The sequence below is a fragment of the Streptomyces sp. NBC_00691 genome, from assembly GCF_036226665.1.
In the GTDB taxonomy this organism is placed as follows: domain Bacteria; phylum Actinomycetota; class Actinomycetes; order Streptomycetales; family Streptomycetaceae; genus Streptomyces.
In genome coordinates, this window is the sequence record NZ_CP109007.1 from 6522995 (window position 1) to 6579744 (window position 56750).

Consider the following 56750-nt stretch of genomic DNA (forward strand, 5'->3'; position numbering starts at 1 on the left):
AGACGCCGCGGGCGGCGCCGACCGTGATGTCGCCGGCGGCGGTGCGCAGGACGACGGTGCCGCCCATGGCCTCGTCGACGCGGAGACCGCCCTTCTGGGTGCTGATCTCGGCGGAGCCGCCGAGGCGGCCGACCGTGATGTCGCCGGCGAGCAGGGTAAGGCGGGCGCTCGCGGCCTCGTCGAGCTTGACCGGGCCCTGCGCGCCGTCGACGGTGACGTCGCCGAGGCGTCCGACACCGCGGACCTCGGCGGCGGCGGTCTTCACCTCGACGCGGGAGCCCGCCGGGAGCTGGACGGTGACCTCGACCGACCCGGAGTCGCCGAAGATCTTGTTCTTCGCGGGGGCGGCGGCGATCCGCAGGACGCCGTCGGCGAACTCGACCCCGACCTCCGCGGAGGCCTTCACGTCGGCGCTCTTGGCGGCGTTCACCGGGCGGATGTCGACGGTGGCGTCGGAGCGGTCGGCGGCGATGAGCTGGATGCGGCCGGCGGGGATGTCGAGGACGGTGGTGATCGCGGCGGTGGTGGCGAACTTCTGCACGTTTCTTCTCCTTCTGGGTGTCGGTCCCGGTCTCGGGGCCGTCGTTTCCGATGAGAGAAAAGCTACGTTGCGTTCATGGAACTGGCAACACGTTTGTTGCGTAGAAATGCCATAACCGCAGGTTGGAGTCGTGATTTCATTGCAATGATTCCACGCTTAACGCAACACGCCGCACTGGAGTCGTTGCAATGGACTGATGCTGAACGCTATGGTGGGGTCCCCAGAACCATGAAGGAGACCCGATGCCGGGAGGCAGGCTCACCCAGCAGGAACGTCAGCAGATCGCGCTGGGACTCGCGGACGGCCTGGCCTATGCCGAGATCGCCAGGCGTCTCGACCGTCCGACGTCGACGATCACGCGGGAGGTCATGCGGAACGGTGGCCCCACCGGCTACCGTTCCGACCTCGCCCACCGGGCCACCGAGCACCGGGCCCGCCGCAAGCAGCCGGCGCCCCGGGACCCGAAGGCGCCCGTGCAGGCTCATGGCCGCGACGCCGAGGCGGTCCGCGCGTACGAGGAGATCTTCACGACCGTCCTCATACAGTCGGGGACGCCCAGGATGATGGCCCGGGTCATGGCCTGTCTCTGCCTCACCGACTCGGGCAGCCTCACCGCGTCGGAGCTGGCCGAGCACCTCCAGGTGAGCCCGGCGTCCGTCTCCAAGGCGATCGCGTTCCTCGACGGCCAGGGGCTCGTCCGTCGTGAGCGTGACGAGCGCCGCCGCGAGCGCTACGTCGTCGACGACGACATCTGGTACCAGTCGATGATGGCCAGCGCCCGGGCCACCCTCCACATCGTCGAGACCGCACGCCAGGGCGTGGGTGTCCTCGGTTCCGGCACGCCGGCCGGCGCCCGTATGGAAGGCATCGCCCGCTTCCTGGAGTTCGTCTCCGAGAGCACCGCTCGGGCGGCGGAGCAGGCCCGCGCGATCCTCTCCACGAAGCCCGCGGCCACGTCCGGGGCGGCCCCGTCCGAAGCGCCCACGCCCGATGCGCCGGGGCCCGGGGCGGCGCCCCCGGACGGCTCCGCCTGAACCGCGAGGCGCGGATCGCCGGCGTCCTGATCCCTCCCCGGGGGGCAGGGCGCCGGCCGCTGGTGAGCCCTACTCCTCCGTCGGGCCGAGGTCCGGCGTCGCGCGGAAGGTGACCGTACGCGCCCGGTGGCCCGCGTGGAGTTCGAGGACGACGAGCTCGTTCCTGCCGGAGCGCAGCACCGGAGCGGGGACGTACAGGGAGCGCTGCGGCCCCCGCGACCAGTAACGGCCCAGCGGGAAGCCGTTGACCCAGGCGTTGCCCTTGGTCCAGCCGTCCAGATGGAGGAAGGTGTCGGCGGTCTCGCCCAGGTCGAAGAAGGCCCGGTGGAAGGCCGGCCCGACGGGAGTCGCCGCGGTGGGGGCGAAGGGGATGCCGGCCGGGTCGGTCAAGGGGAGGGGCCGGCTGGTCCAGCCGACGAGTTCGGTCCCGTCCAGGAGGACCTTCCCGAGCAGGCCCTTGCGGTCGTGGATGCCCTGTCCGTAGTTCACCCGCCCCTGGTTCTCGACGAGGACCGTCAGGACACTCCCCGCTCCGGGAACGGTGAACGCCAGCGCGTGCTCGTGCTGTTCGCGCTCCAGTACGCCCACGGGCTGCCCGTCGACGAACACCTGGGCGCGGTCGCGGACCTGCTCGATCTCCAGGAGTGCCGGTCCCCTGACGGGCAGCGTCGTCTCGTAGAGGACGAAGCCGAAGTCCTGCTCCAGCTCCTCCATCGTGAGCGGCCTGCGTGATTCCACGGCCGACGGCGAGAGTGCGGCCGCGTGCGCCAGCAGCTCGGCGCTCTCCGTCAACGCGAGCGCGGGCAGCGCGAGTTTGCGGCCCGGGGTGGGGACGGGCTCGCTCGGCACGGGGGCGTACTTGGCGAGGACGTCACGGAAGGCCGTGAACTTCGCCGTCGGGTCGCCGGCCTCGTCGAGGGGGGAGTCGTAGTCGTAGGACGTGACGGTGGGGCGGTAGGTCCCCTTGTCGTTGGCGCCGTTGGTGAAACCGAAGTTGGTGCCGCCGTGGAACATGTAGAAGTTGACCGACGCGCCGGTGGCGAGGAGCTCGTCCAGCTCCCGGGCCGCCGTGTCCGGGTCCCTCACCACATGGTGCGCGCCCCAGCGGTCGAACCAGCCGATCCAGAACTCCGAGGTCATCAGCGGTCCTTCGGGACGCCGCGCGCGCAGGGCGGCCAGCTGGTGGGCCGAGCCGCTGCCGAAGTTGGCTGTGGCGAGGACCCCCGCCAGTGCGCCGCGCTCCAGGTCCACCGGCTGGTCGCAGGTGAAGAGGGGCACGTCGACCCCGCAGCGCCGCAGGGAGTCGGCCAGGTGCTCCAGATAGGCGATGTCGTCGCCGTACGCCCCGTACTCGTTCTCCACCTGGACGGCGAGGATCGGGCCGCCCTGCGAGGCGAGGTGCGGCCGAAGGGGTGTCAGCAGCCGGGTGAGGTAGTCGTCGACGGCCGCGAGGAACCGCGGGTCGCGGGAGCGCAGCCGCATGTCCGGTTCGGCGAGCAGCCAGGACGGAAGCCCGCCCCCCTCCCACTCCGCGCAGATGTACGGGCCGGGCCTGAGCAGGACGTGCAGCCCCTCGGCGGCGGCGAGTTCGACGAAGCGCGGCAGGTCCAGGCCGCCGTCGAGGCGGAAGGTGCCGGGTCGTGGCTGGTGGAGGTTCCACGGGACGTAGGTCTCGACGGTGTTGAGGCCCATGAGCCGTGCCTTGCGCAGGCGGTCGGCCCACTGCCCGGGGTGGACCCGGAAGTAGTGCAGTCCGCCGGACAGGAGCCGGAAGGGCCGGCCGTCGAGCAGGAAACCGGCCTGGTCTGTCTGGAGAACGGGCATGGGGTGGCGGCTCCTGTGCTCGGGAATTCTGCTATGCGCATGTTTACGTAAACATGCGCAGAGGGCAAGCCCTTGTGGAGGACCGGCGTTCCCGGGGCGATCCGGGCCGGGTCGGGTCAGGCCGGGTCAGGCCGGGGTCAGGCCGGGTCAGGCCGGGTCGGGCCGGGGTCAGGCCGGTGTCGCCGCCGGTGCCGCTGTCGGCGGCGGGACCGGGCAGGCCCCGATCCAGATCCCGGTCACGGCGCTGACATACCGGGCGCCGCACCGGTCCGAGGGGACGACGAGCTGGGTGCCGGCCGCGTCGAGGTCCGTGTCGTCCATGCGGGTCGCGAGGAGGACGGGGGCGTCACCGAAGTCGGCGTCGATCTCCGCCCACGACAGCACCGCGTGATGGCCGTCGCCGCCGCTCACGGCGAGCAGGAACCGCGAGCGCTCCTTGCGCCGGACGGGGTCGAAGTCCGGCCGGACAAGGCGGAGCACCTCCCGGAGCAGCGGCCCCTCGAAGGTGTGGTGCTGGGGTCCGGCGGTGGCGCAGTCGAAGACGACCTCGGCGCGGTGCTGTTCCCAGCCCGTCCGGAGATCGGCGACGGTCAGCCGCGCCGGCTCGGCCACCTCCCCCCACAGCGTGAACGCGGCGGACATGCCCGCGGGAGCGCCGTGAGCGGCGGGCGGAGCGCTGGGTCGACTCATCGGGATCCCCTTCGGACGGCCGGTACGGGCGACTGCGCCCAGTGATACCCGACCGCCGGAGCGAGGAACCGTGCATGCCAGGTGGATCCCACGATCCGGCCAGCGATTGTGAGGTTTCTACGGGTTTTCCGTTCTCATCATCCGGTCCAACGTCCCAAGCCCGGCCGATGGCCCGGGCGAGGCCGTCTCCCGCCGTTCCCGAGCGACGGCGTCTCCCGGCGTCCCGGGCGATCGCGCCTCCCGCCGTTCCCGACATGCTGCGGGACGCCGGTCTCGTTACGCTGCGCAAGGAGGGGGCGCAGGGGCCCCACCGGGTCCCGTCACCCCCGGCCCGGCTCGTCGAAGAGGCCGAACGAAGCGAGAAGTCCTGATGACGACCCCCCCGACGCCCATGGACACGGTCACCCTGGAACGGCGCGTCTCCGCGCCCCCCGAGGCCGTCTTCGGCTTCCTCGACGACCGGGAGACGTGGCTGTCGTGGATGGGCGCCGACGGCACCTTCTGCTTCGAGCCCGGCGGCTCCTACCGCACCCGGGTCAGCGGGGAGAACATCGCCGCCGGCCGCTTCATCACCGTCGCCCCGCACCGGCGGATCGTCTTCAGCTGGGGATGGGAGTCCGGGCCCCTGCGCGTCCCGCCGGGCTCCAGCACGATCGAGATCACCCTCGCCCCCACCCCCGACGGCACCACCCTCCGCCTGATCCACAGCGGCCTGCCCTCCTCGGACGCCTGTGAGGCCCACGCGGAGTACTGGCAGCACTACGTGGACCGGCTCGCGACCCGCGCCGAGGGCGGCGACCCCGGCCCGGACACCTGGCTGCGGGACGGACCGGAGAGCGAGTGGAGCAACCCTTCGGAGGGCTGAGCGCCGGACGCGGGCGCACGGGCTTCGCCGCCGGCGGGGGGCGGGCCGGACGTCAGGCGCCCACCGGTACCGGCGCGCGGTCCGGGGCCGCGGTGCCGCGTTCGCGGACGAGACCGAGGCCGAGACGGAGGTACGCGGCGAGGTCCGCGCGCGGCGCCTTGCGGACGAGCTGGCGGATCGCCTGCATGGCCTCCCAGGCGGAGGTGTGCGCAAGGGAACCGCCCCAGGTCTCCCCGAGACCGTCCGAGAGGTACGCGCTGAACCCGAGCTGCAGGGCTCCCGCCCGGCGCCGCTCCTCCTCGTGCGCGTCAAGCGCCCGTACGAAGAATCGTTCCGCCTCCACGGGGGGAAGCGCGGAACGGATGATGCGCAGGTACGGCGCGACAAGGGACGCGACCTCCGGGCACTCCCCACCGGGAACGACCTGGTCGTGGACGACGGGAGCGGCGGCGTGCGGGCGTGTCTGAGTCATGCACCTATCGATACGTCATCTCATCCCAGGAACGTCCGTGGCGCGCCCACGCGCGACGCCGGTTCGCCCCACGGAGGCAGGGGAGGCCCGGCCCGGCACCTGATCAGGTGCCGGGCCGGGCCCCCGGACGCGCTCCCGCCCGCCGTCAGGCGCTGGTCAGGACGACGAGCTGCCGGGTCGCACGGGTCATCGCCACATAGCGGTCGACCGCTCCCTCGATGCCGACGCCGTACCTCTCCGGGTCCACGAGGACGACCAGGTCGAACTCGAGGCCCTTCGACAGGCTCGGCGTGAGCGACTGTACGCGGGACCGCGGCCGGAACCGGGGATCGCCGATGACACACGCGGTCCCGTCCGCGTGGGCGTCGAGCCACTCGTCGAGGACCGCGTCCAGGTCCGTCACCGAGCCGTGGACGACGGGGACACCGCTGCTGCGGACCGACGTCGGCACGTTCGCGTCCGGCAGCGCGGCCCGGATCGCCGGCTCGGCCTCCGCCATGACCTCCGCCGGCGTCCGGTAGTTGATGCTCAGCGACGCCACGGTGATCCGGTCGAGCCCGACCCGCTCGAGCCGTTCCTGCCACGACTCCGTGAAGCCGTTCCGCGCCTGGGCGCGGTCACCGACGATCGTGAAGCTGCGGGACGGGCAGCGGAGCAGCAGCATCTGCCATTCGGCGTCCGTCAGTTCCTGCGCCTCGTCCACCACGATGTGCGCGAACGGACCGGCCAGCAGGTCGGGCTCGACGCCGGGCAGCGCGGCCTCGTCGACCAGGCTGTCCTTGAGGTCCTGCCCGCGCAGCATCGTCACCGCGCCCTCGCCGTCGACATCGGCGGCGAGGACGTCGGCGATGACATCGGCCATCCGCGCCCGTTCGGCGGCGGCGGTCGCCTGCTGCCGGCGCTTGCGCCGGGCCGCCTCCGGGTCGCCGAGCCGCTGCCGCGCCGCGTCCAGGAGCGGCAGGTCGGACACCGTCCAGGCCTGCGCGTCCTCCCGCTGGAGCGCACGGACCTCCTCGCGGTCGAGCCACGGGGCGCACTTCCGCAGGTACGCGGGGACCGACCACAGGTCGCCGACGAGGTCGGTCGCCTCCAGCAGCGGCCACGCGCCGTGCACGGCCCCCGCCACCTCCTCGTCCTGGCGCAGCGCCCGGCGGAACTCGCCCTCCGGGACCTCGTCACCGAGCTTGCCCAGGAGGATCGAGCCCAGCTCCTCCCAGATCTGCTCGCGCGCCTCGTTGTGCGGCGTACCCGTCTCCGGCGCCTCGAACGCCTCGGCCCAGTCGCCGGCGGTCAGCCGCACGTCGGCCCAGTCGGTCGAGACCGTCATTCCGTGGGTGGGCGGCTCCTCGTAGAAGCGGACGGCCGCCTCGATCGCCCGCACCATGCCGGCGGACGACTTCAGCCGCGCCACCTCGGGGTCGCGTTCGGCCGCCGCCTCGGCGCCCTCGGCGACCAGGTCCCGCACGGTGCACGTCTGCACGCCCTCCTCGCCGAGGCTGGGGAGGACGTCGGCGACGTACGCCAGGTACGGCTGGTGCGGGCCGACGAACAGGACGCCGCCGCGACGGTGCCCGAGGCGCGGGTCCGCGTACAACAGGTGCGCGGAGCGGTGCAGCGCGACGACGGTCTTTCCCGTACCCGGTCCGCCGTCGACGACGAGGGTGCCGCGGGAGCCCGCCCGGATGATGGCGTCCTGGTCCGCCTGGAGGGTGGCGAGCACGTCACGCATCCGGGGCGAACGGCTGCCGCCCAGGCTGGCGATGAAAGCGGACTGGTCGTCGAGCGCCGCGTGCTCCTCCAGGCTGTCGGCGGTGAACACCTCGTCCCAGTAGTCGTTGATCCGGCCGCCGCTCCAGCGGTACCTGCGGCGGCTCGACAGCCCCATCGGGTGGGCGTGGGTCGCGGCGAAGAACGGCTCGGCCGCGGGCGAGCGCCAGTCGACGAGAAGGCGGCGGCCGGTGCTGTCGGTGAGGCCGAGCCGCCCGATGTACACGGGCTCCCCGCCGTCGCCGCCATCCACCCCCTCCCTGCCTTCCGCGCCTTCCCCGGCGACGACCCGCCCGAGGCACAGGTCCAGGCCGAAGCGGCGCAGGGTGCGCAGGCGCCCGGTCAGCCGGTGGATCTCCGCGTCACGGTCCATCGCCTCCCGGCCGGCACCGCCGGGGGCCTTGCGCGTGGCGTCGAGCCGGTCGGACAGTTCGGCGATCGTCTCTTCGAGGCTCTTCGCGATGGCCGCGAAGTGCCGCTCGTCACCGGCGATCAGAGCCGGATCGGCCTTGGGGGAGAGGCGGTCGGGAAGGTCGAAGGCACTGGTGCCGCGCGACTGGTCCACCGACGAAAGCACACGCACGAGGTGAATCTCATTTCTGCAGGTCCGAGGCTGAGGAGTGCGATTCTGAGGTACACCCGGGGCCTTGCCGCAAGCCCCCCTGTGCGCTATAAGTTGTAAGTGGCGAGAGGTGAGTGCACCTTCTCGCCCTTTCCTTCGGGTGCGGTCGGTACGGCGCCGGTGCTGCGATGGCGGCATCGCCGAGACCATGTCCCGCACAGGCGCACCCACCCCCACACGCCCGACCGCCCCGGTGTCCCACACCGACGCGGCGACGCGTCACGCTCCTGCCCCTCGTGCCCGTGAACCGCGCGCCGCCCGCTTCCAGCGGATCATGACCGCGAGGGGTCCGGGCGGCGCTGCCGGCGTACTACGCGTCTCTCCCGCGGAGTCCCTGACGCGGGGAGATGCCACCGGCGTAGACGTTGTCCGGCGTGATGACCGACGTGATCGCCCGGGCGAGCAGGGTGGACGGCTCCTGGCCCCCCACCTGGGAGTCGGTGTTGAGCATGAGGACCATGGTGGCCTTCTGCGAGGGCAGGTAGACCGTCACGGTCTCGTAGCCGGGGATGGAGCCGTTGTGCCCGATCCAGCCGTCGGCGTCGAAGATCCCGAGGCCGTAACTCGTGCCGGGGAAGCCGGTCGGCAGCGTCTTGAGGCGCTGCGCCTGCGTCGCGGGGCTGAGCAGCTCGCCGGTGGCCAGGACCCTGGCCCAGCGGCGCAGGTCGTGCAGGTCCGAGATCATCGCACCGGCCGCCCAGGCCCAGCTGGGGTTCCAGTCGGTCGAGTCGGCGGTCGCGCCGCTCAGCGTCTGGTCGGTGTAGCCGTGGGCGTGCGGCTCGGGGAACTCGGCGCCCTCGGGGAAGAGCGTGTTCCGCAGCCTGGCCGGGCGGAGCACCCGTCGATCGATGACGTCCTCCAGCCGCTGACCGGTGACCTTCTCGATCACCAGGCCGAGGAGGACGAGGTTGGTGTTGGAGTACTGGAACTGCGTGCCGGGCTCGAAGGTGTTCTTGTGCCGGAAGCCGTACGCGAGCGATTCCCGCGGGGTGAACGTGCGCTGCGGGTCGCTCAGCAGATCGTGGACGAAGCCCGCGTCGGCGGTGTACGGGAAGAGGCCGCTGCGCATCCCGGCGAGCTGCCGCAAGGTGATCCGGCGGCCGTTCGGGACACCGTGGACGTACCTGGAGATCGGGTCGTCGAGTCGCACCCGGCCCTCGTCGACGAGCTGGAGCAGCGCGGTGACCGTGAAGGTCTTGGTCTCGCTGCCGATCCGGACGAAGGTGTTGGTGAACATCGGCTCGCCGGTGACCTTGTCGGCGACCCCGGTGGCCTTGACGTAGCTCCCCTTGCCGGGCATCCAGATCCCGACGACGACACCGGGGATGCCGGCCTGCTCGCGGACGTCCTCGATCGTCCTGTCGAGCCGCGCGGTCAGCTCGTGCCCGAACTCCCCGGGCGGGCAGTCCTCGTCACCGTGCCGCCCGACGACGTCGGCGGCGGCGGCGTGGACGGGCGTGGCGGGCGTCGCCGTCATCGGCGCGAGCACGGAGGCCACGAGGACCGTCGCGGCGAACAATCGGCGATAGGGGGTACGTCGCATGTCGGCAGACCTCTTCCAGGGGCACGGTCAGGGACGGCCACATCACCACCGCCACCCCGCACGGCGGACGCCCGTCCGCCCCACCGCTCGCCGAGTCCACTCGTTCGGCGCCACCGGGATCACCGGGGCGGCCCTGGGCCCGTACTCTCGCGGGATTCCGCCCCGGTGACGGGCCCTCGCCTGGCACGCTTGCCGACGTGAGCTACGTCGTAACAGTGGAAACGTGCCTGCCCGACGGTGCCGACGAGTTGGACGCGCTGCAACAGGTGGGCGCGTCGGCACTCCTGGAGCACGGCTTCGACGCGGTGGAGGGGATCGAAGGGCCAGGAGGAGTCGAGGTCGACGTCCTGGAGACGATCGTCGCCGTCCACCCGCGCGGGTCGATCGTCAAGGTCTTCGTGCACGCTCCCTCCCTGGAGACCGCGGAGGACGCCGTCGGCTCCGTCGCCGCGGAGGTCCTCGAACGATCCGAGCTGCTGGCCGACTGGGTGGTCGAGAGCAGCGAGGTCAGACTCCACATCGACCTGACCCGCGAGAGCCTGGAGGCCGCCGACGGGCCGGACGCGCCGCCCAGCGACCCCCGGGCCCGCCGCGCCCACCACACGGCGGGGGCCGGGCCCGCCGACGCCGCCCGCCCGCTCGGCGGCGCCGAGGGCTCGGACGGGAGCGGGGACGACGACGAGGACCGGGCCGACCTGGAGGCCCAGATCCGCGCCCTGGCCCCGCGCCTGATCTCCTTCGGTCCCCTCTTCTTCGACGGTGCCGACCCCGAGGAGGAGGACGACCCCGAGGAGCGGGGCGAGGCGGGAGGCCAAGGCGAGGCGGGGGAGCAGGGGGACCTGAGGAACCAGGCGTCCGCGGCCGCCGAACTGGCCGCCGGAGCCCTGGTCTACGCCTCCGAGGTGCTCATCGACGAGCTGTACGACGACGTCCAGACGCTCGCCGACGAGGAGACCAACGTCGCCGAGTGCCGGGCCGAACTGTGGCACCTCGCCGAGCTCCCGCCGCGCTACGGGCTCGCGTACGACGAACTCTTCGCCCGCCGCTTCCTCGTCACCGCCATAGCCCTGACCACCCGGTTCACCGATGGCAGCTTCCGCCGGCTCGGCTGCCTCGCCGAGGAGCTCGTACTGAGACTGCTCCTGCAGCAGGCGCACTCCACGCTCGACCTCTACGGAATCCTGGGCGACGACGTCGCCGAGGCCCTGGAGCGCTTCGCCGGCCAGGTGTACGAGGACATGGACTTCGAGTGGCTCTACGACGACGCGCGTGACCTCGTCGACGAGGGTCCCGACTTCGCCGGAGGGGACGTCACCCCGCTGGCGATCGGCACCTGGTTCACCCCCTTCGGCGACGACCGTTACGTCCATCCGTACGCCGTCGACGAGGAGGCGGGCCGGCAGAGCACCCTCGACTGACTTGTCCTCGGCAAGGGCGGCATCGGACCGCTCACTCGATGGTGTGAACCTCGGTGGCGGACGTCCGCGGCGCGCACGCGCGCAGGCGTGCGCTCCGGCGGTCGTGGCCGGAAACGGGCGCCGCGCGTGCGCCGGGCGACGGCGGCCGCGTCCCTAGACTTCCCGCACATGTCGCTCTGGCTGCTCAATCAGTTCAGCACCTTCACCCTGGCCGTGGTCACCGTCGGCGGAACCGTCCTCGTGGCGGTGGCCGGCAGCGTGCTCCTGCGCCGCAGGCACCCCTCGCTGTCCGACGGAGAGCACAACGACATGGTCGGGGTGACCCTGGGCATGTTCGGCGCGATCTACGGGATCATCCTGGCCTTCGTCATCGTGACCCTCTGGACGCAGCTGGAGAGCACCCAGACGATCGTGGCCTCCGAGGCCACCGACGTCGCGCTCATCGCCCGCGACGCCGCCGCCTTCCCGCCCCCGGTCCGCGCCCGCGTCGACGACGCGCTCAGCGACTACGTCCACTCGGTCGTCGAGGTCCAGTGGCCCCGGATGCGGGAGGGACAGCCGAGCTTCGGAGCCACCTCCCAGAAGCTCCAGGCCGTCTACGACGTCCTCCAGGAGTTCGACCCCGCGACCCCGCGCGAAGAGGTCTTCTACGAGGAGGCCGTCAGCCACCTCAACGGCGTCGCCTCGCAGCGCCGCGCCCGCCTGACCATGGCCGAACAGGAACTGCCCCCGCTCCTCCAGGTCCTCGCCTTCGGCGGCGCCTTCGTCCTGATCCCGCTCACCTTCCTGTACGGCATGCGCAAGCTGCGGATCCAGCTCCTCTTCGTCGCCTCCGTCGCCGCCCTCATCGGGTTCAGCCTGCTCCTGGTCTTCGTCCTCGACCGCCCCTTCGCCGGCGATCTCAGCGTGAGCCCCGCCCCGTACAAGGAAGGGGCCCTGGAGCGCTACTGGTAGCGGGTTCGGGCCGGTTCGGTGTGCAGGACGCGGAAACGTCCGGGCGCCGCCGGATCCCGGTCGACGACCTGGACGGGCGGCCATGCCCACTGCCACACGCCGATGCCCGGCGTGCGGGAGAACCGGATCCGCCCACGCGTGCCCTCGACGTCGACGTGCGGCCAGGCCTTCGCGAGGTCCGCGCGGTCCGTGCCGTGCGCGCGCAGCACGTCGGCGAGGACGGTGACGGTGTCGTGGCCCTCGAAGGCGACGAAGGACGGCGCTTCGCCCAGTCGTTCGCGCAGGGCCGTCTCGACCCGGGCACCGAGCGGGCCGAAGCGTTCGGGCAGATAGCGCAGGAACGGGACGGCGGCGCCGTCGGCGCCGAGCGACGTCGCCCAGCCGGCGAACTCCGGCTGCCCTGCCGGAGCGCCGACCAGGATCCCGGCGAGGCGCCCGTCGCGGCGGACGGCCCGGACGAGCGGCACGGCCGGCTCCGGATGGCCGACCAGCAGGAGAAGAGCGGTGGCGCCCTCGTCCACGAGGGCGTCGCACACCCCCGCGGGCGTGAGCGCGCCCATGTCGAGCGGGATCACGGTGCCGCCGCGAGGAGCGAGGCGATCCCGCAGAACGCGGGTCCCGGACGCCCAGTAGACGCCCGGCTGGGCGGCGACGGCGATCCGGCGGTGACCCGCGGCCAGGAGGAAGTCCGCGTAGGTCCGCCAGCCGTGGGACTGCGCGGGGGCGAGACGCGCGACCCGGTCCGTGGGCCCGTCGGTGAGCGCGTCGAGGACGGCCGACGAGCAGAGGTACGGCAGCCCGAGGGCGTCGGCCTCGGCGGCCGCGGCGCGGGCGACGACGCTGTGGTACTCCCCGGCCAGCGCGGCCACGCCGAGCCCCGCCAGTTCCCGCACGGCGGCCGCTGCCCGCCGCGGATCGGCCGCGGTGTCCCTGACCACCAGTTCGAGCGGCCTCCCGTCGATCCCCCCGCCGTCGTTGGCCTCCCGAACGGCCAGCTCCAGCCCGGCGAGGAGATGCCGGCCGGCCTCGACCCAGCCGGGCGGGGTCAGCGGAACGAGAGCGCCGATGCGGACGGACGAGGACGAGCCGTCCGCCCGCGCGGATCCGGGCGTCGAGGATGGCGTACTCATGCGGTGGCGTCTCCCGTGTGACGAGTCGGTCGCAGGGCACCCGGACCGCGGAACGGGACGGCGAGGCGGTTCGCGCGCGTCCGGTCCGCTGCTCCCGCGCGATCCGGTCGTCCCGCTCATCCCGCTCATCCCGGTCGTCCCGCTCGTTCCGCCGGAGCGGGGGGCGCACCTGGGTGATGATGCCCGCCATTGCATCCGCCACCGCGCCCCACGGGCAAGCGATTAAGGCGGTGACCGGCCGGGGGACCTCGACCGGCCGTTCGCTCGGTACGCCCGTCGGCCCCGGGCGCGAGGCAGGGCGCGGGTAGGCTCACCGATCATGACCGTCGCTCGTTCGCTCGCCCTGTTCGTCGTGGCCGCCCTCTTCGAGATCGGCGGCGCCTGGCTCGTCTGGCAGGGCATCCGGGAGCACAGGGGCTGGGTCTGGATCGGCGCCGGGGTCATCGCACTCGGTCTCTACGGGGTGGTGGCCACGCTCCAGTCCGCCGACGACTTCGGCCGCGTCCTCGCCGCGTACGGCGGGATCTTCGTGGCCGGCTCGATCGCCTGGGGCATGGTCGCCGACGGCTACCGCCCCGACCGCTATGACGTGATCGGCGCGCTGGTCTGCCTCGCGGGCATGGCCGTCATCATGTACGCACCGCGCGGCGACTGACCGCTCGCGGTGCCGCCCAGCCCGCTGCAGGCCGATCTGGAGCGTCGCGGAGGACGAGGGTCTGAGGCGGAACTCGAGGAGATCCGTTCCGCCGCGGGGTTCAGGGCGTGGCCCGGACGATGACGAGCGAGCCCTCGTACGTCGGGCGGGTGCGGAGGTCGCCGAAGCGCTCGTCCCAGGCGCCGGACGCCAGGTCGTGACGCAGGGCGCGGTCGAAGCGTTCGCGGACGCCGTCGTCGACGAAGCTCCAGGCGGAGCAGGCCTGGCGGGCCGCCGGGTCGAGGAGCATCTCGGGGCGGCCGTAGTACGCCTCGTTGAAGCCGTCGGCGCAGTCGAGCGGGATCGGCACGGCTTCGACCGCGCACGTTCCGCCCAGCGCGGCCGCGATCTCGTCGACGGGCGGGTGGCGGCGGGCCTCGGTGTCGAGGACCTCGGGGGCGTAGTCGTACAGCCAGAAGTCCCGTACGGTCGCCGGGTCGCAGGTCAGGACGACGACCGGGCCGCGGGTCACCCGGCGCACCTCCCGGAGGCCGGCGGTCGCGTCGCTCCACTGGTGCACGCTGAACAGCGTCATCGCGGCGTCGAACTCGCCGTCGGCGAAAGGCAGGTCCTCGGCGACCGCGTCGACGGCCCGGGTGAGCCGGGCCGGACGCCGTGCACGCATCGACGCGGACGGCTCGACGGCCGTCACGGCGTCGGCGACGTTCTCGTACGACCCGGCGCCCGCACCGACGTCGAGCACGCTGCGGGCCCCTCCCAGGGCCTCGGCGACGAACTGGGCGACGCGCTCGTCCGGCCCGCGGTGGGACGACCTGCCGGATCCGGCCGTGCCGTGGTCGACATCGCCGGCGGCGCGGCCGAGCGTACGTGCCTTCATCTGCCATACCTCGCCTCGTGAGCAGGGACCAGCGGGGCGGGGACGCGGGCGTCGGTGTCCTCGCCCGTCCGCCGCCGCTCCGCCAGCCGCTCGCACCATCCTGCATCTGCTGTCTTGATCGCACAATTGATTCGTGGATGCTTGGTGGATCACCCGTCTCCCCACGCAAATGTGAGGGGATGGATTGGAGGTACCGACAGGCTCCGCGGGGTTCCTCACAGCGGCACGATCGTCGCCTCCGTCGCCTTCACGCTCGTCCAGACGGACACCCCGTCGGCCAGGCCGAGTTCGGCCGCCGACTGCGGTGTGATCTCCGCGACGAGATCGGGGGCGTGGTCCGAGGTGATCAGGACCCGGAGCCTGCTGCCGCTCGCCGTGATCTCGCGTACGGTGCCGGACCAGACGTTGCGGGGACTGCCCCCGGGCTTCTCGCGGTGAACGGAGACCGCCTCGGGCGCGACGATCGCGAGCGCGGGGGTGCCGGGCGACGGCGGGTCGGTCGCGACCAGGGTGCCGCCGCCGTCCAGCGCGAGGCCCTCCTCGGTCGCCGTGCCCGGCCAGGCGTTGCGGCCCAGCATGCGGGCCACCCAGGGGGAACGGGGATGCCGGGTGACCTCGACGGGGGCCGCGTCCTGGAGGGCCCGGCCATCGTCGAGGACGAGGACGCGGTCGGCGAGCGAGACCGCTTCCACCGGGTCGTGGGTCACGATCAGACAGACGCCGCCGAAGCCCGTGAGGTGCGTGCGCAGGGTGTGGCGTACATGCGCGCGGGTGGTCTGGTCGAGCGCGGCGAGCGGCTCGTCGAGGACGAGGAGCCGGGGCCGGGCGGCCAGCGCCCGGGCCAGGGCGACGCGCTGGGCCTGCCCGCCGGAGAGCTGGGTCGGCCGGCGGTGGCCGAGAGGGCCGACGCCGAGCCGGTCGAGCCAGGTCCGGGCCTCGCGCCGCGCCTCGGCCCGCGAGACGCCCTGGGCACGCAGTCCGTACGCCGTGTTGGCGAGGGCGCTCATGTGCGGGAACAGCGCGCCGTCCTGCGGGACCCAGGCGACATGGCGCCGGTGCGGGGGCAGCGCGGTGACGTCCTCGTCGCCGAGCCGCAGTTCGGCGTGGGCGCGGGGGGTGAGGCCGAGGAGGGCCCGGAGCAGGGTGGTCTTGCCGGCGCCGTTGGGACCGACGACGGCGATGGTGGTGCCGGGGTCGGCGTCCAGGGTGAGCCGGGTGAAGCCGCGGACCTCGGCGTGCAGCGCCCAGCGCCGGGCCTCCTCCGGGACGACGGGCACGGCGGCGTCCGACGGGACCGGCGCCGGTTCCTCGGGGCCGGTCTCCGGCGCGGGGCGCGGACGCCGGTCCGAGGGCGTCCCCGTCCACCGGCCGCGCAGGGCGATCAGGACGCCCATGGCGATGGCGAGCAGCAGCAGCGACACGGAGGTGGCGGCCTCGGGCTCGTCCTGGAGCAGCAGATAGACCTGGAGCGGCAGCGTCTGCGTCGTTCCCGGCAGGTTCCCGGCGAAGGTGATCGTGGCGCCGAACTCGCCCAGCGCCCGCGCCCAGGTGAGCGCCGCGCCCGCGATCAGGCCGGGCGCCACCATCGGCAGCGTGACGGTGAAGAAGACCCGTACCGGCGAGGCGCCGAGCGAGGCCGCCGTCTCCTCGTACCGCGGCCGCAGACCGCCGAGCGCGCCCTCCAGGCTGATGACGAGGAACGGCATCGCGACGAACGTCGCCGCGATCACGGCCCCGGAGGTGTGGAAGGGGAAGGTGATGCCGAAGGTGCTCTCGAACCAGGGGCCGAGGAGCCCGCGCCGGCCGAAGGCGAGCAGCAGCGCCACACCGCCGACCGTCGGTGGCAGCACCATCGGCAGCAGGACGAGCGAACGCACGAGGGCCTTGCCGGGGAACGGCACGCGGGCCAGCAGCCAGGCGAGCGGCACACCGAGCAGCAGGGAGAGCCCCAGCGCCCAGAACGACACGACGAGGGAGAGCTTCAGCGCCTCGACCGTGCCCGGTGAGCGCAGGTGGCCGAGGAGTTCGCCCCACTCCGTACGGACGAGGATCCCGAGCAGCGGCAGGGTCAGGAACGCCACGGCCAGGAGCGCGGGCAGCGCGAGAGTCAGGGGCGGCCGGGTGCCGGCCGTACGTACGCCTGCTCGTTTCATCGTTGACCCCGAAGACATGAGGAAGGAGGGCTGTCCGTTCCCCCGGGACGGACAGCCCTCACGATCTGGTGATCCCGGTCGGTTACGGCTTCTGGAAGCCGGCGTCCTGGAGGATCTTCTGGCCTTCGGGCGAGGAAAGCCAGGCGACGAACGCGGCGGCCGCCTCGGCGTTCCTGGAGTCCTTGATCGTGGCGGCCGGGTACTTCGCGAGGGCGTTCTGGTCGTCGGGGATCTCGACGGCGTCGACCTTGTCGGCGGCGCTCGCGGCGTCCGTCTTGTAGACCAGGCCGGCGTCGGCCTCGCCGAGCTCGACCTTGCTGAGGACGGCGCGCACGTTGGGCTCCTGGGAGACCGGCTTCACCGTGATCTTCTGGGCGTCCAGAATCTGCTTGCTGTACTTGCCGGCCGGGACCTCGGGGGCGGCGAGGACGACCTTCAGCTTGGTGTCGGCCAGGTCCTTCAGGTCGTCGACCTTGAAGGGGTTGCCCTCGCCGGTGGCGATGACGAGCCGGTTCTTCGCGATGATCGCGGGGGTGCCGGTGTCGGCCTTCACCTTGTCCATGCTCTTGGTGTCGGCGGTGACCAGGACGTCGGCGGGCGAGCCCTGCGAGACCTGGGCGACGAGCTCCTGCGAGCCGGCGAAGGAGAAGGTCAGCTTCGTGCCCGGGTGGGACTTCTCGTAGGCCGCGCCCGCGGTCTTGAAGACGTCGGTGAGCGAGGCGGCGGCGAGGACGGTCAGGTTCGCCGCGGGCGCGCCGCTCGCGGAGGCGGAGGCCGAGCCGGAGGGGCCCGCGGTGTCCTTCCTGGTGTCGTCGTTGTTGCCGCAGGCCGCGAGCGGGACCAGCAGGGCGGCGGTGAGCACGGCGGCGGCGGTACGCCGTCTGGTGGCGGTGATCGTGAGCGACATGAGGGTCTTGACTCCTTGACGGGAACGGAAGGTGCGGTGGGAGGCGGCCGCGCCGACGGCCGAGATGCTCGGTACTGCGTGAGGGGTGGTCAGGTGCGGTCGATGTGCACGCTGGTCGACTTCACGCGGGCGGTGGCCTGCATGCCGACTTCCAGTCCCAGTTCCTCCACGGCCTCACGGGTGAGGAGGGAGACGAGCCGGTGCGGACCGGCCTGGATCGTGACCTGGGCCGCGACGTCGCCGAGCCTGATCGCCGTGACGATCCCCGGGAACGCGTTGCGCGCCGAGGTGTACGAGGCGTCGTCGTCGCTCTGCGCGATCTCCACGGAGAACTCGGCGAGCGACTTCCCGTCGATGACGCGCCGACCGCTCTCGTCGCGGTGGGTCGCGACCCGGCCCGCGTCCGCCCAGCGCCGCGCCGTGTCCGGGCTGACGCCCAGCAGACGAGCGGCCTGCCCGATCGTGTAGGACTGCATATGCGACACCGTAGGCCGTGCTCGATCTCATCTGCAACAACGTCGTGGGACTCTCCATTGCGTATGAGAGGTGACTTGGAGGAAGTGACGGCAGATGCGGCTGGTGTCACCGGCTGATACGGGCATCTCAGACCTCGGACCTCGCGCGGCGGTCGAGGGCGATCCAGACGCGGTCGCGGGTCACCGGCAGCTCGGTGAAGCGGATGCCCGTGGCGTCCCGCAGGGCGTTGGCGAACGCGGGGCCCACCGGGTTGAACGGACTCTCGCTCATGGACTTCGCCCCGAGCGGGCCGATCGCGTCGGACGTCTCCGTGAAGTGGACCTCGGTGCGGGGCACGTCCGCGTACTGGGGAAGCCGGTAGCGGCGGAACGCGGCCGTGGTGACCTCGCCGCGCTCGTCCAGCCGCACGGTCTCGAAGAGGGTCGCGCCCAGCGCCTGGGCGACGCCGCCCTCCACCTGGCCGCGGCACTGCATCGGATTCATGACCTTGCCCGCGTCGGCGGCGTGCACACTGCGCAGGATGCGGATCTCGCCGGAGCCGGGGTCGACCGCGAGGCGGAACCACTGGGCGTTGAAGGCCACCGAGCGCGGCGAGCCGCCCCAGTGCCCGTCGGCCGCCAGCTCCTCCGCCGCGCCGAGCGCGTGCCCGGCCTCGTACAGCTCCTTGAGGGTCACCGTACGGCCGGCGCACTCGACGGAATCGGCGCCGAGCACGCACAGGTGGCGGGCCGTGCCGGTGTGGCGGGCGGCGAGGGTCCTGAGCCGTTCGGCGAGGGAGGTCGCGGCGAGCAGGACGGCCTTGCCGGCGACGACGGTGCCCGCGGAGCCGAAGGCGCCGGTGTCGTGGCGGACGACGTCGGTGTCGGACTGGCGGACGGTGAGCCGGTCCTCGGTGGTGTTCAGGGCCCCCGCGGTGATCTGCTTGTGGACGGTGGTGGTGCCGTTGCCGAACTCGGCGGTGCCGACGGCGATGTCGTACGTGCCGTCCTCCAGGAGCGACACCCGGGCGTCGGCGTAGTGGCCGCCGGGCGGTCCTGTGGCGATCATCGCCATCGCGGTGCCCTGGCCGACCAGCCAGCCCTCCGGCGCGTCCTCGGCGCTGCGGTCCTCGTCGAGCGCCTTACGGACGACCGACAGGCACTGGTCGAGGCCGTAGGAGGCGATGTACAGGTCCTCCTCCTCGCCGATCGGGCTGTGCATGCCCTCGCCGGGCCCGATGATGTTCTTCTCCCGGAGGACGAGGGGATCCATGCCGAGGCGGCGGGCCAGTTCGTCCATCACGGACTCCACGGCGAAGGTGACCTGGCCGAGGCCGTAGCCGCGGAAGGCGCCCGCCGGGACGGCGTTGGTGTAGACGGAGAAGGCGTCGACCTTCTTGTGCGGGGCGCGGTAGACGGCGAAGGACTCGCCGACGCTGTGGAACATCACCGCGGGGCCGTGGTTGCCGTACGCCCCGGTGTCGGACACGACACGCATCTGGACGGCGGTCAGCGTCCCGTCGGCGCGGGCGCCCACCTTGATGCCGATGGTGAACGGGTGCCGGGTGGTGGCCCCGTAGAACTGCTCGGCCCGGGTGTACTCCAGCTTCACCGGCCGGCGCAGCTTCAGCGCCGCCAGCACCACGATGTCCTCGGTGAGCATCTCCTGCTTGCCGCCGAAACCGCCGCCGACCCGGCCGGCGACCACCCGCACCTCGTCCTCCGGCAGGTCGTACAGCGCGCAGAGGGCCCGCCGCGTCAGGAACGGCGTCTGGGTGGAGGAGCGCACGGTGAGGCGCTCGCCCGCGCCGGCCCCCTCGCCGTCCTTCGGCTCGAAGTACGCGACGCAGCCGTGCGTCTCCAGGCTGGCGTGCTGCACGCGCTGGGTGCGGAAGGTCTCCTCGTACACGACGTCGGCCTCGGCGAAGCCCTGCTCGACGGATCCGATCTCGCCGTGCACCTCGCCGGCGACGTTGTTCTCGACCCGGGCGATCCGCACCTCCGGCCCCTTGCCGGCGTGCAGGACGGGCGCGCCGGGGCGCATCGCCTCCTCCGGGTCGGTGACGTACGGGAGTTCCTCGTACGTCACCTCGACGCGGCGGCAGCCCTCCTCGGCGGCCTGCTCGCTGTCGGCGACGACGGCGGCGACCCGCTGCCCGACGTACCGGACGACGTCGTCCAGGACCCGGGTGTCGTCGGGATCCTCGGTGGGATGCTCGTGCCGGGCGGAGGAGTACAGGGTCGCCGGGGCGTCCTCATGGGTCAGCACGGCGTGGACGCCGGGGACCCGGAGCGCGGCGGAGGTGTCGATCGCGAGGATCCGGGCGTGCGGGTGCGGGGAACGCAGCAGCTTCATGTGGAGCAGGCCCGGCACCTCGACGTCGAAGGTGTAACGGGCGGTGCCCGTCACGACCTGCGGACCGGCCGGGGCGGCCACGTTGCGGCCCACCGCCTGTCCCGCGCAGGGCCGTTCGGTGTGCTTCACGCCACGGACGGCGTCCTCGATCGCCCGGTAGCCGGTGCAGCGGCAGATGTTGCCCTTGAAGGCGCGGGGGAGATCGTCGAGCTTGCCGTCGTCGTGCGCCGAACCCCGCTCGGCCTCCAGGGCGGCCGTCGTCATCAGGAAACCGGCCGTGCAGAAGCCGCACTGGTACCCCTGCGCGTCGAGGAACCTCTGCTGGACGGGGTGGAGTTCGCCGTCCCGGGAGGCCAGCCCCTCCACCGTGGTGACGGACCGGCCCTCCGCCCGCAGGGCGGGGTAGAGACAGCTGTGCACGGGCGCCCCGTCGACGTGGACCGTGCACGCCCCGCAGTCGCCCGCGTCGCAGCCCTTCTTCACGCCGAACCAGCCGCACTCGCGGAGATAGGTGCGCAGACACTGGCCGGAGCGCGGCTCGGTGGCGAACGGGCGGCCGTTGACCTGGATCTCGAAGCTCATCGGGCACCTTCCTCGGAGGCGTGGGACGGGGTGGGCGCGGTCAGTTCGCGGCGGACCTCCTCGGCGAGGCGCAGGCCCATGTGCTGCCGCCACTCGGGCAGTCCGTGGATGTCGTCGAACCACTCGGAGCCCGACACCGCGGCGTCGATCGTGGTCCGGAGGTGCTCCGCGGTGGGCGGCAGCGGGAACCAGAACCGGAACGGGCGGGTGGTGGCCGCGGTCACCGTCACCGCGAGCGAGCCGTCCACCGGGTCGAGCGCCCCGATCACCAGGGCGCCCGACCGGCCGAGCCCGTACAACGACGCCTGCCGGAAGGCCGTACGGCACTCCAGCGCGCGCCCGGGCAGCGTCACCGAGCGGAGCAGCTCCCCGGCCGCGAGGTCCTTCACGCCGGCGCCCCGGATGAAATCGGCCACCTTCACCTCGCGCGTCGAGCCGTCCTGCGCCTGGAGCAGGCAGCTGCCGTCCAGGGCGGCGGTGAGCGAGATCATCGGCCCGGCCGGGAGGCCGTTGCAGAGGTTCCCGCCGACGGTGGCCATGTTCCAGATCTTGAACGAGGCGAGGAAGGCCCGGCAGCACTGCTCGAAGAGCGGCGCCGCGGGGGAGCCGAGGAGACGCCGGCCGAAGCGGGACAGCTGGGTGATCGTGCACGTCGCGGCGATCTCCAGCGAACCGTCCGCGTGACGGGTGAGCGGCTCCCAGCCCATCCGGCTCAGATCGACCAGCCGCCGCAGCCGCGGCTGGGGCTCGGAGAACAGGTACGTCCCGCCCCCCAGCCACGCGTCGCCGGGACGCCAGGGCTCGCGCAGCCGCGCGTCCCTCACGTCCGTGATCGTGTTCAGGTCCATCCCCACCACTGCCTTCCGACCGGTGCCTTCACGCCAGTGAAGCCCGGCGGGGACCTGCCGCACGACTGGACGGGAACCCGGAAAACCTCCACCTCCCGACCTCCGCCACTGGAGGAACAACCAAGAACTGTTCTCGCCCTTCACCTTGGCATCTACGATGCATCGACTCGCATTTGCCTCGTGAATGTGAGTGCGGGCCACTCCCGCGACCGCGCAAGGAGCCACGTATGCACGTCGACCACCTCCTCCGGCTCGACCGCCTGGACCTCTCCCTCGTCTGGGGCGACGAGTCACTCCTCGGCCAGGAGATCGCCGGGGTCACCGCGACCGACCTGGAGGACCCGGAGCGCTTTCTCCAGCCGGGCGAGGTCGTGCTGAGCGGACTCGTGTGGTGGACCCCGGACGGCGCGCCGGCCAAGACCGACCACTTCGTGTCCGCCCTGCGCCGGGCCGGAGCGGTGGCCCTCCTCGCCGGCGAGGAGACCCACGGCCACGTGCCGCGCGAACTCGCCGACGCCTGCCGCAGGCACCGCGTCGCCCTCATCGCCGTCCCCCCGCACACCGGCTTCCGGGCCATCACCGAAGCCGTCTACCTCCGGCAGTGGGGCGAACTCAGCCGCCGCCCCAGCGGGCACCACGCCCTCCCCGAGAACGTCCGCCTGGACCTCGACCGCGCCCTGGAGAGCGGGGCGACGGCCGGTGAACTGCTCGACCGGGCCTTCGCCCATCTCGGCTCACCCGCCTGCCACCTGCTCACCGCCAGCGGCCGTACCGTCACCCGCACCGGCGACGCGGCCGAACTCCCCGCCCGGGCGGCCGTGGAGGCGCTGCGCGGCGGACAGGGCACGACGCTGCGCGTCGAGGCCGAGAGCACGGACTTCGACACCTGGTACCTGCACCTGCCCGAGGAGGGGCAGGTGCCGCCGAGGGTCCTCCAGGAGATATCCGAGCTCCTCGGCCGCCACCGGCGCCGCCAGGACCGGGCCCGGGAGGCCCGCGGCCCCGCCGCCGCCCAGCTGGTGGAGGCGATCGGCGCGTTGCGCGTCGACACCGACCACCTGCGGGGCGCACTGGCCTCCTGCGGTCTGGGCGACCGGGCGGCGTACACGGTGGTCGTCGCGGCCCTCGAACCGAACGGCGCCGGCGGGGCCGACGGGGTCGCCGCGCTCACCGAGGCCCTCGGTCACCTGCCGTCCGCCGCCTTCGCCGTCGGCCCGTGCGCCGGCGACGAGGTGGCGGCGGTCCTCGCCCACGAGGCCGACACCACCGACGACACGAGGGAACGCCTGCGGGAGGTGTGGCCCCTGATCCAGGCCTGCCGCCCGGAGAGCACCTGGCGGGCCGGCCTGAGCACCCGCGTCAGCACCCCCGCGGAGCTCGACACCGCCCTGACGCAGGCCCGTTACGCCCTCGCCGCGGCCCGCACCACGACCCGCCCCGCTCCCCGGGTCGCCGGACTCCGTGACCTCGACGGCCTCGCCCTGCTGCTCGTAGGCATCCCCGCCGCCGTACGGGAGGTCTACCGCGCGACGGTCCTCGGCGCCCTGCTGGGCGGCGGCCGGTCGGGGACCATGCTCCTGGACACCCTGGAGGTCTTCCTGGCGCACGACTGCTCCTGGACGCGCACCGCCGAAGCCCTGCACATCCACGTCAACACGGTCCACTACCGCGTCGAACGCATCGAGACCCTCACCGGCCGGGACCTGTCCCGCCTCGACGACCGGGTGGACCTCAGCGCCGCACTCCTCTGCCACTGAACGCGCGCCCGCACGAGGCCGCCCCTACGGCCGGTCGGCGCCGCACTCCTCCACCGCCGCCCCGCGTCCGGACCCGGCCGTCACGGCAGGTCGACGTGCACGCTGGTCGACTTCACCCGTGCCGTCACCGTGACCCCGACATCGAGCCCCAGTTCCTCGACGGCCTCCCGGGTCACCAGGGACACCAGCCGGTGCGGCCCGGACTGCACCTCCACCTGCGCGGCCACGTCGTCGATCCGCACCCCGGTGACGATCCCCACGAAGGAGTTCCGCACGGAGGTCGACACCTCGTCCTCGGGAACGGCGTGCAGCCCGGCCCCCCGCTCCTGCGCGAACCGCGCGAGCCCGACCCCGTCGATCACCCGGTTGCCCGAACCGTCGCGGTCCATACGCAACCGCCCACCGTCCGCCCACCGGCGAACGGTCTCAGAACTCACTCCGAGCAGCCGCGCGGCCTGCCCAATGCTGTACGACGGCACCCCCGCACTCTAGGTCACACGGGCGTCGCGCGTCCCGCCGAACCGTCCCGGCCGCTGCCCTGCGGCCTCCCCCGGGGCCAGGCGACCCTGGCTGTTCGTCAGGGAGGAGCGGCGGGTTCGGTCCGTTCTCGTGCGACTACGCTGGTGGCGCCGCCACACATGAACGAAGGACGCCCATGGCCCGCCCCTATCACCCCGGACCGAAGCGGTTCGTGTTCGCTGCCGACGACGGCGACGACCAGCAGGTCTCCGTGGGCGACCCCCAGGAAGCGTATGTCGCGTTCTCCGCGTTCTTCCGGGGGCGGGACTCCGGCACCTACACCATCAGCGAGGAGCCGGCGGGGCAGAGCCTGGTGCTCATGCCGGGGCAGGGCGTGATCTCCCGGATCGACGGCGGGGACCGGCCCCGGTCGGAGTATCTCCAGGTCGACAGGGGCAATCGCTACCTTCCGAGCGCGATGCTGTTCTTCGAGAACGGATACGCCGGCCTCGACCGCTTCGGCCAGTGGTTCCCCGACCCCGCCGACCTCGACGCGTCACCGGAGGCCCGCGGTGCCGCCCGCGCCGCCACGTTCACCACCGAAGCGGCGGCGATCCGGGAAGTCGGCCGCATCTGGGCGGACTCGGGCTTCGTGGACCCGAGTGACCGGTACCACGTCTTCTTCGACTCGCGCGATGCCGACGACGACCGCGCCGAACGCGCCGAACTGCTCACGTTGATCGCGTTCCTCGGTCTCGAACGAGTCGACGCCCCGGCCGGGGCGGCCAGGGGCGAGGTCTGGGTGCGCACCGATGCGCGCCTCGACGCCGAATCCGCGCGGTGGTCGTGAGCCGGCGGTACGGGGCGGGGCGCCGGCACCGCCGTGACGCGTGCCGTGGAGTCGGGGCGGGCACGTCCGGCCGGTGCCGTTCGAGAGAGGCCTGAGTCCATGAGGGACATCGTCTTCACGCGCAGAAGCGGCTGGATCCCGAACGTGATCCGCGAGGACGGCGAGCTGAGACTGATGCTCGGCGCCGGGGCCGACGCCAACCATGACCCCCGCACGTTCACCTTCTCGATCGCCGAAGCCCATCTCGCGGTGATCCAGGAGGACCTGACCAGGCATCTGCTGCTGTGGAGCGCGATCCTTCCGCTGTGCGACGACGCCGGAACCCGGGGCCGGCTCGACGAGAACGCGGCTGTCGCCCTCCTGGACCCGGTCCTCCTCTCCCCGCCCGCGGACGTCGACGCGCTCTTCCGGCGCGTCCGGTGGGACAGGAGCCGGCTCATCGCCCATGGGGCGGACATCGATCTGCTGGAGCGCGGTCAGGTCTGCGCGGCGATGCGCGCGGCCACGGAGACGCCGAACGAGAGACGTGCTCAGGAGTACCACGCGAACCGCCGCCGAGCCGAGCGCGGTACGGTCCTCGGCCCGCTCGACGCCGCGCTTCTGAGGTACACGGGCCAGTACCTGCACGGCTCGACCGTTCCGAGGCGGACGCCCGATGCCGTCGACCCCGCGCTGCTGCCCGAGGTCATGCGGGTGATCGCCGTCGCGGAGCAGGCCTGCGCGGGAATGCGGATCGGCCTCGACCCACGACGGGGACACCGCGCCACGGACAAGCGCGCCTGGGAGCGGATGGAGACGACGGTCGGCGCGGCCGTGCGCCGGGCACACCCCGAACTCGTCGACGACGCGGTGCGCACGGTCGGCTTCCTGATGTGCTCGGAGGCCGCGGCCCGCTCCAGGAGCACACCGGCGGACGACGACGAGGAGGCGGCGGACGACCGCGCCGGCCCCGGCGAGCGCGGGAGGAAGACGGCCCTGTCGTTCACCGACGACAAGGGCGTCGAGAAGAAGTGGCGGCGGGACGGTTCTCGTACGGCCAGCGCGGAGTTCTGGGACTTCGTCGCCGATCGCTCCGCCGGGGACAACGAGGTGTTCACCATCGAGGACGAGGAGATGGGCGAGGGGATCCAGCTCCACTTCTACGCGGACTCCCTCGCCAGGGTCACGACGGTGCGGGAGGGGGACGGCAGGTCGGATCCGGAATACCAGGTCGAGTACTGCCTGGTCGACGGGCTGGACGGGTACCGGAACCTGGTGAGCGCCTTCGTCCGAGGCGGTTGCGCCGCGCTCGGACAGCACGGTCCCTGGATGTCGGACGTCACCGAGTTCGAGCGCGCACGTCGCCGCCGCCGCGACGCCCGCTAGGTCCTGTCGTCAGGCTTCCGTCCGAGGCGGACGGCCCGGCTGCGGGTGGGGATCAGTGCCGCACGGGACGCCGCCGACCTCGTTCGCATATGCCCTTGGCTTGTTCGTGCACGCCTCTGGCGTACCCGGGCGGCCCGGTGGCAGGGTGAACCACAAGCGGCCCCTGCAGCCCCGACTCCTGCAGCGCGTGGCCGCCGGTCCGGCCCCGCGTCGCCCCGCGGGGGCCGGGCCGCGCCCGCCTCCCGGCTCCCCACGGGAGGCAAAAGGCGCGCCCGGCACCACCAACGCCCGCTGCCCCTCGCCGCCCTGGGCCGGACCTTCCGCACCGCCCCGCTGCCCCTCGCCGGTGCCTCCTGCCGGGCTGCACTCGCCCGCATGGTCGCCGACAGCCCCACCCTCGCCGCCCGGCTGCGCGAACTGCACGACCAGCGGGAGGAGGCGCTCGCCACGGCTCTGGCGGCCGCGGCCCCGGACCACGCCCCGGCCATCACGCCCCGGGCGGCCGCCGCCGCCCTGATCGCCGCAGCGGACCGCCTGCTGTTCCGGCGCATCCAGGAAAGGGGGGCGGGTCTACAACCAGTCCTTCTTCTTGAACACCACGTACAGACTCGTGCACACCACCGCCATCAGCACCACCGCGAACGGATACCCGCCCGCCCAGTGCAGCTCCGGCATGGTGTCGAAGTTCATGCCGTAGATCGTTCCCACCAGCGTCGGTGCGAACAGGATGGCGGCCCACGAGGAGATCTTCTTGATCTCCTCGTTCTGTTCGAAGCCCGCCTCCGCCAACGCCCGCATCTCCGCGTTCTGTTGCTGGGTGACCAGGGTCGCGTTGACCGTGAGGATGTCCGTGAGTGCCTGGCGGAAGCCGTCGACGCGCTCGCTGGTGTGGGTGACGTGGTCCGCCACGTCACGGAGGTAGCGCTGGAGTTCCTCGTCCGTGCCGTACTTGGCGAAGCCGGCCATCAGGCCGTGCAGCATGCCGACCAGGGGGCGGGTGGCGCGCTGGAACTCGACCATCTCCCGGGAGAGTTCGTAGATGCGGCGGGAGACCGCCGGGTCGCCGCCGAAGACCTCCGTCTCGATCTCGTCGATGTCGTTCTGGACGCCCGCCACCACCGGTGCGTAGCCGTCGACCACCGCGTCGAGGATGGCGTACAGGACCGCCTCCGGGCCAAGGGCGAGCAGCTCCGGGTCCTTCTCCATGCGGCGGCGGACCGTGGAGAGGTCCGGTGCGGCGCCGTGGCGGACCGTGATCAGGAAGTCCGGGCCCAGGAAGATGTGGAGCTCGCCGAACTCGACCTCCTCCTGCGCGTCCAGGTAGCGGGCCGCCCGGAGGACCACGAAGAGCGTCTCGCCGTACCTCTCCAGCTTGGGGCGCTGATGCGCCTCCATCGCGTCCTCGACGGCCAGTTCGTGCAGATCGAACTCGGCCGCCAGGGAGTGGAGTTCCTCTTCGGTCGGGCGATGGAGGCCGATCCACGCCATGCCGTCCGGGTGTTCGCGCAACTGCCGGAAGGTCTCCGCGAGCGTCGCCGGGGACGAGACGCGACGGCCGTCCCGGTACAGGCTCGCCTGCACCACGCTCCGCCGCTCCTCCGGCGCCTCCGGGGCGGCGCTCGTGGGCGGCTCCGCCTGGGGGCGGCGCCAGGCCTGGCGTGGGCGACGGTCGGACATCTCGTGCACCTCCTGAGTCTCCGGGCAGGATATATGCGGTCGGTTTCGGGTGAATGGTGATGGATCGGCGTCCTGCCCCTCCCGCTGTCATGGGCCTGACCCCGCCTTGCGGACCGTATCTGTCCGCAAGCCCGAGTAGCGTGCCTGTCATGGCCCTCAAGACGACACACCCCGTGCTCGGTGCCCGCGCCCTGAACCGTGCCACCCTCGACCGCCAGCTGCTCCTCCGCCCCGCCCCCCTGGGGGTCACGGAGGCCGTCGAGCACCTTCTCGGCCTGCAGGCGCAGAACACCAAGCCCCCGTACTACGCCCTCGCCGCCCGCCTCGACGGATTCCGCCCCGAACGGCTGTCCGCGCTCATGGAGTCCCGCGACGTCGCCCGTATCGTCACCATGCGCTCCACGGTGCACACCCACACCGCCCGCGACGCGGTCGCCCTGCGCGGGCTCGCACAGGGCGGTGCCATCGACCGGGAGCTCGCCCTCTTCGTCTCCCGCGGGGGCCTCGACGGCGTCGACCTCGAGCGGCTCGCCGACCTCGCCCGCACGCTCGTCGAGGAGCGGCCCCGCACCCCCAAGGAGCTGCGCGAGGAGCTCCTCCCCGAGTGGCCCGACGCGGACCCGCAGTCGCTCTCCGTCGCCGCCCGCTGCCTCCTCCCCCTGGTCCAGGTCACCCCGCGCGGCCTCTGGGGGCGCGGCGGCCAGGTCGCGCTCACCACGACCGGCCAGTGGTTCGACGATCCCGCCGACGGCGCCGCCGACCTCGACGAGACCGTGCTCCGCTACCTCGGCGCATTCGGACCCGCCTCCGTGAAGGACATGCAGACCTGGTGCGGCCTCACCAGGCTCGGCCCCGCCTGCGAGCGGCTGCGGCCCCGGCTCCTCGTCTTCCAGGACGAGCGCGGCACCGAACTCTTCGACCTGCCCGACGCGCCCCGCCCCGACGAGGACACCCCGGCCCCGCCTCGCTTCCTCCCCGAGTTCGACAACCTGCTGCTGTCGCACGCCGACCGCGGCCGTGTCGTGCCCCGCGAGCACAAGGGCCGCACCTGGACCGGCAACCAGGCCCACCGCGTGTTCCTGCTCGACGGCTTCCTCGCCGGGCTCTGGCACCTCGACGAGGGCAAGGACCGCACCACCCTCAGGGTGGAGCCCTTCGCGCACGTGACGCGCGCCCAGCGCGCTGCGCTCACCGCCGAGGCCGAGCGGACCCTCCGGCTCATGACGCCGTCGGACATCCCGTACGAGATCGTCCATGCGGAGTGACGGCGGAGACGGCCGAGGGGCAGGAAGGCGATCCGTCGCCGCCGCCCTCGGTGCGGCCGGCTGGTACCCGGGGCGCGACATCGGCGCGCGGGTCCCCGGGCTTCTGGCGTTCGTCGTCGACCGGTTCGCGGAGGAAGGCCATCCGGTCGAACCCTTCCGCGCCGCCGAGGACTTCGTCCGGGAGTTCGGCGGTCTGCGCCTGGAGATTCCGGGAACGCCGCCGGACGCCGTCGGATTCACCCCGCACTGGATCTACGAGGAGAGCGGCGAGGACGTCGCCGAACTCGCCCGGAGCCTCGGCAGGAGGCTGTTCCCCGTCGGATACGAGACGTTCGACGGGGCGATGGTGCTCATCGACGACACCGGACGCTTCTTCCTCCTGCACCACACCGGCCCCTCCTTCCTGGGCCTGACCTCGCACGAGGCCGTCGGATGCCTGCTGTACGGGCCCCAGCGGGAGGCGCGGGACTTCTTCACCTGACCCCCCGCCCCCGCGGCAGCCTCCCGGCGTTCCTACGCCCCCCCGTCACTCCTACGGCAGCGCCCCCGCCCGCCGGGCCGCCACCACCGCCTCCAGGCGAGTGTGCGCGCCCAGTTTGCGCATCGCCGAGCGCAGGTAGCCCTTCACCGTCTCCGGGCGCAGGCCCAGGCGGGTCGCCGCCGTCGCGTTCGTCGCGCCCGAGGCCACCGCCGCCAGGACGTCCGTCTCCCGGGGGGTCAGCGTCACTCCCGGGAGGTCCCGCGGTGTCCCCGAGGCCGTCTCCAGGCGGCCGCAGACCGCGAGCAGGCGTTCCCGCAGTTCCGGGTCCGGGACCTTCGGGGCCAGTTCGCGCAGCTCCCCGTAGGCCTGCCGGACCTCCTCCCAGGACGGCCCCGAGGCCGCCGGAGTGCCGAGGCGGCCGACCTCGTCCCGTACGGCCAGCGCCTGCTCCACGTCACGGGCCGCCGCGACCGCCGCGTCGAAGACCCGCTCGCCGATCGGCAGGGCGTCGCGCAGCGCCCCGTACAGGACACCGCGCACCTTGCGGCGTACGACGACGGGCACAGCGATCACCGAGCGCAGCCCCTCCGCGGCGACCGGGCCGTCGTACTCATGGGTGATGTGCCGGGCCGAGGGGTAGTCCGTGACCGCGCACGGCCGTGAGAGGGCCAGGCACTTGCCGCCGAGACCCGAGCCGGTCGAGATCGTCAGGCCGTGCAGTGCGGGCGTCACCGCCCCGCAGGTCTCGCCGATCCGCATCGCCCGCCCCTCCTGGAGCAGCCCGCCGAAGACCACGGGCAGTCCGCTGCCCCGGCGCAGCCGCAGCAGCGCCGCGCGCAGCTCGGCCGTTTCCATCCGCTCGGGCACGGAACCACTCCTTCACCCCCGAACGGGGGTAGTGAGACCTGGGTCACTGATTACACGATGTCCGGGACCGGTCCCGCAACGAGGAGGACGAATGACGGCACAGAGCGCGACCAGTGCGACGGAGAGGTTCCGGGCCGCCCGGGACTTCCTGCTCCAGCACCGCGAGGACTACGAGGCGGCCTACGAGGGTTTCGCCTGGCCCCGGTCCGAGCGGTTCAACTGGGCGCTCGAATGGTTCGACGTCATCGCCGAGGGCAACGACCGGACCGCGCTCCACATCGTCGAGGAGGACGGATCCGAGGCGAAGGTCTCCTTCGCCGAGATGTCCGCCCGCTCCCACCGCGTCGCCAACTGGCTGCGCGCCCAGGGCGTCCGCGCCGGTGACCGGATCATCGTCATGCTGGGCAACCAGGTCGAGCTGTGGGAGACCGTGCTCGCCGCCATGAAGCTGCGCGCCGTCGTCATCCCCGCCACCCCGCTGCTCGGCCCCGCCGATCTCCGCGACCGTGTCGACCGGGGCCGCGCCCGCCATGTCATCGTGCGCGCCGAGGACACCGCCAAGTTCGACGACGTCCCGGGGGAGTACACCCGCATCGCGGTCGGTGGCGCCGGGGCGGACTGGCTGGGGTACGAGCACGCCGCCGAGGAGGCCGACGCCTTCGAGCCGGAGGGCGTCACCCTCGCCGACGACACCCTCATGCTCTACTTCACCTCCGGCACCACGGCCCGCCCCAAGCTGGTCGAGCACACCCACACCTCGTACCCGGTCGGGCACCTGTCGACGATGTACTGGATCGGCCTCAAGCCCGGCGACGTGCACCTCAACATCTCCTCTCCGGGCTGGGCCAAGCACGCCTGGTCCAACCTCTTCGCCCCGTGGAACGCCGAGGCGACCGTCTTCATCCACAACTACACGCGCTTCGACCCGGCCCGGCTGATGGACGAGATGGAGCGCAACGGCGTCACCAGCTTCTGCGCCCCGCCGACCGTGTGGCGCATGCTGATCCAGGCCGATCTCGGCCAGTTGAAGACCCCGCCGCGCGAGGTCGTCGCCGCCGGCGAACCACTGAACCCCGAGGTCATCGAGTCCGTACGGCGTGCCTGGGGGGTCACCGTCCGGGACGGCTTCGGTCAGACCGAGACCGCCGTCCAGGTCTCCAACAGCCCCGGTCAGCGGATCAAGGAGGGCTCCATGGGGCGCCCGAGCCCCGGCTTCCGGGTGACCCTCGTCGATCCGGTGAGCGGAGCGGCGGACATGGACGAGGGCGAGATCTGTCTCGACCTGTCCACCCACCCGGTGGGCCTGATGACCGGCTACCACGGCGACCCGGAGCGCACGGCGGAGGCGATGGCGAACGGCCTCTACCGCACCGGCGACATCGGATCCAGGGACGCCGAGGGGTACATCACCTACATCGGCCGCTCCGACGACGTCTTCAAGGCCTCCGACTACAAGATCAGCCCGTTCGAGCTGGAGAGCGCGCTCCTGGAGCACGAGGCCGTCGCCGAGGCGGCCGTCGTCCCCGCCCCGGACCCGCTGCGGCTCGCCGTCCCCAAGGCGTACGTCGTCCTCGCGGCCGGCTGGGACCCCGACGAGGAGACCGCGAAGATCCTCTTCGCCCACTCGCGGGCGGTCCTCGCCCCGTACAAGCGGGTCCGGCGGATCGAGTTCGCCGAGCTGCCCAAGACCGTCTCCGGCAAGATCCGCCGGGTCGAGCTGCGCCGGCTGACCGCCGAGGGCGGCGGCAGGGAATTCGTGGAGGGGGACCTCGCATGACCACGTACGGCACCGTCGCGCCCACCGAACTCTCCTACGCCCACGGGGTGTCGGAGACCCCGCTCCTCGGCGACACCATCGGCGCCAACCTGGACCGGGCCGTCGCGGCCTGGCCCGACCGGGAGGCGCTCGTCGACGTGCCCACCGGCCGCCGCTGGACGTACGCCCGCTTCGGCGCCGACGTCGACCGGCTGGCCGGGTCCCTGCTCGGCAGCGGGGTGCGGAAGGGGGACCGGGTCGGCATCTGGGCGGTCAACTGCGCCGAGTGGGTCCTCGTGCAGTACGCCACCGCCCGGATCGGGGCGGTCATGGTCACCATCAACCCCGCTTACCGGCCGCACGAGTTGGCGTACGTCCTCAACCAGGCCGGGATCACCCTGCTCTTCGCCTCGCAGGCGCACAAGACGAGCGACTACCGGGCGATGGTCGAGCGCGTGCGGCCGGAGTGCCCGCGGTTGCGCGAGGCCGTCTACTTCGGCGACCCCGGCTGGGACGCCTTCCTCGCCCGTACGCCGGGAGAGCTGCGCCCCGAGCGGCTCTCCTGCGACGAGCCCGTCAACATCCAGTACACCTCGGGGACCACGGGCTTCCCCAAGGGGGCCACGCTCTCCCACCACAACATCCTCAACAACGGTTATTTCGTGGGCGAGATGATCGCCTACTCCGAGCAGGACCGCATCTGCGTCCCGGTGCCCTTCTACCACTGCTTCGGCATGGTCATGGGAAACCTGGCCGCCACCTCCCACGGTGCCTGCATGGTGATCCCCGCGCCGTCCTTCGACCCGGCCGCCACGCTCCGGGCCGTCCAGGAGGAGCGCTGCACCTCGCTCTACGGGGTGCCCACGATGTTCATCGCCGAGCTGAACCTGCCCGACTTCGCCACGTACGACCTGTCGAGCCTGCGCACCGGCATCATGGCCGGCTCGCCGTGCCCGGTGGAGGTGATGAAGCGGGTGGTCGCCGAGATGAACATGGCGGAGGTGTCGATCTGTTACGGCATGACGGAGACCTCACCGGTCTCCACCCAGACCCGCCGCGACGACGACCTGGAGCGCCGCACGGGGACGGTCGGCCGGGTCATGCCGCACGTCGAGGTGAAGGTCGTCGACCCTGCGACCGGTCTCACCGTCGAGCGTGGCACCGCGGGTGAGCTGTGCACCCGCGGCTACAGCGTGATGCTCGGCTACTGGGACGAGCCGGAGAAGACCGCCGAGGCGATCGACTCCGGCCGTTGGATGCACACCGGCGACCTGGCGGTGATCCGCGACGACGGCTACGTCCAGATCGTCGGCCGGATCAAGGACATGATCATCCGGGGTGGCGAGAACGTGTACCCGCGCGAGATCGAGGAGTTCCTCTACGGGTACGCGAAGATCGCCGACGTCCAGGTCGTGGGCGTGCCCGACGAACGCTACGGCGAGGAGATCCTCGCCTGCGTGATCCCCCGCGACCCGGCCGACCCGCCCACCCTGGAGGACGTCACCGCCTTCTGCCGCGACCGGCTCGCCCACTACAAGATCCCGCGCCGGGTGGAGATCCTCACCGAATTCCCGATGACGGTGAGCGGGAAGGTGCGGAAGGTGGAACTGCGGCAGCGGTACGGGGACCCGGGCGGAACTCCCTAGGGGGTGTCGTGTCGATCAGGCCGGACTCCTGGCCCCTGCCGGGAGTTCTAGCCTCCCTGCCGGGCCTCGTGCGCGCCTCGGGCCTCCGGCACTCCCCGGTCCGCCGCGGCGTGCCGCACCTCCCTGCGCATGCACACCCGGGGCCAGACCGAGAGGCCGTGCGCCGCCTCCGCGCGGCTGATCGCGCGCAGGCCCTCCGTGAGCGCCGGGTCGGACGCGGCGAGCGGACGGAAGCCGAGCCGCGCGTAGTACGGCGCGTTCCACGGCACCTCGGCGAACGTCGTCAGGGTCAGCGCCGCCAGGCCCTGTTCCCCGGCGGCCTCCGCCAGATGCTCGATCAGCGCCCGGCCGACGCCCCGACGGGCGGCGTCGGGATGCACCGACACCTGCTCGATGTGGGCGGAGCCGTCGACCGTGTCGGTCAGCAGATACGCGATCGGGCGGTCGGCGGCGTCCACCGCCACCCACGCCCGGCCCGCACGCCGATACGACTCCAGGACGTCCAGGGGCAGCGGGTCGTCGTCGGCGATCGCCGCCATGCCGAGAGTACGGAACGGCTCGCCCGCCGCCCGTTCGATGTCCTGGAGCAGCGGGAGTTCGGCCGCAGCGGCCGCTCTGATGCGCATACGACAGTATGGCGCGGCCTCACCCCGCGCCGTCGCCCCGAACCGGACCACGATCCTGCGGCGGCCGGTTCCGGTCCACCTCGCCGGGCCGGTCGAGCAGCCCGCCGTCCCGCGAGAAGTGGGGCAGGAACAGCGCGAGCGCCGGATCGCCGTACAGCGCCACGTACAGCTGGACGAGCCCTCCGTCCGTCACCTCGCGCCGATGCGCCGGCAGGGGGTACCGCTCCCGCAGTCCGGCGAGGAGCCGCCGCGCCGCCCGGGTCGCCGGCGGCAGCCGCAGCAGCACCAGGGCCGCGAGCAGGACGGGCAGCGCCCCGGCCCCCAGCGCCCCGGCCAGACCGGTACCGGTCGCCCCTGTCGCGTACGCCCCCGCCACCACCGTCACCGGTACGCAGCCGAGCAGCGCCCTGACCGCCCACAACCGCGCGGGCGGCTGCAGCAGCCCCGCCCCGCGCAGCTCGCGGCGCAACGCGTCCACCGCCCGCCGGGCCTCGGGGCGCAGGGTGAGATCACGCAGCGCGAACGCCCGGTGGAGCGCCCCGTGCACCCCCAGCTGGACGGGGTCACGGGTGCGGCCTGGGCCGCCGTTGGCCCGAATCGTATGTTTGCGGCCCGCCGCGACCGCCCCACGCTGGTGCAGGGCCACCAGCGCCACGGTGACGGCCGCCCGCCGCCCGCCCCGCAGCAGCGCCAGGGCCTGCGGCGGGGGCACGTCGTCCGGACGATGCCCTTCGCTTTCCTTGCTGCGGGTTCGCAACAACGCGGCGACCAGCAGCAGTTGCCCGCAGGCCGCTCCTATGAACCACCACATCCCCGTCGGCATGAAGCCCACCCCCCGAGGGTGTTGTGCCCGGGGGAGCGTGATCGTCACGCGTGAATGGCCGGTTTCGGATGCCGAGGTGTTGTGGGCGGTACGCCTCCGGGGCCGGTGCCCGGGGACGGCACCGTCATGCGGCCCCCGAGACCAGGTCGTCGGCGGCGCTGTTCACCGGCTGCGGGGTGCCGGTCAGGTCGAGCACGAAGAGCGGAAGGCCGATCTCGGCGGCCCGTGAACGGGCCTCCGGGGTGTAGCCGGCGAGCGAGAAGAACACGCTCACGGAGGAGGCGGTCAGTCCGTTCAGCCAGAGGCACTCGACGGCCCGGAGCCCGGTGGGCCGGGTGCTCGGGTCGACCTGAGCGACGAGCCCCGGCGCCCGCAGGTCCACCCCGGACGCGGGACGCTCCTCGGGCTGGACCACGTCCCGGAACCCCAGCCAGCGCAGGTACCCGGCGGCCGCGGCGACCGCGTCCCGCGCGGTCCTGATCGTCAGCGGCCGGAAGTCCCCGCGCACCGGGGCGGGACGCGGGGCGGTGGGCGGCAGGGGTATGTGGGCGGGGTAGCGCTCGGCGAAGGTGCGGGGCGCGCCAGGACGGGGCGGGTGCCCGGGGTGCCGGTGGGCGGCGGGCCCGGGCACGGCCCCGGGGGCCTCGGGGACGGACCCCGGCCCGGGCACGGCTCCGGGCGCGCCGGGACCCGCGGTGCCGGGGCCGGTACGCGTGGCGTCGGAGCCCGTACCCGCGGCGCCGGGGCCCGCACCGAACCACGCCGAGCCGGAGTCGACCGACGAGGGGTGCTCCGTACCGGGGGAGGCGTCCTCCGGGGGCGGGAACGACCCGTCCGAGGCGAAGGAGGCGATCGGGTCGGAAGCACCGGCCGGGCCTGTCGTACCGCCGGGTCCGTAGGAATGACGGGGATCACGGGGACCGGAGGGACCTGTCGGCCCGGACGGCCCCGACGCCCCCGGACCGGCAGCACCCGGGCCCGCACCCGCGCCCGTGCCCGCACCGGTTCCCGTGCCCGCACGCGTACCCGCACCCGTGTCCGAGCGGTCGGCGCCCGCTTCCGGCCACGCTCCGGCGGGTCCTCCGGAGCCCTCCGCGGGCCCGCCCGCCGCCGGCGCCGCCGACTCCACCGCCCGTACCGGTATCCGCAGCACCGTCCCGCACGCGCAGCCCGTCTCCGGGTGCGGCCAGTCGTCCTCGCGGCCGCAGGCCCCGCAGCGGACGGTGACCCACTCGTCCGACCAGTTCCGGTGCGTGATGGGTTCCGCCGGTGCGCCCGCCGTCACGGGTGGTGCCACCGGGCTTCCGCACGCGCAGGGGAAGACGGGTGCCGCGTACGCCTGCGTGCGCAGGCATTCCGGGCAGCGCACCGGTACCGAATCGACCACAGCCAACCCCCTGTCGTTCCGCCCCATCGTCCACCCATCGGACGCCTCGGGGGGAGGTGTTCGGCCACTTCCGCGATCCCGCCGGTCGGACTTCTCTTGACGGCTCTCAGGAGCCCGACCTACATTGCTTCCGTATAGCAGAACAGTATTTCCGCATTACGGAAACAAGCCGCTCCGGGCTCCCGAGCCGACCGGTGGGCTTGGATCCGCCCGGCCGAAGCAGGAGCACTCCCATGCCTCGTATGACCGCCGCCGCAGCGGCCGTTGAGATCCTCAAGCGCGAAGGCGTCACCACCGCGTTCGGCGTGCCCGGCGCGGCGATCAACCCCTTCTACCGCGAGCTCAAGAACGTCGGCGGCATCGGCCACACGCTGGCCCGCCACGTCGAGGGCGCGTCCCACATGGCCGAGGGCTACACCCGTGCCAAGGCCGGCAACATCGGTGTCTGCATCGGTACGTCCGGCCCGGCCGGCACCGACATGATCACCGGCCTGTACTCGGCGATCGCCGACTCGATCCCGATCCTGTGCATCACCGGCCAGGCCCCGGTCTCGAAGCTCCACAAGGAGGACTTCCAGGCCGTCGACATCGCCTCGATCGCCAAGCCGGTGACCAAGGCCGCCACGACCGTCCTGGAGGCCGCGCAGGTCCCCGGCGTCTTCCAGCAGGCCTTCCACCTGATGCGTTCCGGCCGCCCGGGCCCGGTCCTCATCGACCTCCCGATCGACGTCCAGCTGACCGAGATCGAGTTCGACCCGGAGACCTATGAGCCGCTGCCGGTCTACAAGCCGCAGGCGAGCCGCGCTCAGGCCGCCAAGGCGCTGAGCTTCCTCCTGGAGTCCGAGCGCCCGCTGATCGTCGCCGGCGGCGGCATCATCAACGCCGACGCGACCGACCTGCTCGTCGAGTTCGCCGAGCTGACCAACATCCCGGTCATCTCCACCCTGATGGGCTGGGGCACCATCCCGGACGACCACGAGCTGGCCGCCGGCATGGTCGGCGTCCAGACCGCGCACCGCTACGGCAACGCGACCTTCCTGGAGTCGGACTTCGTCCTCGGCATCGGCAACCGCTGGGCCAACCGTCACACCGGCTACAACCTGGACGCGTACACCAAGGGCCGGAAGTTCGTCCACGTCGACATCGAGCCCACCCAGCTCGGCAAGATCTTCGCCCCGGACTACGGCATCGCCTCCGACGCCAAGGTCGCGCTCGAACTCTTCATCGAGATCGCCAAGGAGCTGAAGGCCGAGGGCAAGCTGCCCGACTTCTCCGCCTGGGCCGCCTCGGCGCAGGAGCGCAAGGCGACCCTCCAGCGCCGTACGCACTTCGACAACATCCCCCTGAAGCCGCAGCGCGTCTACGAGGAGATGAACCGGGCCTTCGGTCCCGAGACCCGCTACGTCACCACCATCGGGCTCTCGCAGATCGCCGCGGCGCAGTTCCTGCACGTCTACAAGCCGCGCCACTGGATCAACTGCGGCCAGGCCGGCCCGCTCGGCTGGACCATCCCGGCCGCCATCGGTGCCGCCACCGCGGACCCGGAGACCCCGGTCGTCGCGCTCTCCGGCGACTACGACTTCCAGTTCATGATCGAGGAGCTGGCGGTCGCCGCCCAGCACAAGGTCCCCTACGTCCACGTCCTCGTGAACAACGCCTACCTGGGCCTGATCCGTCAGGCGCAGGGCGGCCTCGGCATCAACTTCGAGGTCAACCTCGAGTTCGAGAACATCAACACCCCGGAGATCGGCGTCTACGGCGTCGACCACGTCAAGGTCGCCGAGGGGCTGGGCGTCAAGGCGATCCGCGTCACCGACCCGGACAAGCTGGGCGAGGCCCTGGAGCAGGCCAAGAAGCTGGCCGTCGAGCACCAGGTCCCGGTCGTCGTCGAGGCGATCCTGGAGCGCATCACCAACATCGCGATGAGCAAGACGGTCGACATGAGCGATGTCACCGAGTTCGAGGAGCTGGCCACCGAGCCCGGCCACGCGCCGACCGCGATCAAGGCCCTCAAGGTCTGATCGTCCCCCTCGTCAGAGGGACCGACCCCCGCCCCGAGGAGCACCGGGACGGGGGTCTCCCTGTGCCGCCACCAGTACCGCGCCCGCCTCCGTCCACGCGTACAGCACCGAACGGCCCGCCCGTCCCCGCCGTACGAGCCCGGCGTCGAGCAGCACCTTCAGATGCCGCCCCACCGAACCCAGGCCCTGCCCCGTGAGGGCCACCAACTGGCTGGTGGACTTGGGGTGTTCGAGCCGTACGAGGACTCCGGCGCGGGCCGGTCCGAGCAGGGTGCCGAGCGCCTCGGGCACGACCGGCCCGGCCGCGTCCGCCAGAACTCCCGCGCAGGGATAGACGATCGCGCTCCGCTCCGCCCCTTCCCACGACACCCAGCCGGTGGCCGGCGTCACCGGGACGAGCAGCAGCCGACCCTGCGCGAGGGAACGCGCGGGATGGTCGCGGGTGTTGACCTGGAGCCGGCCGTCGCCGAGCCAGCGGGTCCTGCCCGGGCGCAGTTCGTCGAGGGCCGCCGCCCAACCCTCCCGGCTCAGCCGTGCCGTCCGTGCCGTCACATCGGCCTCGAGGATGCGCCGCCGCCGTGCCCACTCCGGCAGCACCGTCTCCCGCCACACCCAGCCGAGCACGCCCGCGAGCCGCTGCGGCAGGTCGCGCGCGGAACGCAGCGGCTCCGGCACCGGGCCGCCGAGCGCCACCGCCAACTGCGTCACGGCTGCGGCCGGTTCGGTCGCGAGGACGGCTTCGACCTCCTCCTCGAAGCTCCGCTCGCGGTCGCCCGAGGGGGTGGGAGTGAGGAAGTCGGCGTTCCAGGTGGGCCCGATGGCCGCCCGCACCAGCAGCGCGTCGAGCGGCTCGGCCGCGAGCCGTTCCCGGTACGCGGCCAGATGCCGGTCGAGCCAGGCGCGCTCGCCCGGGTGTGTCATCGCCCCCGCGTGCAGCGTCTTGAGCGAGGCGACGGCCTCGGCGAGCGGCGAGAGGACGAAACCGCTCCCCGCGAGGGTGTCCGTACCGATGCGCCACCAGCCCATGTTTCGCCTCCCCGCGAAACATTACCGGCGGCCGGGACGCTCCCCGAGACTCCCCGCATGCCCCGCTACCGCGACCTCTTCCGTACCCCCGAGTTCACCCCGCTCTTCCTCACCGGCGCCGTCCACACCGCCGCGCAGACGGTCGCCGGGCTCGGTCTCGCCACACTCGTGTACCGCGCGACCGGTTCCCCGCTGCTCTCCGCCCTCGCGCTCTTCGGGCCCTCGCTCGCCCAGCTCATCGGCGCGGCCACCCTGCTCTCGGCCGCCGACCGGCTGCCGCCGCGCACCGCGCTCTCCGGGATCGCGCTCTTCTTCGCCCTGGGCACCGCCGTCCTCGCGGTCCCCGGGCTGCCGACCGGGGCGGTCTTCGCGATCCTGCTGGCCGAGGGGCTGGCGGCCTCGCTCGGCGGCGGCGTGCGCCACGGCCTCCTGAACGAGATCCTCGCCCGGGAGGACCGCCTCCTCGGCCGCTCGGTGACGAACATGGCCGTCGGCGCCTGTCAGATCGGCGGCTTCGCGACCGGTGGCCTGCTGATCGCGGTGTTCTCGCCGCGCGGCACGGTCCTCGTGGGCGCCGGTCTCTACCTCGCCGCCGCGCTGCTCGCCCGGACCGGGCTAGGGGCGCGCCCGCCCCGCGCCGCGGGCCGGGCCTCGGTCGGCGAGACCTGGCGCACGAACCGGCGGTTGCTGTCCTCGCCCGCGCGCCGCCGCGCCTACCTGGCCCTCTGGGTCCCCAACGGGCTGATCGTGGGCTGCGAGTCGCTCTTCGTGCCGTACGACCCCGAGCGCGCCGGGCTGCTCTTCGCCTGCGCCGCGCTCGGGATGCTGGCCGGGGACACCGCCGTCGGCCGCTTCGTACCGGAACGGCTCCGGGGGCGGATCCGCTTCCCGCTGCAGGCACTGCTCGCGGCCCCGTTCCTGCTGTTCGCCCTGGATCCGGCGCTGCCGCTCGCGCTCCTCGCGGTGACCGTCTCGGCGAGCGGGTACGCGGCGAGTCTCCTGCACCAGGAGCGGCTGACGGCCCTCGTGCCGGAGGAGCTGAGCGGTCACGCCCTCGGTCTCCACACCTCGGGGATGCTCGCGCTCCAGGGGGTGAGCGCGGCGCTCGCCGGCACCCTCGCCCAGTACACCTCACCGCGCACGGGGATGGTGCTCCTCGCCCTCGCCTCGCTCACCGTGACGTACGCGCTGGCGCGGGCCGAGCGCAGGGCGCAGGGGCCTACCGCGCGGGTGCCGAGCGGAGCACGACCGTCTCCTCGCACGGACCGTCGGCGAACAGCTTGAGCGCCTCCACCTCGTCCTTGTCGGCCGAAAGGCCCCAGCGCAGCTTGGTGGAGACCCACTCGCCGACGTAGCGGCAGTACTGGGCGGCGTCCGAGGGCACCCACTCGGCCGGGTCCCGTCCCGCCTTGTCCTGCCGGCTGCGGGCGGTGACGGCGACGAGGGTCGCGGTGGCGCCCTGGTCGTTCGCGAACCGCTCGCGCCGGGCCGCGGTCCAGCCGGAGGCCCCCGACTCCCAGGCCTCGCCGAGCGGGACGAGGTGGTCGACACGGAGCGCGGCCGGGTCGGTGACGCTCTGGCCGTCGTAGTACGAGGTCCAGCGGCCGCCGGTCAGTGTGCAGCCGGTACCGGTCGTGGGGGCGTCGACGGCCTCGGAGAGCAGGACCTCGGAGCGTGTGTCGCAGCCGTCCGCCGCGTCGAGGCCGGCGTTCCAGTGGGGGAACGCGCTCTCCCCGAAGCCGTCGGGGTCCTCGGCCGCCTCGGTGAGCTCGGCGAGCGCGTCGGGCAGCATCACGACGTTCGCGGAGAGGGCGGGGGAGGTGACGGCGAGCGGGGACAGGATGAGGGCGAGCGGGGTGAGCCCGCGCAACAGGTTCTTGATCATGTACGAGTGGATAGCGCCGGCGCGGGGATCCGTTGGACCCGAATCGCGGTGGGCTCGCCCGAGCGGGTGCGGATCTTCACCGCAGAAACGATGCGCTGGCGCATGGCCGCGGGAACGGAGAAGAGCGCGGAACCAGGGACCGTAAACCTGGTTCCGCGCTCTCCGGCTGGTGACCGCCCGGCGGCACGAGGCTGGCGCGACAGGACGTTCGCGCCGCCGGGCGGAGTCTTCGGGGACTCCCCTCGGGAGGGAATCGCTCGGGAGGGGGCGTTGGGACCGCGGCGGTGCCGACGGGCGGCCGGTTGTCCCCTTCTTTCAGGTCAAGAAGGGGGACCGGCGCCCTTACCACCGCACTGGCTCGGCGCCGCCGCGGTCCTCACGCTTGTCCGGATCACCGGCCACCCCTCATCCGGGTCGGCGATCCGGACCACGTACGACACTGACCTCCCGTCAGGTGTCTTACGCAGTCTGGGTGTTGCTGGCCCGTCAGTCCTCGCGCAGGGCGTTGACGGCCTCGGCCACGCGCTTGCCGTAGTCCGCGTCGGCGGCGGCGAAGTGCGCGAGGTTCTTCTCGATGACGTCCTCGCGGGACACCTGGGACAGACCGCCGGCGATGTTGGCGACGAGCCGCTTCTTCTCGTCCTCGGACATCAGGCGGTAGAGCTCACCGGCCTGGAAGAAGTCGTCGTCCTTGGTGTGCTGCGGCGCCTCGTGGGTGCCGGTCCAGCCGTGGATCGCGAGCGGGGCGGAGAGCGCCGCGTCTGTCTGGGCCGGACCCTGGTACGAGTTGGGCTCGTAGTTCTTGTCGTGGCGCGAGCCCTGGCGGGTGGCCATGGCGCCGTCCCGGCCGTAGTTCTCCGCGACGGTCGCCTTGGGGGCGTTCACCGCGAGCTGGGTGTGGTTGACACCGAGGCGGTAGCGGTGGGCGTCCGCGTAGGCGAAGAGGCGGCCCTGGAGCATCTTGTCCGGCGAGGGGCCGATGCCCGGGACGAAGTTGTTCGGGGAGAACGCGGCCTGCTCGACCTCGGCGAAGACGTTGTCCGGGTTGCGGTCGAGGACCAGCCGGCCCACGCGCTGCAGCGGGTAGTCGCTGTGCGGCCACACCTTGGTGAGGTCGAAGGGGTTGAAGCGGTAGTCCACGGCCTCGGCGGCCGGCATCACCTGGACGTACAGGGTCCACGAGGGGTTCACACCGCGCTCGATCGCCTGCAGCAGGTCGGTCTGGTGCGAGTTCGCGTCCTTGCCGACGAGCTCGGCGGCCTGGTCGGCGGAGAGGGAGCGGATGCCCTGGTTCGTCTTGAAGTGGTACTTGACGAAGAAGGCCTCGCCCGCCTCGTTGGTCCACTGGTAGGTGTGCGAGCCGTAGCCGTTCATGTGACGGTACGAGGCGGGGATGCCGCGGTCGCCCATGAGCCAGGTGATCTGGTGGGTGGCCTCGGGGGCGTGGGCCCAGAAGTCCCAGACGTTGTCCGCCTCCTGCTTGCCCGTGAAGGGGTCGCGCTTCTGGGAGTGGATGAAGTCGGGGAACTTGATCGGGTCCTTGATGAAGAACACCGGGGTGTTGTTGCCGACGAGGTCGTAGTTGCCCTCTTCGGTGTAGAACTTCAGCGCGAAGCCGCGCGGGTCACGGACGGCGTCCGCGCCGCCGAGCGAGTCGGCCACGGTGGAGAAGCGGATGAACGTCTCGGTCTTCCTGCCGACCTCGCCGAGGAAGTTCGCCTTGGTGTAGCCGGTGACGTCGTCGGTCACCTCGAAGTAGCCGTACGCGCCGGAGCCGCGGGCGTGCACCACACGCTCCGGGATCCGCTCACGGTTGAAGCGCGCGAGCTTCTCCAGCAGGTGCTGGTCCTGGAGGAGGAGAGGGCCACCGACGCCGGCGGTGGCGGAGTTCTGGTTGTCGGCGACGGGGGCGCCGGACTCGGTCGTAAGCACGCGCTTCGACATCGTGACCTTCCGTACGGGAGCTCTGCTGACGGTGCGAGGAGCGTAGATTCGGCTCGAACACGACGTCAACAGTTTGTTGAAAAGGAAGTGTGGTGTTCCGGTCGGCGGCGGCGCCTGGGCGCGACAGGACAGTTGTCAGCGCCGCCGCCGACCGGAAATCTGGGGCCCCCGCTCACGGGGGCGCGGGATCAGACCTGCTGGCCGGAGAGGCGCTCGACGGCGCGCAGCAGGGCCGAGTGGTCCAGGCCGCCGTCACCCTGGGCGCGCAGCGAGGCCACGAGCTGGGCGACGACCGCGCCGACCGGGAGGGCGGCGCCGACGTTGCGGGCGGCGTCGGTGACGATGCCCATGTCCTTGTGGTGCAGGTCGATCCGGAAGCCGGGCTTGAAGTCCCGGTTCAGGAAGTTGTCCTTCTTGCGGGTCAGCACGGTCGAACCGGCCAGACCGCCGTTGAGGACGTCGAGGGCGGCCACGAGGTCCACACCGGACTTCTCGAGGAAGACCACGGCCTCGGCGCAGGCCTGGATGTTGACCGCGACGATCAGCTGGTTGGCGGCCTTCACCGTCTGGCCGGAGCCGTGCGGGCCGCACAGGACGATGGTCTTGCCGAGGGCCTCGAGGATCGGGAGGGCCTCGTCGAAGTCGGCCTTCTCGCCACCGACCATGATCGAGAGGACGGCCTCGATGGCACCGGCCTCGCCGCCGGAGACGGGCGCGTCGATGACGCGGATGCCCTTCTCCTCGGCGTTCTTCGCCAGGTCGACCGAGGTCTGCGGGGTGATCGAGGACATGTCGACGATCAGCGCGCCCTGCTTGGCGTTCTCCAGGATGCCGGCCGGGCCGTAGGAGATGGCCTCGACCTGCGGGGAGGCGGGCACCATCGTGATGATCACGTCGGCGTCCGCGACGGCCTCGGCGATCGACGCGGCGGAGGTGCCGCCGGCCGCGGTGAGGCGGTCCAGCTTGTCCTGCTCCAGGGTGAAGCCGGTGACGGAGTAGCCGGCCTTGATCAGGTTCTCGGACATGGGCGAACCCATGATGCCGAGGCCGATCCAAGCGATCTTGGGAAGAGTGCTCATGGTGAGGGTGCCTCTCGAAACATGGTGGTACGGGGGAGGGGGCGCCGGTCGGCGGATCAGCGGGCGGGGCGGGCCTCGGCCGGGAGCCACTCGAAGGACGCGGCGGCGTCGGCGGCCTTGTACTCCAGGCCGATCCAGCCCTCGTACCCGGCCTTCTTCAGCTCGTCGAGGAGCTGCTCCAGCGGCAGGTCGCCGGTGCCCGGCGCGCCGCGGCCAGGGTTGTCCGCGATCTGGACGTGGCCGGTCTTGGCCGCGTACTCCGCGATGACCCGGCTGACGTCCTCGCCGTTCATCGACAGGTGGTAGATGTCGAGGAGGAACTTGGCGTTGCCGAGCCCGGTCGCCGCGTTGACCTTGTCGATGACCTCGATCGCGGAGGGGGCGCTCACCAGCGGGTAGAGCGGCGACTCCGGCTTGTTGAGGGTCTCGACGAGGAGGATCGCGCCGATCCGGTCGGCCGCGCGGGCGGCCAGGACCAGGTTCTCCAGGGCGAGGGTGTCCTGGATCTGCGGGTCGACACCCTCGACGCGGTTGCCGTAGAGCGCGTTGAGCGCCTTGCAGCCGACCGAGGCGGCGAAGTCGGCGGCCACCTCGATGTTGGCGCGGAAGCGGTCCGACTCGTCCCCGGGCACGGAGAGGGCTCCGCGGTCGGGGCCGGGAAGCTGTCCGGCGTAGAAGTTCAGGCCCACCAGCTGGGTGCCGGCGTCCTCAAGGGCTTTCCTGAGGGCGTCGAGCTCGCTCTGCTCGGGGGTGGCGGTGTCGATCCAGGGCCACCACAGCTCGACCGCGGTGAAGCCCGCCGCGGCGGCGGCCGCGGGGCGCTCCAGGAGCGGGAGTTCCGTGAAGAGGATCGACAGGTTCACATCGAAGCGCTGGTCCGTGTATCCCATGAGGGGCGGCGCTCCTTCCGTATCGCGGAAGTAAGTTTCTGTCTGACGGAATGTTGCAAGGCGGGGGAGGTGGTTGTCAAGGGGTCCCCGCAGGTCCGGGGCTCCCGTAGACGGGAGTGGGGCCGTAGCGTGGGGCCATGGTGCGTTTGAGAGTGGAGTTCACGACCGAGCCGTTCGACCTCGACGAGGCCCCGGCGCACGCGGTCGTGGCCCGTGAGGTCATCCAGTCGGCCCGGCTGGACGCGGTCGACGTCGGCCCCTTCGGCAACACCGCGGAGGGCGGCGCCGACGAGGTGCTCACCGCCGTCGACGCGCTGCTGCGCAAGTCGCTGGCCGCCGGTGCCACCCGCGTCTCGCTCCAGGTGAACGTGCTCGGGGAGGGCGAGAAGTGAACGAGCACCCTCTGGTCACCGCCGTGAAGCCGCTGGTCGACGCCATGGGCGCCGAGCTGGTCGTCCCCTCCCAGGCGGAGGCCGACGACGTCGTCCTGTCCTGGGAGGGGGAGGACGTCCTCGCCGTACGGCTGCCGCAGCTGTCCGATTCCCTCGATCACATCCTCGCGGCGATGGAGCGGCGGCACGGGATGCCGCTGGCCGAACTGGACCGCAAGGCCAAGCAGGAGGCCGTCCGCCTCCTGGAGGCGCGCGGGGCCTTCGCGGTACGCCACGGCGTGGAGACGGTCGCGGGTGCACTGGGTGTCAGCCGCTTCACCGTGTACAACTACCTCAACCGGGAGACCGCCCTGAGCAGGGAAAAGGCCGCCAAGGGCGAGTAGTTGATCATGTGTGGCCACAAGCCGTCGTCCGGATGTCGGGACGACGGCTTTTGCGTGGCCGAGTTTTCAACAAAGTGTTGACGTCGTGTTGCGGAGGGCGTTAGCTATCCGCAGCCCGTCCGACGCACAGCGAAAAACAGCCACGGAGGCTTCCCGTGACTTCAGGTACGACACCGGGCCTCACCCGGTTCAACACGTCCGCGGACAGCGAGGCCCTCGCCGCGCTCCACGAGGTGTGTTCCAGTTCGGCGTGGGGGAGCCAGATCCTCGCCCAGCGCCCGTACACCACCGCCGAGGCCCTCTTCCTCGCCAGCGACGCCGCCATGGCCGAGCTGACCGCCGAGGACCTGGCCGAGGCGATGGCGGGGCACCCGCCGATCGGTCGTCCGAAGGCCGGGGACCCGACCTCCTCCCGCGAACAGAGCGGGATGGCCGGCGCCTCCGCGGAGCTCAAGGCCGAGATGCTCGAACTCAACCTGGCCTACCAGGACACGTTCGGACACGTCTTCCTCATCTGCGCCACCGGCCTGACCGGCGAGCAGATGCGCGACGCGCTCCGCCGGCGGATCGACAACTCGCCCGAGGCGGAGCGGGAGATCGTCCGCACCGAACTGGGCAAGATCAACCGCATCCGGCTGACCCGTCTCGTAGAGACCTCCGAGGAAGAGAGCTCCGCATGAGCACCGACACCACGGCCTCGGTGTCCACCCACATCCTGGACACCAGCATCGGCCGCCCCGCCGAGGGCGTCGCCATCACGCTCGCGGCCCGCAGCGGCCTCGACGCGGACTGGGTCGCGCTCGGCGGTTCCGCCACCGACGCGGACGGGCGCTGCAAGGACCTGCCGGCGCTGCCGGAGGGCACCACCCACGTACGTCTCGACTTCGAGGTCGAGTCGTACTTCTCCAAGAAGCAAGCCGAGGCGCAGCAGGACGCCCCCCGCGTAAGGGACAGCGGTGCGTTCTTCCCGGAGGTGGCGATCACGTTCGCCGTCACGCCGGGCGAGCACTATCACGTACCGCTGCTGCTCAACCCGTTCGGCTACTCCGTATACCGAGGGAGCTAGCAGACATGCCCACGATTCTCGGCCAGAACCAGTACGGCAAAGCAGAGAACCGCGTCGTCAAGATCACGCGGGACGGCGACACCCACCACATCAAGGACCTGAACGTCTCCGTCGCCCTCTCCGGCGACCTCGACGACGTCCACCTCACCGGCTCCAACGCCCACTGCCTCCCCACCGACACGACGAAGAACACCATCTTCGCGTTCGCCAAGGAGTACGGCATCGAGTCCGCCGAGCAGTTCGGCATCCACCTCGCCCGCCACTTCGTGACGAGCCAGGAGCCGATCAAGAAGGCGCGCATCCGGATCGAGGAGTACTCCTGGGAGCGCATCGCGTCCTCCGAGGCCAACTCCAAGTTCATCGGCGCCGACGAGGTCAACCACTCCTTCGCCCGCAAGGGCCAGGAGACCCGCGTCAGCCAGATCACCTTCGACGGCGAGAAGTGGGAGGTCATCTCCGGCCTCAAGGACCTCGTCGTCATGAACTCCACCAACTCGGAGTTCTGGGGCTACATCAAGGACCAGTACACGACGCTCCAGGAGGCGTACGACCGCATCCTGGCCACGCAGGTGTCCGCCCGGTGGCGGTTCAACTGGACCGACGACGAGCAGCGCATGCCGAACTGGGAGCGGTCCTACGAGCAGACCAGGAAGCACATGCTCGAGGCCTTCTCGGAGACGTACTCGTACTCCCTCCAGCAGACGCTGTACCAGATGGCCACGCGCATCATCAACCACCGCTCGGAGATCGACGAAGTCCGCTTCTCGCTCCCGAACAAGCACCACTTCCTGGTCGACCTCGAGCCCTTCGGCCTCAAGAACGACAACGAGGTCTACTACGCCGCCGACCGCATGTACGGCCTCATCGAGGCCACCGTCCTCCGCGACGGAGCCACGGCGCAGATCCCGGTCGACATGACCAACCTCTAAGCGGCGTCCGAGTGTCCGGCCCCCGCCCGCCCGCAGTCGGGCGGGGGCCGCGCCGGACCGGAGGGATTCTCATGGCACAGCCAGCAAAGGGGCCGGCATCCGCCAAAGGCCCGTGTTCCACCCTGCCGGACACGACCGACCAGGTCCACCCGGTGGACGAAAAGCTCCCCGCCTCGCGGCTCGTCCCCGCGGCGCTCCAGCACATCGCCGCCATGTACGCCGGCGTCGTCACCCCTCCGCTCATCATCGGCCAGGCGGTCGGCCTGGACACCGCCGGAATGACCCGGCTCATCGCCGCCAGCCTGCTCATCGCCGGCTGCGCCACCATCCTGCAGACCCTCGGCGTCCGCGGCTTCGCCGGAAACCGGCTGCCGTTCGTCAACGCCGCCTCCTCCGCCGGCATCGCACCGATGCTCGCCATCGCCGAGACCAGCGCCCCCGGCCACCAACTCCCCGCCATCTACGGCGCGGTGATGGTCGCCGGAGTGTTCTGCCTCGCCGTCGGACCCTTCTTCGGCCGGCTCCTGCGCTTCTTCCCGCCGCTCGTCACCGGCGTCGTCATCACCCTCATCGGGGTCACCCTGATGCCCGTGCCCGTCGGCTGGGCCCAGGGCGGCGACAGGAACGCCGCCGACTTCGGCGCCATGAAGTACCTGGCGCTCGCCGGCTTCACCCTCGTCGTCATCCTGCTCTTCCAGCGCTTCGGCAAGGGCTTCGTCAAGCAGATCGCCCTGCTGCTCGGCCTCCTCATCGGCACCCTCGCCGCGATCCCGTCCGGGATGGCCGACTTCACCGCCCTGCGCGAGGCCCCCGTCGCGGCCCTGCCCGCCCCCTTCGCCTTCGGCGCCCCCGAGTTCCAGCCCGCCGCGATCCTCTCCCTGTGCATCGTGATGCTGGTGCTGATGACCGAGTCCAGCGCCGGAATGCTCGCCCTCGGCGAGATCTGCGAGCGGCGCAGCGACGGCCGGACCATCACCCGCGGACTGCGCACCGACGGCATCGCCACCCTGGTCGGTCCCGTCTTCGGCGGCTTCCCGACCTCGGCCTTCGCCCAGAACGTCGGCGTCGTGTCGCTGACCCGGGTGCGCTCCCGGTACGTGGTCGCCGTCGCCGGCGGCGCCCTGCTGGTCCTCGGCGCCTTCCCCGTCCTCGGCGCGGTCGTCTCCATGGTCCCGATGCCCGTCCTCGGCGGCGCCGGCATCGTCCTCTTCGGCTCGATCGCGGTCAGCGGCATCCGTACCCTGTCGGAAGCCGGACTCGACGACAGCTCCAACATCATCCTGGTGGCGGTCGCGCTCGGAGCGGGCATCATCCCGCTCGCCGCGCCCACCTTCTACGTCGAGTTCCCCGCCTGGGCACAGACCGTGCTCGGCTCCGGCATCAGCGCCGGCGCGCTCGTCGCCGTCCTGCTGAATCTCTTCTTCCACCATCTCGGCACCCGGAGCCGTCACACGGCTCCGGCACTCAAATCCTCCTAGGGTCCTGCCGTGCCCACACCATCCCCGAGGAATGAAGGAAGCACCGCCATGGCAGCACCTTCGGCAGCCCAGCGCATCGTCATCGAGAACGCGGCGATCGCGACCGTCGACGCGAACGACACCGAGTACGCCTCCGGCTACCTCGTCGTCGCGGACAACAAGATCGAGTCCATCGGCGCCGGCAAGGCTCCCGAGGGCCTGGAGAACGTGGTCCGGCGCATCGACGCCACCGGCCATCTCGTCACGCCCGGTCTGGTCAACACCCACCACCACTTCTACCAGTGGATCACCCGGGGTCTGGCGACCGACCACAACCTCTTCAACTGGCTCGTCGCCCTCTACCCGACCTGGGCGCGGATCGACGAGCAGATGGTGCGCGCCGCGGCGCAGGGCTCGCTGGCCATGATGGCCCGCGGCGGTGTCACCACCGCCATGGACCACCACTACGTGTACCCGGTGAACTCCGGCGACCTGTCCGGTGCCATCATCGGCGCCGCCTCCGACATGGGCGTCCGCTTCACCCTCGCCCGCGGTTCCATGGACCGCAGCGAGAAGGACGGCGGCCTGCCGCCGGACTTCGCCGTCGAGACCACCGAGGGCGCGCTCGCCGCGACCGAGGAGACGGTGAAGAAGTACCACGACGCCTCCTTCGACGCGATGACCCAGGTCGCCGTCGCCCCCTGCTCGCCCTTCTCCATCTCCACCGAGCTCCTCCGGGAGGGCGCCGCGCTCGGCCGCCGCCTCGGGGTGCGCATGCACACCCACGGTTCGGAGACCGTGGAGGAGGAGAAGTTCTGTCACGAGCTCTTCGGCATGGGTCCGACGGACTACTTCGAGTCCACCGGCTTCCTCGGCGAGGACGTGTGGATGGCGCACTGCGTCCACATGAACGACTCCGACATCGCGGCCTTCGCCCGCACCAAGACCGGTGTGGCGCACTGCCCCTCGTCCAACGCGCGTCTGGCCGCCGGCATCGCCCGCGTCCCCGACATGCTGAAGGCGGGTGTACCCGTCGGCCTCGGCGTCGACGGCACCGCCTCCAACGAGTCCGGTGAGCTCCACACCGAGCTGCGCAACGCGCTCCTCATCAACCGGCTCGGCGCCCACCGCGAGGCCGCGCTCAACGCCCGCCAGGCCCTCCGCCTCGGCACCTACGGCGGCGCCCAGGTCCTCGGCCGTGCCGACAACATCGGCTCCCTCGAAGCCGGCAAGCTCGCCGACTTCGTCCTGTGGAAGATCGACGGCCTCGGCCACTCCACCATCGCCGACCCGGTCACCGCCATCGTCTTCGGCGCGGCGGCTCCGGTCACGGCCTCCTTCGTCAACGGCAAGCAGATCGTCGAGAACAACCGACTGCTCACCGTCGACGAGGACACCATCGCGCGCGACGCGCGCGCGGAGGCCCAGCGCCTGGCCCGCATCGCGGCCCAGGGCTGACCCTCCCCATGGAGTCCGACCGGGGGGGACGGCCCTCGGTCGGTCGCCGCGGACCCGAGCGGGGTCCGCGGCAGCCCGACCGGGAGGTGCCGTACGCAGAAGACGTACGGCACCTCCCGGGACGGTGATACGCGCCCGTACCCCCACCGGGCTCCCGTCCCCGCGTCGCCGACTCCCCGCGCGCGCACCGCACCACCCCCGCACCGCCCCGCAACGAGCCGCACCTCCTGCACCCCGCACCGCATCGCACCACCTCCCTGAACCCCGCGTCACCGCCGACGTGTACCCGACCGGAGGAACCGCCGTGGCCGCCAAGCCCCAGGTTCGCAATGCAACAGACGCAGGCTCCGCCCCCGACGACCGCGAGACGCATCCGGTCGACGAGACGCTGCCCCCACTGAAGATGCTCACCAGCGGCCTCCAGCACGTGGCCGCCATGTACGCGGGCGTCGTCGCCCCGCCCTTGATCGTCGGAGCGGCCGTCGGCCTCTCCGGCACCGAACTCACCTTCCTGACCGGCGCCAGCCTCTTCACCGCCGGGCTGGCGACCTTCCTCCAGACGCTCGGGGTCTGGAAGATCGGCGCCCGCCTCCCCTTCGTCAACGGCGTCACCTTCGCCGGCGTCGCGCCGATGCTCGCCATCGTCGACACCACCGACGACAAGGCCGACGCGCTCCCCGTGATCTTCGGCGCGATCATCGTCGCCGGACTCCTCGGCTTCCTCGCCGCCCCCTGGTTCTCCCGGCTCGTGCGGTTCTTCCCGCCGGTCGTCACCGGCACCGTGATCACCCTCATAGGTGTCTCCCTCCTCCCGGTCGCCTTCGGCTGGGCCCAGGGGCCCAACCCGGCGGCCAAGGACTACGGTTCGACCACGTTCCTGTCGCTCGCCGCCGTCACGCTCGTCGTCGTCCTCCTGCTCCGCCGCTTCACCCGCGGCTTCGTCAAGCAGATCGCGGTCCTCCTGGGCCTCGTCATCGGCACGGTCATCGCCATCCCGTTCGGCGTCACCGACTTCTCCCCGGTGACGGAGGCGGACATCGTCGGCTTCCCGACGCCGTTCCACTTCGGCGGCCCCCAGTTCGCCCTCGCCGCGATCATCTCGATGTGTGTGGTCATGCTGGTCTCGATGACCGAGTCGACCGCCGACATGCTGGCCCTCGGCGAGATCGTCGAACGGCCCGCCGACGAGAAGACCATCGCGGCCGGACTGCGTGCCGACACCCTCGGCTCCGCGATCAGCCCGCTCTTCAACGGCTTCATGTGCAGCGCCTTCGCCCAGAACATCGGCCTGGTCGCCATGACCCGGATCCGCAGCCGCTTCGTCGTCGCCTGCGGCGGTGGCTTCCTGGTGCTGATGGGCCTCTCGCCGGTCGCCGCCTCGCTGATATCGGTCGTCCCCCGGCCGGTCCTCGGCGGCGCGGGCGTCGTCCTCTTCGGCTCGGTCGCCGCCAGCGGCATCCAGACCCTGGTCAAGGCCGGTCTCGAGAAGGACAACAACGTCCTCATCGTGGCCGTGTCGCTTGCCGTCGGCATCATCCCGATCACCGCGCCGGAGTTCTACCACGCCTTCCCGGAGACGGCGAAGATCATCCTGGACTCGGGCATCTCGACCGGCTGCGTTGCGGCCGTCCTGCTCAACGTGGTCTTCAACCACCTGGGCCGGGGCCGGGACGACGACGACGTCACCGCGCCGATGGAGCCCGGCGACGAGATCTCCGGCAGCCGCACGGCGAAGGCGGCGCACGTCCACTGAACCCGCCCGCTGCCCCACCGCACGCCCCGGTCCCCGCACACGCCGCGGGGCCCGGGGCCGTGGTGCTGATCAACCCCAACACCTCCACCGCCACGACCGCGATGATGACCGCCCTCGCCCGGCGCGCCCTGGGCGGCGCCATTCCCGTCCGCGGCGTGACGGTGACCCGGGGCCCGCGCATGCTCACCGACCCCGCCGCGCTGGACGCCGCGGCACGCGAGGTCGTCGCCGCGGGACTCCGCGCCACGGCCGCAGGCGACTGCGCGGCCCTCGTCGTCGGCGCCTTCGGCGACCCGGGCGCGGCGGAGCTGCGCGCGGCCACCGACGTGCCCGTGGTCGGCCTGGGCGAGGCGGCCCTCCGGGAGGCGGCCTCCGGGGGAACCCCCTTCGGCATCGCCACCACGACACCGCTCCTGGCCGAGGCCATCGCGGCCCGGGTGGCGGCCCTGGGCCTCGCCGACCGGTACACGGGCCTCCGTCTGACCACCGGTGCACCCGAACACCTCTCCGCCGCTCCGGAGTCGCTCCTCGACGAACTGGAACACGCGGTCCGCGCCTGCGTGGAGCGGGACGGCGCACGGGCGGTCGTCATCGGCGGCGGCCCACTGGGAGAGGCGGCGGAGGAGCTCCGCATCCGGTGTGACGTCCGGATCGTGGCCCCGATCCCGGCGGCCTGCCGGGTGCTCGCGCGCTCCCTGGGGCGGTGACCTCCGGCGGCCCCCGCCGCGCGCCCGCTCACCGCTCCACCGCGATCCTGCGGCGGCACTCCTGGGCCAGGGCCGGATACGCGGCGCCGATCGCCTCGTACAGCCGTCGCCGCAGCAGCCGCTCGGCCTCGCCGCGCCCTGTGTCCCCGTACAGCCCGTCGAGCAGCGCCTCGTACCGCGCGAGGGCGTGCCGGAGATAGTTCACCTGCCACCGGACGAGCGCGCCGGCCTGAGCCCCCTCTCCCGGTGACGCCCCGGGACTTCGAGTCCCCAGGAACCGCCGGTGCCGGACGGCCCGCCGCTCCAGTTCGGGCCCGGGGAGGCGGGGGACCTCGATCGGCTCCGCGCGGATCGCGGCCAGGACGGCGCCCCGGCGCCGCTCGGCGTGGGCCGCGGCGGCCGAGGAGCGTGCCGGTGAGAGCGCTGACGTCTCGGCGAACTCGGGGGTCCGCTCCACCGTCTGGACCCGCGCCAGGAGGTAGAGCCGCAGGGGCGCGGGGGACCAGCGGCGCGGGTCGCGGCCCTGCACGTCGGGTGTCCCGAGGAGCTCCCGCACCATCGTGTCGGTCCAGCCGCGGCGGCGTACCCCGGCGTGGCTCACATAGGTCGTACGGTCCGTCATGATTCCCCCAGATCTGATCACGGAGAGTGATGTTCCCAGTGAAACGCACACCACTGACAACGCCCCCTTGTCGAGCCCGGCCCGACTGTGCGATATAGGTCTGGACCTTTCCGACGGACGGAGGCCGGCCCGTGCAACGCCCGCTCGCCGCAAGCCTGTTGACTGCCCTCACGCTGACGCTCACCCTCGCCGGGTGCTCGGGCGCCGCCGTTCCCGAGGCCAAGGACACCCGCGCCCCCACCGTCCCCTCCGGCGTCACCGCGACGGCGGGCAGCGCCAGCACGGTCCATGTGATGTGGAGCGCGGCCACCGACGACCGGGCCGTCACCGGCTACACGGTCTACAGCGAGGGCCGCAGGATCAAGGACCTTCCCGCGACCACTCTGATGACCGACGTGGTCGGCCTCGCCCCCGCCACCCTCCACCGCTTCACCGTCCGGGCCCGCGACGCCGCCGGAAACGTCTCGCGCCCCAGCGCCACCGTCACCGCGACCACCTTCCGTGCCGCCGCCGAGGACCGCAGGCCCCCCACCACGCCGGCCGCGCTCCGCGCCACCCCCGACGGCAGCCGCGCCGTGACCCTCCGCTGGTCGGCGTCCACCGACGACACCCGAGTCACCGCGTACGACGTCTACCAGGCCGACACCCGCATCCACACCGTGCCCGGCACCGCCACCACCGCCCACGTCACCGGGCTGCGCCCCGGCACCGCCTACGCGTTCACCGTCCGCGCCCGCGACGCCGCCGAGAACTCCTCCCCGGACAGCGCCCCCGCCGACCTCACCACGGCCCCGTCCCCGGGCGCGCCCGCGAACACCGCCCCCACCCGCCTCACCGCGACCGCGGCGAAAGGCGAGATCACCGTCACCTGGACCCCACCGGACACGGGCGCCCCGGTGACCCACCATGAACTCCACCTCGACGGCAGGTTCGCCACCACCGTCATCTGGGGCACCGCTCCACCGCCCGGCCGCGTCAGCTACACCTTCCCGGTCCAGGATCCGCCGGGCACCCGCTACACCGTCACCCTCCGCGCCCAACTCCCGGACGGCACCTGGGGCGACTTCTCGGCCCCCCGGACGGTGGTGGTGCGCTGACCGCACCAGCAGCCGCGCCACCGGCCGTACCACTTGCCGGGTGCCGACGCCGCCGACCGGCCCGGCGCCTGTGACGCGAGCGATTCCCCGCCCCCGCCCCCTGCGTCGTACGTCCGATTCGTCCCCCTCCGAACTACCCTGGGAAGCGTGGCCGAGACCGTACTCACCAACACCGGGCTCGACAGCTTCCTCGACGGAGCACCCGAGCGCCGCGATCCCGATTTCGTGCGTGCCGCCGAGGCGGTGCTGGGTCTCCTCGCCCTCCGGGGGGCCGACCGGGAGTCAGGGGTGCCCGAGCCGACACCCGGACTCGTACGCCAGCTGCTCGTCGAGGACCTGCCGACCTTCGTCTACGCGCCGCCCGGCGCGCTCGCCGTCTATCCCGCCGTCGTCGGCCGGCTCGCCGCGCGGTTCGACGGGGACCGGGGCGAGCGGGTCGCCGTGGCCGTCAGGGAGGCCGCCGGTGACTTCGAGCGGGCGATGACCGACCCGGGGAACCTGACCTGGCACCGGTGGTACGCCTCGCTCCTGCGCTCCTGCGGCGCCGACCTCGCCGACCCCGAGGACGTACGGCGCCGGCTCGCCGCCCTCGACGGGGCACCGCTGCCCGACGGGGTGCACCGGGCCGACCTCATGGGGCGTACGGCCCTCGCCGACGTCCTGCTCGCCGAGGCCCTCACGCGCGCGTACGTACGGGACGCCGAAGCGCCGCCCGCCGCCGGGCCGCTGCTCACCGACCACGCCGTCGCGACCGGCATCGGGCAGGTGGCGGCAGCGCTCCAGGACCGGTGGACCGCCGCCGGCCTCGCCGAGCAGCTCGCCGGGCCGTACGCCCGCTTCGCGCCCGGGCCCGACGAGTTCCCCCACCTCGTCCTGGCCGACGCGCTGCTCGACGAGCACCTGGACCACTACGGCGACATCGCCGTGCCCGTACCCCCGCCGCCCGCGGTCGAGGCGGGACCGGTCGAGGAGGACGCCGACACCCTCATCGCCGCCGTCGAGGAGCTGTCCGAGGAGGAGTTCGAGCCCTACGGGGGTGAGGCTCCGCATCTGCTGTACGTGGTCTACCGGCGCGGCTGCGCGGCCGAGTCCGTCTCCCGCAAGGCCGCCGAGTACGAGGACTGGGCGGTCGATCCGGCCGTGGAGGACCTGCCCGTGGCCGTACCGGCGGAGGTGCCGGAGGGGGCGTTCCACCCCTCGCACCTCGTTCCGCCCGTCACCGAGCTGGAACGGCTCCTCGGCACGACCGACCTGACCGAGACCGACCGGGCCCGGTTGGAGGGCCCCGCGCGCGACCTCGCCGCCGTCCTCGACCGACTCGCCTCCACCGGCCTGGTCTTCCGCTCCGGCGACGCCTTCGGGCTCACCCCTCGCGGGGCCGGAGTGGTC

The 56750-nt window shown here is 72.4% G+C and carries 50 protein-coding genes (2 of these 50 running past the window's edge); 25 read left to right on the forward strand and 25 right to left on the reverse strand.

From position 1 onward, the window contains the following. A protein-coding gene (locus OG392_RS29445; protein WP_329284387.1) for a DUF4097 family beta strand repeat-containing protein crosses the window boundary here: on the reverse strand, nt 1-541 show its 5' portion. It extends 125 nt beyond the left edge of the window; only the first 541 of its 666 coding nucleotides appear in the window; the start codon lies at nt 539-541; its stop codon lies off the left edge, out of view. Nucleotides 542-783: 242 nt separating this feature from the next. On the opposite strand from OG392_RS29445, the gene OG392_RS29450 reads away from it, so the two are divergent. Beyond that, on the forward strand, nt 784-1575 hold the full coding sequence (locus OG392_RS29450; RefSeq protein WP_329284389.1) for a GbsR/MarR family transcriptional regulator: 792 nt from the start codon (nt 784-786) through the stop codon (nt 1573-1575). 69 nt (nt 1576-1644) lie between these two features. Here OG392_RS29450 and OG392_RS29455 read toward each other — a convergent pair whose 3' ends face one another. Both OG392_RS29455 and OG392_RS29460 read right to left on the reverse strand, forming a co-directional pair. Beyond that, on the reverse strand, nt 1645-3399 hold the full coding sequence (locus tag OG392_RS29455) for a glycoside hydrolase family 35 protein (protein WP_329284392.1): 1755 nt from the start codon (nt 3397-3399) through the stop codon (nt 1645-1647). A gap of 168 nt (nt 3400-3567) precedes the next feature. Beyond that, nucleotides 3568-4089, reverse strand: a complete 522-nt coding sequence (locus tag OG392_RS29460; protein ID WP_329284393.1) for a molybdopterin-dependent oxidoreductase — start codon at nt 4087-4089, stop codon at nt 3568-3570. A 370-nt stretch (nt 4090-4459) separates the two neighbouring features. Here OG392_RS29460 and OG392_RS29465 point away from each other — a divergent pair, with 370 nt between their 5' ends. After that, nucleotides 4460-4954, forward strand: coding sequence for an SRPBCC family protein (locus tag OG392_RS29465; protein WP_329284397.1), 495 nt, complete (start codon nt 4460-4462; stop codon nt 4952-4954). 52 nt (nt 4955-5006) lie between these two features. Here OG392_RS29465 and OG392_RS29470 read toward each other — a convergent pair whose 3' ends face one another. The 3 genes from OG392_RS29470 to OG392_RS29480 form a co-directional block, all read right to left on the reverse strand. After that, nucleotides 5007-5426 carry a hypothetical protein gene (locus OG392_RS29470; protein WP_329284399.1) on the reverse strand — a complete coding sequence of 140 codons (420 nt, stop codon included), beginning with the start codon at nt 5424-5426 and terminating at the stop codon, nt 5007-5009. Between the two features lie 145 nt (nt 5427-5571). After that, nucleotides 5572-7776 (reverse strand): RNA polymerase recycling motor ATPase HelR, encoded by a 2205-nt coding sequence (helR, locus tag OG392_RS29475; protein WP_329284400.1) that lies wholly within the window; start codon nt 7774-7776, stop codon nt 5572-5574. Nucleotides 7777-8125: 349 nt separating this feature from the next. After that, complete coding sequence (locus OG392_RS29480) at nt 8126-9358, reverse strand: serine hydrolase domain-containing protein (RefSeq protein WP_329284402.1); 1233 nt, start codon at nt 9356-9358, stop codon at nt 8126-8128. Between the two features lie 197 nt (nt 9359-9555). On the opposite strand from OG392_RS29480, the gene OG392_RS29485 reads away from it, so the two are divergent. Then, entirely contained in the window at nt 9556-10776 is a 1221-nt protein-coding gene (locus OG392_RS29485) for a hypothetical protein (protein ID WP_329284404.1), read from the forward strand. Between the two features lie 168 nt (nt 10777-10944). Continuing rightward, complete coding sequence (locus OG392_RS29490) at nt 10945-11730, forward strand: bestrophin-like domain (RefSeq protein WP_329284407.1); 786 nt, start codon at nt 10945-10947, stop codon at nt 11728-11730. Here the strand turns inward: OG392_RS29490 and OG392_RS29495 are convergent. Further along, nucleotides 11721-12860 carry an ABC transporter substrate-binding protein gene (locus tag OG392_RS29495; protein WP_329284409.1) on the reverse strand — a complete coding sequence of 380 codons (1140 nt, stop codon included), beginning with the start codon at nt 12858-12860 and terminating at the stop codon, nt 11721-11723. The two genes, OG392_RS29490 and OG392_RS29495, sit on opposite strands and share 10 nt — an antisense overlap. Nucleotides 12861-13179: 319 nt before the next feature. Here OG392_RS29495 and OG392_RS29500 point away from each other — a divergent pair, with 319 nt between their 5' ends. After that, on the forward strand, nt 13180-13515 hold the full coding sequence (locus OG392_RS29500; RefSeq protein ID WP_329284410.1) for a YnfA family protein: 336 nt from the start codon (nt 13180-13182) through the stop codon (nt 13513-13515). A 100-nt stretch (nt 13516-13615) separates the two neighbouring features. On the opposite strand, the gene OG392_RS29505 is transcribed toward OG392_RS29500, so the two are convergent. From OG392_RS29505 to OG392_RS29530, 6 genes are all read right to left on the reverse strand, one after another. Next, nucleotides 13616-14392 carry a class I SAM-dependent methyltransferase gene (locus OG392_RS29505; protein WP_329284412.1) on the reverse strand — a complete coding sequence of 259 codons (777 nt, stop codon included), beginning with the start codon at nt 14390-14392 and terminating at the stop codon, nt 13616-13618. Between the two features lie 215 nt (nt 14393-14607). Continuing rightward, nucleotides 14608-16545 carry an ABC transporter permease gene (locus tag OG392_RS29510; RefSeq protein ID WP_329284414.1) on the reverse strand — a complete coding sequence of 646 codons (1938 nt, stop codon included), beginning with the start codon at nt 16543-16545 and terminating at the stop codon, nt 14608-14610. An 82-nt stretch (nt 16546-16627) separates the two neighbouring features. Next, nucleotides 16628-17452 (reverse strand): molybdate ABC transporter substrate-binding protein, encoded by an 825-nt coding sequence (gene modA / locus OG392_RS29515; protein ID WP_329284416.1) that lies wholly within the window; start codon nt 17450-17452, stop codon nt 16628-16630. A gap of 89 nt (nt 17453-17541) precedes the next feature. Continuing rightward, entirely contained in the window at nt 17542-17928 is a 387-nt protein-coding gene (locus OG392_RS29520) for a TOBE domain-containing protein (RefSeq protein ID WP_329284417.1), read from the reverse strand. Nucleotides 17929-18055: 127 nt separating this feature from the next. Next, nucleotides 18056-20845: a molybdopterin-dependent oxidoreductase gene (locus OG392_RS29525; protein ID WP_329284418.1), complete on the reverse strand. Its 2790-nt coding sequence runs from the start codon at nt 20843-20845 to the stop codon at nt 18056-18058. Continuing rightward, the gene (locus OG392_RS29530) at nt 20842-21693 is read right to left on the reverse strand and encodes an FAD binding domain-containing protein (RefSeq protein WP_329284419.1); all 852 of its coding nucleotides are present in this window, start codon (nt 21691-21693) and stop codon (nt 20842-20844) included. Before OG392_RS29530 ends, OG392_RS29525 begins: the two co-directional genes overlap by 4 nt. Nucleotides 21694-21920: 227 nt before the next feature. On the opposite strand from OG392_RS29530, the gene OG392_RS29535 reads away from it, so the two are divergent. Then, nucleotides 21921-23450 carry a PucR family transcriptional regulator gene (locus OG392_RS29535; RefSeq protein WP_329284421.1) on the forward strand — a complete coding sequence of 510 codons (1530 nt, stop codon included), beginning with the start codon at nt 21921-21923 and terminating at the stop codon, nt 23448-23450. Nucleotides 23451-23530: 80 nt separating this feature from the next. Here OG392_RS29535 and OG392_RS29540 read toward each other — a convergent pair whose 3' ends face one another. Next, nucleotides 23531-23929, reverse strand: coding sequence for a TOBE domain-containing protein (locus OG392_RS29540; protein WP_329284423.1), 399 nt, complete (start codon nt 23927-23929; stop codon nt 23531-23533). A gap of 176 nt (nt 23930-24105) precedes the next feature. Here OG392_RS29540 and OG392_RS29545 point away from each other — a divergent pair, with 176 nt between their 5' ends. Beyond that, entirely contained in the window at nt 24106-24759 is a 654-nt protein-coding gene (locus OG392_RS29545) for a hypothetical protein (protein WP_329284424.1), read from the forward strand. Between the two features lie 99 nt (nt 24760-24858). Beyond that, nucleotides 24859-26124 carry a DUF6357 family protein gene (locus tag OG392_RS29550; protein WP_329284426.1) on the forward strand — a complete coding sequence of 422 codons (1266 nt, stop codon included), beginning with the start codon at nt 24859-24861 and terminating at the stop codon, nt 26122-26124. Between the two features lie 570 nt (nt 26125-26694). On the opposite strand, the gene OG392_RS29560 is transcribed toward OG392_RS29550, so the two are convergent. Then, a complete protein-coding gene (locus OG392_RS29560; RefSeq protein ID WP_329284429.1) occupies nt 26695-27801 on the reverse strand; it encodes a magnesium and cobalt transport protein CorA in 1107 nt (368 codons plus the stop codon). A gap of 149 nt (nt 27802-27950) precedes the next feature. Here OG392_RS29560 and OG392_RS29565 point away from each other — a divergent pair, with 149 nt between their 5' ends. Together OG392_RS29565 and OG392_RS29570 are read left to right on the forward strand one after the other, a co-directional pair. After that, nucleotides 27951-29066, forward strand: coding sequence for a winged helix DNA-binding domain-containing protein (locus tag OG392_RS29565; RefSeq protein WP_329284431.1), 1116 nt, complete (start codon nt 27951-27953; stop codon nt 29064-29066). Beyond that, nucleotides 29056-29547 (forward strand): SUKH-3 domain-containing protein, encoded by a 492-nt coding sequence (locus OG392_RS29570; protein WP_329284432.1) that lies wholly within the window; start codon nt 29056-29058, stop codon nt 29545-29547. The genes OG392_RS29565 and OG392_RS29570 overlap by 11 nt, the downstream gene beginning before the upstream one ends. A gap of 51 nt (nt 29548-29598) precedes the next feature. Here the strand turns inward: OG392_RS29570 and OG392_RS29575 are convergent, their stop codons facing one another. Further along, nucleotides 29599-30414 carry a helix-turn-helix transcriptional regulator gene (locus OG392_RS29575; protein ID WP_329284434.1) on the reverse strand — a complete coding sequence of 272 codons (816 nt, stop codon included), beginning with the start codon at nt 30412-30414 and terminating at the stop codon, nt 29599-29601. A gap of 91 nt (nt 30415-30505) precedes the next feature. Between OG392_RS29575 and OG392_RS29580 the strand changes: the two genes are divergently transcribed. Further along, nucleotides 30506-32191 carry an AMP-binding protein gene (locus OG392_RS29580; RefSeq protein ID WP_329284436.1) on the forward strand — a complete coding sequence of 562 codons (1686 nt, stop codon included), beginning with the start codon at nt 30506-30508 and terminating at the stop codon, nt 32189-32191. Next, the gene (locus OG392_RS29585) at nt 32188-33816 is read left to right on the forward strand and encodes an AMP-binding protein (protein ID WP_329284438.1); all 1629 of its coding nucleotides are present in this window, start codon (nt 32188-32190) and stop codon (nt 33814-33816) included. The genes OG392_RS29580 and OG392_RS29585 overlap by 4 nt, the downstream gene beginning before the upstream one ends. 47 nt (nt 33817-33863) lie before the next feature. Here OG392_RS29585 and OG392_RS29590 read toward each other — a convergent pair whose 3' ends face one another. From OG392_RS29590 to OG392_RS29600, 3 genes are all read right to left on the reverse strand, one after another. Next, nucleotides 33864-34442 carry a GNAT family N-acetyltransferase gene (locus tag OG392_RS29590; protein WP_329284440.1) on the reverse strand — a complete coding sequence of 193 codons (579 nt, stop codon included), beginning with the start codon at nt 34440-34442 and terminating at the stop codon, nt 33864-33866. A 19-nt stretch (nt 34443-34461) separates the two neighbouring features. Beyond that, nucleotides 34462-35265 carry a TIGR04222 domain-containing membrane protein gene (locus OG392_RS29595; RefSeq protein ID WP_329284443.1) on the reverse strand — a complete coding sequence of 268 codons (804 nt, stop codon included), beginning with the start codon at nt 35263-35265 and terminating at the stop codon, nt 34462-34464. A gap of 124 nt (nt 35266-35389) precedes the next feature. Then, on the reverse strand, nt 35390-36562 hold the full coding sequence (locus OG392_RS29600) for a hypothetical protein (RefSeq protein ID WP_329284445.1): 1173 nt from the start codon (nt 36560-36562) through the stop codon (nt 35390-35392). Nucleotides 36563-36894: 332 nt separating this feature from the next. On the opposite strand from OG392_RS29600, the gene gcl reads away from it, so the two are divergent. Beyond that, nucleotides 36895-38673: a glyoxylate carboligase gene (gene gcl / locus OG392_RS29605; protein WP_329287526.1), complete on the forward strand. Its 1779-nt coding sequence runs from the start codon at nt 36895-36897 to the stop codon at nt 38671-38673. Between the two features lie 12 nt (nt 38674-38685). On the opposite strand, the gene OG392_RS29610 is transcribed toward gcl, so the two are convergent. Next, complete coding sequence (locus OG392_RS29610) at nt 38686-39699, reverse strand: ArsR/SmtB family transcription factor (RefSeq protein ID WP_329284446.1); 1014 nt, start codon at nt 39697-39699, stop codon at nt 38686-38688. Between the two features lie 57 nt (nt 39700-39756). Here OG392_RS29610 and OG392_RS29615 point away from each other — a divergent pair, with 57 nt between their 5' ends. Beyond that, complete coding sequence (locus OG392_RS29615; RefSeq protein WP_329284448.1) at nt 39757-40983, forward strand: MFS transporter; 1227 nt, start codon at nt 39757-39759, stop codon at nt 40981-40983. On the opposite strand, the gene OG392_RS29620 is transcribed toward OG392_RS29615, so the two are convergent. The 4 genes from OG392_RS29620 to OG392_RS29635 form a co-directional block, all read right to left on the reverse strand. Continuing rightward, nucleotides 40919-41584 carry an HNH endonuclease gene (locus OG392_RS29620; RefSeq protein WP_329284449.1) on the reverse strand — a complete coding sequence of 222 codons (666 nt, stop codon included), beginning with the start codon at nt 41582-41584 and terminating at the stop codon, nt 40919-40921. The two genes, OG392_RS29615 and OG392_RS29620, sit on opposite strands and share 65 nt — an antisense overlap. Nucleotides 41585-42070: 486 nt before the next feature. Then, nucleotides 42071-43528, reverse strand: coding sequence for a catalase (locus OG392_RS29625; RefSeq protein ID WP_329284451.1), 1458 nt, complete (start codon nt 43526-43528; stop codon nt 42071-42073). A gap of 188 nt (nt 43529-43716) precedes the next feature. After that, on the reverse strand, nt 43717-44607 hold the full coding sequence (locus OG392_RS29630; protein WP_329284453.1) for a 2-hydroxy-3-oxopropionate reductase: 891 nt from the start codon (nt 44605-44607) through the stop codon (nt 43717-43719). A 56-nt stretch (nt 44608-44663) separates the two neighbouring features. Next, complete coding sequence (locus tag OG392_RS29635; protein WP_329284455.1) at nt 44664-45497, reverse strand: TIM barrel protein; 834 nt, start codon at nt 45495-45497, stop codon at nt 44664-44666. 140 nt (nt 45498-45637) lie between these two features. Here OG392_RS29635 and OG392_RS29640 point away from each other — a divergent pair, with 140 nt between their 5' ends. The 9 genes from OG392_RS29640 to OG392_RS29680 all read left to right on the forward strand — a co-directional run bounded on the left by OG392_RS29640 (nt 45638) and on the right by OG392_RS29680 (nt 53642). Next, the gene (locus OG392_RS29640; RefSeq protein ID WP_329287528.1) at nt 45638-45889 is read left to right on the forward strand and encodes a thiamine-binding protein; all 252 of its coding nucleotides are present in this window, start codon (nt 45638-45640) and stop codon (nt 45887-45889) included. A gap of 44 nt (nt 45890-45933) precedes the next feature. Further along, nucleotides 45934-46272, forward strand: coding sequence for a helix-turn-helix domain-containing protein (locus tag OG392_RS29645; RefSeq protein ID WP_329287531.1), 339 nt, complete (start codon nt 45934-45936; stop codon nt 46270-46272). Between the two features lie 155 nt (nt 46273-46427). Further along, nucleotides 46428-46952, forward strand: coding sequence for a 2-oxo-4-hydroxy-4-carboxy-5-ureidoimidazoline decarboxylase (gene uraD / locus OG392_RS29650; protein ID WP_329284457.1), 525 nt, complete (start codon nt 46428-46430; stop codon nt 46950-46952). After that, on the forward strand, nt 46949-47338 hold the full coding sequence (gene uraH / locus OG392_RS29655; protein ID WP_329284458.1) for a hydroxyisourate hydrolase: 390 nt from the start codon (nt 46949-46951) through the stop codon (nt 47336-47338). Before uraD ends, uraH begins: the two co-directional genes overlap by 4 nt. A gap of 5 nt (nt 47339-47343) precedes the next feature. Next, nucleotides 47344-48267 (forward strand): factor-independent urate hydroxylase, encoded by a 924-nt coding sequence (gene pucL / locus OG392_RS29660; RefSeq protein WP_329284461.1) that lies wholly within the window; start codon nt 47344-47346, stop codon nt 48265-48267. Between the two features lie 71 nt (nt 48268-48338). Next, nucleotides 48339-49745 (forward strand): nucleobase:cation symporter-2 family protein, encoded by a 1407-nt coding sequence (locus OG392_RS29665; RefSeq protein ID WP_329284464.1) that lies wholly within the window; start codon nt 48339-48341, stop codon nt 49743-49745. Nucleotides 49746-49793: 48 nt separating this feature from the next. Next, nucleotides 49794-51182: an 8-oxoguanine deaminase gene (locus OG392_RS29670; RefSeq protein WP_329284466.1), complete on the forward strand. Its 1389-nt coding sequence runs from the start codon at nt 49794-49796 to the stop codon at nt 51180-51182. A 304-nt stretch (nt 51183-51486) separates the two neighbouring features. Beyond that, nucleotides 51487-52935 carry a nucleobase:cation symporter-2 family protein gene (locus OG392_RS29675; RefSeq protein ID WP_443054929.1) on the forward strand — a complete coding sequence of 483 codons (1449 nt, stop codon included), beginning with the start codon at nt 51487-51489 and terminating at the stop codon, nt 52933-52935. A 59-nt stretch (nt 52936-52994) separates the two neighbouring features. Beyond that, complete coding sequence (locus OG392_RS29680; RefSeq protein ID WP_329284469.1) at nt 52995-53642, forward strand: aspartate/glutamate racemase family protein; 648 nt, start codon at nt 52995-52997, stop codon at nt 53640-53642. A 28-nt stretch (nt 53643-53670) separates the two neighbouring features. On the opposite strand, the gene OG392_RS29685 is transcribed toward OG392_RS29680, so the two are convergent. Continuing rightward, nucleotides 53671-54264: a hypothetical protein gene (locus tag OG392_RS29685; RefSeq protein ID WP_329284472.1), complete on the reverse strand. Its 594-nt coding sequence runs from the start codon at nt 54262-54264 to the stop codon at nt 53671-53673. 131 nt (nt 54265-54395) lie between these two features. Here OG392_RS29685 and OG392_RS29690 point away from each other — a divergent pair, with 131 nt between their 5' ends. Together OG392_RS29690 and OG392_RS29695 are read left to right on the forward strand one after the other, a co-directional pair. Then, entirely contained in the window at nt 54396-55361 is a 966-nt protein-coding gene (locus OG392_RS29690) for a fibronectin type III domain-containing protein (RefSeq protein WP_329284474.1), read from the forward strand. 147 nt (nt 55362-55508) lie between these two features. Continuing rightward, nucleotides 55509-56750, forward strand: the 5' portion of a protein-coding gene (locus tag OG392_RS29695) for a hypothetical protein (RefSeq protein WP_329284475.1). Its footprint extends 558 nt past the window's final position; 1242 of the gene's 1800 nt are visible here — the first part of the coding sequence; it begins with the start codon at nt 55509-55511; its stop codon lies beyond the right edge, outside the window.

Bases quoted from the DNA above. Each gene is read 5' to 3' on its own strand.
- OG392_RS29615 (WP_329284448.1), top strand. From the start codon at position 39,757: ATGCCCCGCTACCGCGACCTCTTCCGTACCCCCGAGTTCACCCCGCTC.
- OG392_RS29470 (WP_329284399.1), bottom strand. From the start codon at position 5,426: ATGACTCAGACACGCCCGCACGCCGCCGCTCCCGTCGTCCACGACCAG.
- OG392_RS29620 (WP_329284449.1), bottom strand. From the start codon at position 41,584: ATGATCAAGAACCTGTTGCGCGGGCTCACCCCGCTCGCCCTCATCCTG.
- OG392_RS29495 (WP_329284409.1), bottom strand. From the start codon at position 12,860: ATGAGTACGCCATCCTCGACGCCCGGATCCGCGCGGGCGGACGGCTCG.
- OG392_RS29665 (WP_329284464.1), top strand. From the start codon at position 48,339: ATGGCACAGCCAGCAAAGGGGCCGGCATCCGCCAAAGGCCCGTGTTCC.
- OG392_RS29450 (WP_329284389.1), top strand. From the start codon at position 784: ATGCCGGGAGGCAGGCTCACCCAGCAGGAACGTCAGCAGATCGCGCTG.
- OG392_RS29635 (WP_329284455.1), bottom strand. From the start codon at position 45,497: ATGGGATACACGGACCAGCGCTTCGATGTGAACCTGTCGATCCTCTTC.
- OG392_RS29580 (WP_329284436.1), top strand. From the start codon at position 30,506: ATGACGGCACAGAGCGCGACCAGTGCGACGGAGAGGTTCCGGGCCGCC.
- OG392_RS29670 (WP_329284466.1), top strand. From the start codon at position 49,794: ATGGCAGCACCTTCGGCAGCCCAGCGCATCGTCATCGAGAACGCGGCG.
- OG392_RS29455 (WP_329284392.1), bottom strand. From the start codon at position 3,399: ATGCCCGTTCTCCAGACAGACCAGGCCGGTTTCCTGCTCGACGGCCGG.
- OG392_RS29530 (WP_329284419.1), bottom strand. From the start codon at position 21,693: ATGGACCTGAACACGATCACGGACGTGAGGGACGCGCGGCTGCGCGAG.
- OG392_RS29535 (WP_329284421.1), top strand. From the start codon at position 21,921: ATGCACGTCGACCACCTCCTCCGGCTCGACCGCCTGGACCTCTCCCTC.
- OG392_RS29630 (WP_329284453.1), bottom strand. From the start codon at position 44,607: ATGAGCACTCTTCCCAAGATCGCTTGGATCGGCCTCGGCATCATGGGT.
- OG392_RS29590 (WP_329284440.1), bottom strand. From the start codon at position 34,442: ATGCGCATCAGAGCGGCCGCTGCGGCCGAACTCCCGCTGCTCCAGGAC.
- OG392_RS29685 (WP_329284472.1), bottom strand. From the start codon at position 54,264: ATGACGGACCGTACGACCTATGTGAGCCACGCCGGGGTACGCCGCCGC.
- OG392_RS29520 (WP_329284417.1), bottom strand. From the start codon at position 17,928: ATGCAGTCCTACACGATCGGGCAGGCCGCTCGTCTGCTGGGCGTCAGC.
- OG392_RS29625 (WP_329284451.1), bottom strand. From the start codon at position 43,528: ATGTCGAAGCGCGTGCTTACGACCGAGTCCGGCGCCCCCGTCGCCGAC.
- modA (WP_329284416.1), bottom strand. From the start codon at position 17,452: ATGTCGCTCACGATCACCGCCACCAGACGGCGTACCGCCGCCGCCGTG.
- OG392_RS29570 (WP_329284432.1), top strand. From the start codon at position 29,056: ATGCGGAGTGACGGCGGAGACGGCCGAGGGGCAGGAAGGCGATCCGTC.
- OG392_RS29645 (WP_329287531.1), top strand. From the start codon at position 45,934: ATGGGCGCCGAGCTGGTCGTCCCCTCCCAGGCGGAGGCCGACGACGTC.
- OG392_RS29510 (WP_329284414.1), bottom strand. From the start codon at position 16,545: ATGAAACGAGCAGGCGTACGTACGGCCGGCACCCGGCCGCCCCTGACT.
- OG392_RS29565 (WP_329284431.1), top strand. From the start codon at position 27,951: ATGGCCCTCAAGACGACACACCCCGTGCTCGGTGCCCGCGCCCTGAAC.
- OG392_RS29460 (WP_329284393.1), bottom strand. From the start codon at position 4,089: ATGAGTCGACCCAGCGCTCCGCCCGCCGCTCACGGCGCTCCCGCGGGC.
- gcl (WP_329287526.1), top strand. From the start codon at position 36,895: ATGACCGCCGCCGCAGCGGCCGTTGAGATCCTCAAGCGCGAAGGCGTC.
- uraH (WP_329284458.1), top strand. From the start codon at position 46,949: ATGAGCACCGACACCACGGCCTCGGTGTCCACCCACATCCTGGACACC.
- OG392_RS29545 (WP_329284424.1), top strand. From the start codon at position 24,106: ATGGCCCGCCCCTATCACCCCGGACCGAAGCGGTTCGTGTTCGCTGCC.
- OG392_RS29610 (WP_329284446.1), bottom strand. From the start codon at position 39,699: ATGGGCTGGTGGCGCATCGGTACGGACACCCTCGCGGGGAGCGGTTTC.
- OG392_RS29560 (WP_329284429.1), bottom strand. From the start codon at position 27,801: ATGTCCGACCGTCGCCCACGCCAGGCCTGGCGCCGCCCCCAGGCGGAG.
- pucL (WP_329284461.1), top strand. From the start codon at position 47,344: ATGCCCACGATTCTCGGCCAGAACCAGTACGGCAAAGCAGAGAACCGC.
- OG392_RS29505 (WP_329284412.1), bottom strand. From the start codon at position 14,392: ATGAAGGCACGTACGCTCGGCCGCGCCGCCGGCGATGTCGACCACGGC.
- OG392_RS29585 (WP_329284438.1), top strand. From the start codon at position 32,188: ATGACCACGTACGGCACCGTCGCGCCCACCGAACTCTCCTACGCCCAC.
- OG392_RS29595 (WP_329284443.1), bottom strand. From the start codon at position 35,265: ATGCCGACGGGGATGTGGTGGTTCATAGGAGCGGCCTGCGGGCAACTG.
- OG392_RS29480 (WP_329284402.1), bottom strand. From the start codon at position 9,358: ATGCGACGTACCCCCTATCGCCGATTGTTCGCCGCGACGGTCCTCGTG.
- OG392_RS29500 (WP_329284410.1), top strand. From the start codon at position 13,180: ATGACCGTCGCTCGTTCGCTCGCCCTGTTCGTCGTGGCCGCCCTCTTC.
- OG392_RS29550 (WP_329284426.1), top strand. From the start codon at position 24,859: ATGAGGGACATCGTCTTCACGCGCAGAAGCGGCTGGATCCCGAACGTG.
- OG392_RS29525 (WP_329284418.1), bottom strand. From the start codon at position 20,845: ATGAGCTTCGAGATCCAGGTCAACGGCCGCCCGTTCGCCACCGAGCCG.
- OG392_RS29490 (WP_329284407.1), top strand. From the start codon at position 10,945: ATGTCGCTCTGGCTGCTCAATCAGTTCAGCACCTTCACCCTGGCCGTG.
- OG392_RS29465 (WP_329284397.1), top strand. From the start codon at position 4,460: ATGACGACCCCCCCGACGCCCATGGACACGGTCACCCTGGAACGGCGC.